The following is a 57,671-nucleotide window of genomic DNA, read 5'->3' on the forward strand; positions in this document are numbered from 1 at the left end:
CCCAGGCTAGTCTTTAGTGTTTTTTCGCTGTAGCCGTTACGGCTATTATCGGTTTCCTTATTACGATAATCGTACTTGCTATAGCCTAATTCATCATCTAATTCGCCTTCCAGTCCATTTTCTAAAACGGTACTTACCATTTCCTTAAACAGTTCCTGGACTCCGGCAACATCGTTAATTCCGGCTCTTTGTAGCAGTTCTAGTAATTTCTTTCTTTGTTCTCGTCGTTCCGGGGTGATTTTTCTTTTTACCATAATTAAAACCTCCAAGTTCGGTGCTTCTATTTTACACCATCTTGGAGGTTTACACAGTTTTCGGGATAGTCTCCAAGATAAAAAAATCCCACCGCATCACATGGCACCGCCACCACCGCCACCGCATCATATGGCACCGCCACCACCACCGCATCATATGGCACCGCCACCACCACCACCGCATCATATGGCACCGCCGCCTCCGCCCCCGCATCATATGGCACCGCCACCGCATCACATGGCACCGCCGCCCCCGCCACCGCATCATATGGCACCGCCGCCTCCGCCACCGCATCATATGGCACCGCCGCCCCCGCCCCCGCATCATATGGCACCGCCGCCTCCGCCGCCGCATCACATGGCACCGCCGCCCCCGCCGCCGCATCATATGGCACCACCGCCACCGCCTCCGCATCATCCCGCTCCGCCACATTTGAAAGAAGTGGAGCCGCCCATGCATCCGGTTGCTCCGCCAGAAAAAGGAGAAGTACCGGAAGATTGATGTAATATCTTTAACATGAATGGCCGCATTCATCTACAATTGGTGAATGCGGTTTTCCAAAAAATTAAGAGAGGAGGGGATGACATGTTTTTAAAAGAAGGATTGATTTTAGCCTTCATCCTTGTTGTCTTTTCTGTTGGTAAAAGCCCTTTTTTCTCAATTGACCGAATCGGTGCGGCTATTATAGCATCTATATTGTCAATAAATCTTGGGAACCTAACTTTTTCCCAGGCTTTAAGCTCAATTGACTTTAGGACATTAACTATTTTGTTTTTTATGATGATTGTAATCGCCAATTTAAAGGTAGCTGGCTTCTTCGAATTGCTTGGCCAATGCATATCAAATAAAGTATCAACGAAACGGCAATTACTTTTAGTCGTTATCGGGATTAGCGGAATTCTGTCAGCCATATGTATCAATGATATTGTCTGTTTGTTATTAACCCCCATAGTATTACTTGTTTGCCGGCAAGGAGAATGTGCCCCCTTACCGCATTTATTAGGCTTAGCCATTGCTTCCAACATTGGTAGTGCTGCGACTTTACTTGGCAATCCGCAAAATATATTGATAGCAAACCTGTCACAGATTTCATTTATCTCGTATTTTTCAACAGCAGTTCCCATTGCATTGATAGGTTTGCTTATATGCTATTGGTTAATTGCCTTGTTTTATAAAAAAGAGCTTGTGGGAACTATAAGTTTTAAAATTGAAAATGATTTTCATTATGATAGATATCATATTTGCAAGAGTTTGGTCATTTTATTGCTTGTTGTTTGTGCATATATTTTTGGCGGAGACTTAGTGGTTAGTACAAGCCTTGGCGCAATGACTTTGCTCATAACTAAAAAACTAAATCCTGCTAAAATTTATGAGAATATTGATTTTGGTTTATTGCTTATCTTCGCTGGGTTATTTATAGTAGTAGGCGGCTTACAACATAACGGCGCCGTTGATTGGGCAATGAAGAACGTACTTACTCTAAATGTCCACAGTTTTTATTCCCTGGGGTTAATTACAATTTTTCTTTCCAATCTAATTAGTAATGTTCCAGCCGTATTGTTATTGAAGTTTTTCGCACCGGCTGTCGGAGTAGATATTTGGTGGAAGTCGCTAGCTTTGTTTTCAACGTTTGCAGGAAATTTGACACTATCAGGATCGATGGCAAATCTTATAGTCGCAGAAACTGCCAAACGCGAACAAATAAATATAGGCTTCTGGGAGTTTATAAAAATTGGATTTCCTATCACAGTATTAACATCATGCATAACGTTAATTGCAGTGTCTGTTTAGGATAATTGAAGATATACCGTTTCCTGATAGGAACCCTATGCCGATATTGTTGATTTGGTAACACTAATTTAACTAATGGAAGAGTGGCTTGCGATATTAAAGAGTTAACGGATTTTTATTCGTTGACTCTTTTTCTTTGTCCACGCTATTCTATGAAAATATATTTGACAAGTTATATATAACTTTGCTAATATAAAAGTGAAGTTAATTCCAATTTTGGAGGGCATGGCATGGCTTTAAATCACACCCTATTGGGTTTATTATCTTTTAACCCTATGACAGGATACCAACTTAAACAACTATTTGAATCGTCCATCAATCATTTTTGGAATGCCCATATGAGCCAGATTTATCGTGAACTTAGTTCCATGGAGAAAAAAGGGTGGGTAACCTCCATCATAGAACCGCAGGAAGGTAAGCCTGATAAAAAAATCTATTCCGTTACACAGGCGGGAACGGAAGTATTCAGACGCTGGCTGCAGGAGTTTCCCGAAACGATGGAAGAAGCAGGACGAAGTGAATTTTTGGCGCGAATTTTTTTTGCCTCCCACATTGATCCAGCCGACTTGGCATATGAACTGCGACGCTTTATGCGTAAACAGCAAGATCAACTTAATTCATATAAAGAGACGGAAGCCCAGATTAAGGAACACCAAAAAAAAGGAGATTCCGGTGCTGTGTTTTGGTATATGACACTTAGACGAGGCGTCAAAACAACGGAAGCAGCCATTGAATGGGCACAAGAATGTCTGCAGTTGGTGGAGGAAATAAAGCGGAGTAAAGAATAAAGGGTTTAGATTATGTTAAATAGATGAAATGGCAAGAGGTGAGTCAAGTAAAAAAAATCGTAGCTATCAACGGTAGCCCCAAAGGTAAGGCCAGCAATACCGATGTCATGGTCAGTGCTTTTTTAAAGGGAGCACAAGCGGCAGGGGCTGAAACGGTAAATATCTTTCTGGCGGAAAAGGACATAAAGCATTGCAGAGGCTGCCTGGCCTGCTGGCTTATCACACCCGGTCAATGTGTGATAAAGGATGCTATGGGTGAAATATTGGCTCTTTGCGAAGGCGCAGATATTTTTGTGTTGGCTACTCCCCTTTATTTTGATAACATTTCCGGTATGCTGAAGGATTTTATGGATCGCATGATCGTCAAAGGGGATCCTCATTTTGAAAAAGTATCGAATGGAGAATGCCGGCACTTAAAAAATGTAGACACGCCTTCGGCGAAGCTTGTCATGATAGCTAATTGCGGTTTTTCGGAAAGATCCCATTTTCAGGTGATATCCCACTGGGTCAACAGGGCGGCACTTAACATGAAGACAGAAGTACTCGGAGAATTCTACGCCGCTCAGGGAAGTCTTCTAAGTATCAATACCGACGAACTACGTCCGATTATTGCCGATTATCTAAAAAGCTTAGAAAACGCGGGCCGGGCAATTGCTTCAGGCCAACGTGTATCTGAGGAAACCAAGCGGTTATTGGAACAGAACTTTATTCCTGATGAAGTTTATATTCAAAAAGCAAATAGATATTTTGACAATGTTTTGAATAGCAAACAAATAAAAAACAATGAGGGATTTTGAAGGGGGGATTTTTATTTCGACAGATAAAAACGTTGCAGGAGCACCGTGGTATATTGTGCTTTCCCGGCATTTTCCCGTGCGAACGCTGCTTGTTGACATGGCCATTCCCATACTGTGCTATTCTGTTTTAGCAAATTACGAAAAGCCTCTTGCCGGCATATTTTTCGCAGGAGTATGGAGCATAATGAGAGCGGTTTGGGAAAGTGTCCAACATAAAAAGGTATCCATATTTGCTTTGATGACCATTGTTTTTACGGTAGTAGAGTTTATCATGTTTTACGTTTCCCGTAGCTTGTACTGGCTTTCTTTAGCTATACGAAGTGAATTTTATGGAATTCTTGTCATGGCAACTTTGGCTTTCAAGAAAACTTTTATAGAAATAATGGTGGAAGAATCGAAAACGACCAATTTTACGGAGGAATTTAAAGAAACTAAGTATTACCGAAACTGTTGGAGATTGGTAACGGCTGCGTGGGGAGTCGCATATATTGCAAAAGGATTATTTTACCTGTATGTTGCACCGGAGCTTGATACGGGCCTTGCATTCACTATTCGGGCAATACTTGGCTGGCCTTTAGATATAATCCTGATTGCCTTTTCGATCCAGTTTCCGCATAAATATTGGCATCACGAATTTAAAAAGGGTAACATTACCATGCCGATTACAGCTAACGGGAAAGGCTCGTAGCGGTTGTTAGTACTCCTTTCGGTATGGAAGCACCCCATTAGGTAGACAGTATGTCATGCTGTTTACCTAATGGGGTGTTCTTCAGTCAGGGGTAACTAGCTGTTTGAATTATTGCTATACTGCTCTCCTTTTAATCCGGTATCATACAGTTTCATAAACAGTGTGCTTACTGCTTAACGGACGAAGAACCCAACCTAACATGTATGTTGAAGTGCTCAATTTTGTATAATAAATTAAGATAAATGAGTGTTAACCTGTCATTGAAAAGGACGAGCCGGTTGAACGGCATGTACCGTTGGGTTATCCCCCGGTATAGCTGGGAATGGAGAATGAAATGGATATATTAATCATCATATTGCTGCTGCTTTTCTGTCTGCTATTTTCCAATATCGTCAGTCATTATGTTCCGTCGGTCCCGACAGCACTTACGCAAATCGCCATGGGCATCGTGCTTGCCGTTGTCATTAAGGATATTTCATTTAAAATAGAAACGGGCTGGTTTTTGCTGCTGTTTGTCGCGCCGCTGTTATATAACGACGGAAGTCGTTTTCCGCGGGAGGAATTGTGGGAAATGCGCTTGCCGATTTTGGGCAATGCTATTATTCTGGTTATTATAACAACATTAGGCGGCGGCTGTTTTATTCACTGGATGATACCCGGCCTCCCGCTAACGGCGGCCTTTGCCCTGGCGGCTATTTTATCGCCTACGGACCCCGTGGCTGTGAACGGGATTGCCAAACGGATTCACATTCCCCAGAAGGTATTGTCACTCGTACGGGGAGAATCTTTAATCAATGATGCCTCGGGCCTGGTTGCCTTCAATTACGCAATCACGGCAGTCGTAACAGGTTACTTTTTACTGAACGAGGCAATTTTGGATTTTTCCTATAAATTCCTGGCCGGGGCAATAGCCGGTCTGCTATTGGGTTTTCTGGTAACCTGGCTGCGTTTTGCGCTGCGCCGACAAGGGATCGCCGATGTAACCTTTCATTCGCTGCTGCAGATAATGACGCCATTTGCCGTTTATCTTATAACGGAAGATGTTTTGCACGCTTCCGGCGTGATCGGGGTGGTAGCAGCCGGGATTGTTCATGCCCTGGTGAGAGAACGGACGGAAACCATGATCGCCGAAGAGCAGATCCTGACAGAAAACATCTGGTCCCTCGTTTTGTTTGTGCTAAATGGGGTGGTATTCCTGTTATTAGGATTAAATATTCCTTCCTCCATGGCGGAAGCCGTGGCAGATCCGAGTATAAACAATTACCTGCTCATCGGCTATGCTGCTCTGATCGGAACAATTATTTTGGGAATCCGCTTTGTCTGGTCCTATCTCTTTTTTTATGTTGAATATTATTATGGCAGTAAAACGAAAGAGGTTGTTAAGCCCGATTTTCAGACAAATCTGATGATCGGTCTGACCGGAGTCCGGGGCGCCGTTACGATGGCAGGTGTTCTTTCCATACCCTATTTTTTAGCGAATGGAGATCAATTCCCGCGGCGGTCGCTTATTCTCTTTCTCGCAGCCGGCGTCATTCTGTTCACTTTAATCTTGGCAACCCTATTTTTACCGGTGTTGAGCAAAAGAGAAGCCGGTACAGCGGAGACCGGGGAAGAAATGGAGTTAGATGAAGCGAAAAGGAAAATTCTGCAGGAAGCGATTAAACAGCTTCGACTGGAAATGAATGAGGAAAATCGGTTCGCCGCTTATGAACTGATTGATGAATATAAGATCAGGCTCCGGCATCTCCAAGCGGAACCGATGACGCGTGATATAAAGATATCCGAAATAAGGTTGATGGCATTGAAAAAAGAAAGGGAATATATACAGGCGGTCATGGCCAGGGGCGAGATGAGTGAAGCGGTGTTTATGTCAGTTGAAAAGTCACTTGACCGCCGGGAAGAAGCTCTTTCGGCCAATGTAAACTCCGGAGTCAGATATCTCATCGGCAGGATGATCAGAAACTGGAGGCGTTACAGAGGACATTCCGGTAAAAAAGCCGGAGCTTTGGCTGGCGCGAAAGTACGGATCAGCGATGACATCCGGCTAAAGGCGCTGCAGGCCACGTATGATTTTTTGGAGAGTTATGCCCAGGAACATGACCGGGCTCATCTGGTTTATCCGGTCATGCTGGATTATCGGCGAATGATCGAGCGACTGGAGAGGCCGGTTAGACCAAGCAGTGAAGAGAAAAAACAGCAAAAGGAAGACCTGCGCATGCTGGTAATCGACATAGAGCGCTCAGAAATCATCAAAATGTTTGAAGTTGGAGAAATTACCAAGCAACAGGCAAAAGAGCTAAGAAGATTTGTCAATCATATTGAAAGTGTTGTGCTGTATGAATATGTTGAGTAACCTGGAGGGATGATTTCGCCGGGAAAAGGAAAATAATAAAAAATCGCATCAGAAGGGTTTCCCGGCGAATAATTACGAAGGGGCTTCTTCTATGGCAACAATTCATTTTTTTTTCTATATGCCAGAAAAGAGAACATTTAAAGCGACATTCCCATATAAAATCTGTCTTCAATTTGAAATTTATAACTTTGAGGTAATATATGATAAAAGAATTTGAGCAAGCGAAAATGAATGAAGTAATGAAAATATGGTTAGATACTACGATTAATGCACACTATTTTATTCCGGAAAAATATTGGGTTGATAGCGAGCGTATCGTGAGAGAACGCTATTTGCCTATAGCGAAAACATTTATTTATGATGAAGATAGTATTATTAAAGGATTTATTAGTATCATGGAGGGCTTTTTTATTGGAGCATTATTTGTTGCTAAAGAATATCAGCAGCAAGGAATAGGTCTAAAGCTAATTAATTATTGTAAAAAGTTATATCCTACATTAGAATTAGCTGTTTATGTTGATAACATGGGTGCGGTAGAGTTTTATAAACGATGTGGCTTTACAATTCAAACAGAGCAAGCTAATGAAGGTACCGGATTCAAAGAATATATCATGGTTTGGAATGGAATTGAATGATTAAACCAGTACAGATGTAGGAGTATATAACGCTTCGGAAATAAAAAAAGATGACGATCAATGGCTAAACAGCGAGAACTGCACGTGATCGCTAAGCTCGGACAAAGAAGGAGCGACACCGGTGTTTAAACTGATTTTGTTATTTTTTGAATCAATCCCTCGCCGGTTTCGCTTAGAAAGGTTGAGCCTAAGATCAGGATTCCACCGATTATTTGTGAATAGGTCATGGCTTCACCTAGCAGCACTGCGGAGAGGAATACCGCGGTAACCGGGTCAATATAACTGAGAATGGCAATGGTTTGTCCTTTTATTTCTTTCATGGATGTAAAGTATATCAGGTAGGCTAAGCCTGTATGTATGATGCCGACAACCAGGATCAGGAGTACAACTTGTCCATTTAGTGAAGCTAATGGAATTCCCTGATTATAAAAAAGACTGGGAAGCAATACCAGACCCGCCATAAAAAGCTGGATCAGCGTTGTTTCAAAACCGGATAACCCTTTTATGAACTTGTTCATAAGTATTACACTGGCGTACAGGGCTGCTGCGGCCAGGCCGTAACCAATGCCTACTAAGTGTGTGTTAGAGAGGGTGGCTGAATTGTCGCCGTTTAATATCATAAAAAGCCCCGCTAAAGCGGCACTAATACAACCTATTTTGATCATGGTAAGGCGTTCTTTTAGAATCAAGGGAGACAGCATCATGACAAACATAGGGGCGAAGTAATAGCTCAGTGTCGCATTAGCTATTGTTGTGTATTTATAAGCCTGAAACAGGAATAGCCAATTAAAACCGATGGCAGCACCGGACAGTAAAAGTATCCGTATGTTTTTCTTTACGAGCATAGGTGAAAATGTTTGTCCCATCATAAAGCCTGCACATATTAAAAATACACAGCCAATGATAGCCCGTAAAAAGGCAATATCCAGTGACGGCAGATTTATATTTTTAACGAACACTCCGATAGTGCCAAAAACAAGCATAGCAGTTATAAATTTTAGCTGATCTTTCATGCGGTAGTCATCTCATTTCATTGTAATTTTGATGCCAGTACCTTGTCAGTCTTAAAATAGCAGGAGAATGACGAGGCTATTTTGCAGCCCAAGACGGAGGAGGGAGGTGGAAAATAGACCGTCAGTATCCACTGGATTAAGGCTGATAAGGTACTAGTGTAAGTATGATATGGGTGCATTGTCTTATCGAAGGCTAAGCAGGGTATACCACTTTGGTAAAATCACTGTGGGGCAGTAAATGAAAGAAAACTCCGCTTGTAAGAAAGGCGGAGTAATTTTCATTAATATGCTGTTAGTGGGTTGGCAGGACAATTATCGGAATCAAGCAATATTATATCATAATGACCGGAGTTCCGACATCCACTTTTTCAAAAAGCTCCTCAATATCCGGGTTGTACATCCGTACACAGCCGCCCGAAACATATCCTTCTACCGGTCCGTTCCAGGAGCCGTGGAGACATGTCTTATCTGATGATAAAACAAGCCTTCTTGAGCCAAAATCTATATCCCCCTGATTTTCAAAAACCAACTTTTCCATTACTTTATAGCTGCCTGGCGGTGTAGGCGTTTCCGGTTTTCCGCTGCCTACACGATATTCCTTAATTAATTGGTCATTTTCAAAATAACAGGCACGGTGGGTAGTCAGGTGTACTACCACGTATTTTTCCATTATTCATCACTCCCTATGATTATTCTATGTAGCATTATGTTTGTTTGCGCATAATAAATGAAGCCTCCTGTGAAGTGAAGAGGACACTGTCTTCAAGGAAAAATGCAAAAAGACTAGCAAAGACAGTTAATTTAGGAATATACTAAAAGAACGGACAGGATAAATTTTACTGCCCAGGAATACACTATAGAAATATTGCGTAATAGGAGGTGCGGGTTTGCGTAAGATTAATGTTGGAATTTTATTCGGCGGCAAATCCACCGAACATGAAGTTTCATTGCAATCGGCCAAGAATGTGATTGATGCAATTGACAAACAAAAATATGAGGTTACCCTGATTGGCATTGACAAGAGCGGGCGCTGGTATTTGAATGACCGGTCACATTTTTTATTAAATGAAAATGATCCCAAGCTAATAGCTCTTAACAAGTCGTCTACAAACATGATGTTTGTTCCCGGCGCGGAAGGGCCGCAGGCCATCAGTCCGCTGGGCGGCGGTCCGGCAAGCCATATTGACGTTGTGTTTCCGGTACTGCACGGAGCCTGCGGCGAAGACGGCACCATGCAGGGGCTTTTGAAGCTGGCAGGGATTCCCTTCGTTGGCGCCGGGGTGTTAGGCTCGGCGGTCGGCATGGATAAGGAGGTCGCCAAACGGTTGCTGCGGGATGCCGGAATTCCCATCGCCAAGTTTATCGTTGTACATAAATGGGACCGGGAAGGCCTAACGTTCAGTCAGGTGAGCGGCGAACTGGGCCTGCCGCTGTTCGTCAAACCGGCCAATGCCGGTTCGTCGGTTGGCGTAAGCAAGGTGCGAAACGAGGAACAGTTCCAGGCGGCGCTGGCTGCGGCCTTCCAGTATGACACCAAGGTACTGATTGAAGAATTTATTGAAGGCCGGGAAGTGGAATGCGCCGTACTTGGCAATGAAGCGCCGATTGCTTCCCGTATTGGCGAGATCAAAGCCCAGCAGGAATTCTACTCGTATGAGGCCAAATACATTGACGAAAATGGAGCGGTTCTGGAAATCCCGGCCAACCTGCCGGAGGACGTGATTAAGCAAATCCAAACCGTTGCCGTGAAAGCCTTTAAGGTACTCTGCTGTGAAGGGATGGCCCGCGTGGACTTCTTTCTGACCAAAGATAACCGGGCGGTTATTAATGAGATCAACACCATCCCCGGCTTTACCAAAATCAGCATGTATCCCAAGCTGTGGGAAATCAGCGGCATAGCCTATCCGGATTTAATCGACCGCCTGCTCCAGTTGGCGCTGGAGCGCCATGCCAATGAAAAGGAACTGAAGACCGACCGGGTGTAAATATTGAAAATGAAACGATAAGTCTATATAAATCAAACAGCTAGTTAGTCGTCAGTGCTAACTAGCTGTTTGATTTTTGCTATACTGCTCCCCATTTTAATTCTTATCCTACATTTCATAAACAGTGTGCGTATTATCCAATGGATGAAGGCTTCAAGCTAGCATGTATGAGGGAGTGGTGAATTTTGCTATAATAGATAAAAAAGTGTTAACCGGTCATTATTGAAAAGGGGACGGGCCAATGGAGCATGCATTGATGTAGAGCGTTCGGAAATCATCAAAGTGTTTGAGGATGGGGAGATTACCAAGCAACAGGCAAAGGAGTTAAGAAGGTTTGTCAATCATATCGAAAGTGTTGTACTGTACGAATATGTTGAATAACCCGGAGGAATGCGCGGGTTTGCGCCCCCGTATTGGTTTTCGGCAAATCTACCGAAATACTAACCCTTTCTAATTTAAGAGTTAATAGCACATAGCCATAATATGTCCGCTTTGCCGGACATATTATGGCTATGCTGCTTAATACTCTGTTGCTACAATTAAATTAATTTAGAGGTGATGGATATGTTACAGGCAAGAGACTCGCAGATTATATCCTTGCTATTAGAACATAATCAGGGTTTGTCAGGGAATGAACTGGCAAAGCTCATTGGTGTTTCCGAACGCACGATCAGACGGGATATTAAATACATTCAGGCCAATTTGGAACTTAACGGCTGCATATTACATTCCTCAGTTAAAAACGGCTATTCGTTAGAAGTGTTGGATGAAAAAAAGTTTGGTGTAATAAGAAAGCAATTAGATCAAAAGAATGAAAGCGAACAAATTATATTTTACATGTTAGAACAACTCATCCTTAACAGCTTGCAGGACACTTGTATTTCGCAAATGGAACTATCGGAGAAGCTGTATATCAGTCTTTCTACTTTAAAAAGCCATCTTAAAGATGTGGAAAAGTATTTATATAAATACCAGTTAAAGATTGTTAATTATAAAAACCGCGGCATGAAAATCTGTGGGAATGAACAGCAAATCCGCTATGCCATTTCCGAATACATTTCTACAAAGTACAAAGACGGCCTGCAGCCATATTATCAGACCATCTTTACTCATATCGATATAGCCGGAATGAGGCATATTGTGATGCAGGCGCTGGAGCATAATATGCTGGGCCTGACAGATTTGTCTATTGATAATTTATTAATCCATATTGCGATTTTAATAAAACGGGCCGGGGCCGGACAACTGATTCATTATAAGGAAGAGCAACTGAGGCAGATTTCTTCAACTAAAGAGTTTCAGGTTGCGCAATATATTGTCCGGGAAATTAACCGGAATTTTGAAGTGCATATTGATCTAAGTGAAACGTGTTATCTGGCACAACATATTATTACCAGCAAAAAATACTTGGAGCTTGAAACTGTCAAGTTGGATATGAATTTGGAGCAGTTGGTTCAAAACATAATGAATACGGTCAATAAAATCTGCGGTATTAATTTTTCCCAGGATGACACCTTGATTCATTGGCTTTCCCTGCATCTTGATATTGCTATTAAACGCTTGCAGAATCACATGAATATTCGTAATGAAGCGATGGATGTAATAAAAAAAGAATATCCCCTTGCTTTTCAAATTGCGGCTATCGCAGCAAAGGTGATTGAACAGGAAAGAAATATTAAAGTCAATGAAAATGAAATTGGGTATATTGCCATACATTTTGGAGCCGGTCTTAGCCGAAGAGGGGATGCTCATTGTGTTGCTGCAAAGAAGGCAGTTCTTGTCTGTGGAACGGGTATTGGAACGACAGTGTTAGTGAAAGCACGAATTCAAGAGTATTTTAAAGACCGGATACAAGTGATAGATACCATACCGGGTTATAAATTAACTGAAGACGTAATAAACTCTGTGGATCTGGTTTTAACGACAATTCCTTTCCCGCAAATAAAATCAGACAAAATAATAAACATTAAATCTTTGTTAAACATGGATGAAATCGCTTTAATTGAGAAAAAGGTATTGGACAGGGAAGTTTTTCATAATGATCTGCTTCTTGAGCTTTTTCGTGAAGAGTTTTTCTATCCCCAAATGGATTTTACCAACAAATGGGATGTCTTAGAGTTCATGACCGATCAAATGGTGCAAAAAGGAATGATGAATGAGATCGGAAAAGCTTCGGTCAAAGAACGGGAACAACTATGTTCTACGGAGTTAAGTAATTTACTGGCAATTCCTCATTCTTTGCATAATGATCTGAATAAAACCGTTATCCCGGTTTTAATATTAAAAGAGCCGATTATTTGGAATGAAAAGCGCGTGCAGATCGTATTGCTGATCAATGTGGCAAAAGAATTCTTTGAAGTTTGGGATCTATTCTTTCCTAAACTGGTTAAATTTTTGGTTAAGGAAAACGGGGTACAAGCCATATTAAAAGATCCGTCTTATTATCATTTCACAAAAAAATTAGCTGAAAAATTCATGGTTTAGTAAAGGTACTTTTGCAATCTTGTGAGGCTAGTACGCTGCGTCACCTAAACATCCTTGCAACCTTATCTAATGACAGAGTACTAGAAACCTTATAGATAAATCACAAAAGAAAAAGGAGATCATCTATTATGATTAATCGATATGTTTATCCGGAGCTTATCTGGGTAAATAAATCATTTGCAGACAAAGAAGATCTATTTAAAACAGTAGCGCAAAGTTTGTACAATAAAAATTTTGTTACGGAAACGTATTATGAAAGTCTCCTCGCACGGGAAATTAAATTTCCTACAGGTTTGGATATGGAAGACTATTACGTAGCCATACCTCACAGTGAATGCGGGAATATAAAAAAGGAATTTATTAGTGTCGTTGTTCTGGAAAAGCCTGTTACGATGAATAAAATGGATGATCCTCAGATCGAGTTGCCGGTGGAATATGTGTTTTTTTTAGGAATGAACAATGATCAGGACCATTTAAAAGTCTTAAAGGAAGTGATAACGATTATTCAAAATAAACATTTGATTTTAGAAATGAAAAAAACTTCATCGCCTGATCAAATTGCCGGCTTATTAACCAAGACTCAGTCTTTGTCCAGGAATATCAAATAATTAGTATTAAAAATATATGAAAAGGATGATGGAAAATGGCTAAAATTAAAATTTTGATTGCCTGTGGCAGCGGGATTGCCACATCCACGATTGCGGCTGATGCAGTAAAAGAGATCTGCCGGGAGTTAAAGATTCCCTATGAGATTGTTAAGTGCAGCATGACTGAAATTGCTTCTTTCGAACAAAGTGTGGATATTATTTTTACAACCAATAATTATACGGGAAAAACTGAATTGCCTCATATGAGCCTCACCGGTTTTATTACTGGGATTAATGAAGATGCTTTGAGAGAAAAGGTAGGAAAAACGATTTCAGATATTTATAAACGGTTGTAAAAACTTGCGCCCATACGGTTTTTCGGATTCTTACTTTACTTTTATCATATAAAAATAAAACAAAGGAGAGGGATTATTTTGGAGACACTATTGGCAGGTATTCAGCAAATTCTAGGGTTAGGTGCCAAAGCTATTTTACCAATTATCATCTGCGGATTAGGCCTGTTTTTCAGAATGAAATTAAGTGATGCCATTAAATCAGGTTTAACGGTTGGGTTAGGGTTTCTGGGGTTAGGATTAATTGTAACTTTGTTAACGACTACGTTAGAACCGGCTGTTGCGTATTATCAGAAACTGGGTTCCGGGTATACCATTGTCGATATCGGCTGGGCAGCAGTCGGTGCCGCATCCTGGATGGCTCCTTTTGCTGCGCTGGCAATTCCGGTAGGCCTGTTTATTAATTTGGCACTTATTAAATTCGGTGCAGTAAAAACCATGAATATTGATATATGGAACTACATGCATTTTCTGATTCCGGGCTTTTTAACTTACGTGTTGTTTAATAGTGCTATAGCAGGCTTTTTGGTTACTATTTTGATGTCGGTGATTGCGTTGTTTGTGGGCGATAAATTAGCTCCTATCTGGCAAAGATATTTCGGACTTGAAGGGACTACCTGCACAACTGTTAATTTAATCGCCTGGACATTCCCGGTAGCCCTGCTTATTAATAAGATTATTGACTTAATTCCGGGGTTGAATAAAGTGGACTTGAGCATAGAGAACGTAAATAAAAGACTGGGAATCATCGGTGATCCGATTATTATCGGACTGTTTGTTGGCGGCTTACTCGGTGTATTGACAAAACAGGGTTTCTCCGGTGTTGTCACCATGGGGATCGGTGTTGCCGGGGTCATGCTTTTAATGCCCAAGATGGTTAGTATCATGATGGAAGGCCTGTCACCTGTTGGCAAAGCAGCCAATAGTTTCATGAAGAAAAAGCTGGATAAGGAAAAAGAATTAACTATCGGTATGGACGTGGCGCTTGGTTTGGGTGATCCTACAACCATTACCACAACGGTTATTACGATACCGTTTGTCATTTTGTTTGCTCTGATTCTGCCGGGTGTTCAGTTTTTCCCGGTAGGCATGTTGACCTCCGTTTGCTACTTTGCAGTGGTTTGTACTCTTGCCAGCAATGGTAATTTGGTTAGATCGGTCATTTCGACCCTTACCTATTGCGTTATCTCCATGTATACCTGCGCTTATGTCGCACCCGGAGCTACGGCAATGTTGAAAGCGGCCGGGTTAACTATTACAGGATTGGGCACCGATGTATCGGTGGGTTCACCTATTTGGGGTGTGATTATCTATTGGTTTAGTTCGGTTCTTCATTGATGGCAGCCAGCTGAATGCATACTGTAAACAGGTATGCCGCCGGTAAAACGCAACCCGTAAAAATTGAAAATTTATTATATTCAATCAATAAGCAAGGCGGGTAAATACCTTGATTAAATTTAAATGGGAGACAAGTATATGGCAAAGATAATTCCTTCTATTTTTAATGCGGATATAGTAAATCTGATTGGTGATATAACCTTTTTGGAAAATAATCATATAGAAGTTTTACATGTGGATATGATGGACGGAAATTATGTGCCCAATATCGCGTTTGGTCCTGATCAAATTGCCAAAATCAAAAAGAATACGTCCCTGAGCCTGGACGTTCATTTGATGGTTAATAAACCGGAACGGATCATTGACAGGGTGATAGATGCCGGCGCAGATTTAATTTCCGTTCATTATGAAGCAACACCGCATATCCATGAAGTGGTGAAAAATATTAGAAAACGGGGAGTTAAAGCAGGCATTGCCCTTAATCCGGGAACTTCGCCAGATGTTTTAAAATACATGGTTGAAGAGATTGACTTCGTTTTGCTTATGTCGATTAATCCGGGACATTGGAATCAGGAGTTTATTGATACTATTTATCAGAAAATCAAAGAAACAAGCGATATCATTGCTGATCGTGATATTGCCATTGAGATTGACGGGCGGATGAATCCGCAAAGAATAAAAAAAGCATTTGATGCAGGTGCATCTATGTTCGTGGTGGGCAGCTATTTATTTGACGGAGATAAGCAGAAAAATATATTCACATTACAAGAGGCACTTAACAGATGATAAGGGGTGATACTATGGATGCTTTAAAACTGTACGGGGTTCGGGATATCCGGTTTGAACAAGCTGAAAATCCGGTCATTCAGAGTGCGAATGATGTTATTGTGAAAGTTAGGGCAGCAGGGATATGTGGATCGGATATATCCAGATATAAGCTGTTAGGCCCTTATATTCCGGGAATGATTTGGGGCCATGAATTTTCCGGAGAAGTGATTGAGGCAGGGACGGCGGTTACCAATGTCGCAAAGGGCGACAGAGTAGCCGGTTGCCCGGTTGTATTTGACGGAGAAGACTATTATTATAAAAAAGGGGAATATAACCGGAGTGACTTTAATACTGCTATTGGCGCAAAACGTCCGGGTGCCTTTGCGGAATATATCTGCCTGCCTTCGCAAAACCTTGTACCGATTCCTGATTCCCTTTCGTTTGATGCGGCGGCTTTGATGGAGCCTTCCACGGTAGTTCTTCATGGATTATATAGAACTTCCTTGTCGGTGGGGGATACCGTTGCGGTAGTTGGAGCCGGCGGCTCGTTAGGGTTACTTGCCATTCAATGGGCTAAGGTTTTTGGCGCCAAAAAGGTAATAGCTATTGATATTGACGATGCCAAGCTGGCGATAGCCAAAAGACTTGGGGCAGATGTAATTATCAATTCTCTACAGGAAGATACGGAAGCGGTTATTTTACAACATTCCGAGGGATTAAAAGCAGATCTCGTAATGGAGGCTGCAGGATCTCCCATCACGGCTTCCCAGGTATTTGCCTATGCTAAAAAAGGTGGCGGCGTTGTTTTCTTGGGTATTCCTTATGGTGATGTTACGGTCAAGCGATATTATTTTGAAAAAATATTAAGAAGTGAATTAACGGTTTGGGGATCATGGAGTAATGTTTCGGCACCCTTTCCCGGTAAAGAATGGTCTGATAGCGTTCATTTCTTTGCCGAAGGAAAGATTAACACTGAGGAGATCATTACACATCGGTTGCCTTTAAGCAAAGGTCCGGAAGTTTTTGAAAAGTTGATGGAAAGAAAGGAACTGTTTGGCAAAGTTATCCTTCATCCATAATTGAAATGGAAGGAACCGTACAAATTTATTTTACGAGGGGAAGAATATGAAGCTACAATTGGCTATTGATGAGCTTACTGTGGAAGAAGCGCTGACGGCACTGGAGACGTTAGCTCCTTATGTTGACATTGTTGAAGTGGGAACCCCGCTTCTTATAGACGCCGGAAGGGATGCCATCAGACAGATTCATAAGAAATTTCCTGACCTGAAAATTCTATGCGATGCAAAAATCATGGATGCAGGGGCTTATGAGGCGCGCTTGGCCTATGAGGCCGGTGCGGAATATGTAACGGTTTTAGGCGTTACAGATGATTTAACAATAAAAGAGTGTGTGAATGAAGCAAGAAAATATGGAAAAAAGGTCATGGTGGATATGATTTGCATCCCCGATTTGGCTGCACGGGTCCCGGTGATAGAAGCGCTGGGCGTAGACGTCATTGCTGTACACACCGGGGTGGATCAACAGGCCAGGGGAAGAACCCCGCTGGATGATTTGATTGAAATCCAAAAACATGTCAAGTCTTGTGAGGTTGCGGTGGCCGGTGGTATTAATAGCAAAACGGTTGGCCAATATATAGCCCGGCAGCCGGATATTTTAATTGTCGGAGGTGGAATCTTCAAAGCTAAGAATCCTATGGAAGAAGCCGGAAAAATTCGTACACTAATGAGAGATTAAATTTGTAGCTTAGCCAGGAGCTTTTGCCCATCGGGTAAAAGCTCCTTTTTATTTGTCTTGAGTTGGTAATCGATCTAAACTGCAAGAAGTCAGAGATCATGGTTACAGTAACGGCAGGAAAAAAGGTTTTCTTGCCAGGAAGGTCATCAAACTGATAATGTAGTGGCGCCGTGAGAAACGGCAGCATAACGACGGAGGAACGCGCCTGAACCGGTTCTGTAAGACGGATGGTAAACATTGATTTTTTGTTAAGAAGGATATGTAAAAATTGTCGCGAAATGTTGAAAAAAGGAGGAGTGGCGGTTATGGCAATTGCAAAGTGGAAAGATGAATACAGTATTGGTATTCCTGAGGTTGATAAACAACACATGAAATTATTTGAAATTGTGAATCGCATACAAGAGTTACTATGCGACGAATTTATTACCGACAAGTATGATGGCATCGTGGCAATAATAACGGAATTAAAAGAATATACGATTTACCATTTCAAGATGGAAGAAGACTACATGCTAAAGAACGGTTATAAAAAGTTTTTTTCCCATAAGGTGTTGCATCAGGATTTTATAGAAAAGATTAACGCAGTTGATTATTCTAAGATTGATAATGAACAAAACAAATATCTTAATGAGATATTGTATTTTGTCTGTGATTGGCTTATAACACATATTCTAAAAGAGGACAGATTGCTGGCTGAAATGTAATTTCTTTATAACTTTTTAAGAGCCGAAAGGCTCTTTTTCTATTTGCTGAATATTAATGTATTGAAAATAAATAAAATTATCATGGAAAATATTGCATACTAAAAAAAGTTGCAGTATAATTTGAACAAATAAATAAAATGTTCAAATATTTATAAACGGATATAGACAGTCATTGGGTGCTTCCTGTCTATAATAAAAGGGGGACGAAAAGTGACTGGTCAGAGACGTGATCAGATTTTGGATGCTTTCATGCGGATTGTTGCAGATCACGGCATAAATAGAACAACCATGCGCGATGTTGCACGCGAAGTAGGCTGTAGTGTGGGGACAATTTATAATGAGTTTGCCAGCAGAGAAGCCCTAATTGACGCCTTGCTTGAGCGGGCACAACAAGAGATGGATCAGCTATTGAAAGAATTATCGGTGTCTTGCCAGGCTCCTGCGGAAATGCGGCTCCGCCGATTCATGATCGGGTTTGTACAGGCAGTCAATCTCAAAATGCAGAAAGACCGGGCGTTTACCGAATTTGTCAAGGAAATAAAAAATTTCCGCCATATAGGCTTTAAGCCGACAGATTTGGGAAAGACGATAAAATTGAAGGTGATCGGCATTCTTGAAGAAATTCTGACACAGGGTGTCCGGGAGGGCACCTTTGAGATTGATAATATTCCATTGACTGCGAAGCTGGTGAGGGAAGCATTTACCGAATATTTGGTCCCGTTTCTCACGCTTGAAAAAACAATTGAAGACATCGTCGAAGGTGCCCAAGCCATGATGGAGTTGATCATTAAGTCAATTAAGGCAACATAAACATTGCCAATAGCGGGGGAGAGATTAAGATGTTGCGAAATCTTAAAACATCTGTAAAAATTCTTAGTTTAATTATTCTCATGACACTTTCTTTGCTTATTGTCGGCTACTTAGGTCATTATGCAACGACGAACATGGCCACGAGCCTTAATGATATGTATAACAATCGCTTGCTGCCGATTCAGTGGCTTAACTCGGTGCGAGCAGAAAGCAGAATTAATGAAAATCTCACCTTAGCGATTTTCCTCAGTCAGGATAAAGCCAAACAAGCGGTGCTGCTAAAGGAGATCGGCGAACATAAGGCCAAAGTGGAAAGCCTGCTTAGCGATTATTCCCAGGCAAAGCTGGATTCTTATGAGGCCCAGACGGTGCCCCAGGTAATGGAGGAAATGAAAGCCTATCGGGGTGAATGGCAAAGAGCGCTGGATCTGGCGATGGCAGGGAGGCAGGCGGAAGGTTATGCGTATTTTACGCAAAACGCCGCAGGTCATTTGGAGAGCTTAAATAAGTTGCTGGATGAACTGGTTGAACATAATTCGAAAATCGCAGCAGAGGAAAAAACAGCTAATAATGCTCTTGCGGTGTACAACGACCGTCTTGGCCTGGCTGCAACGCTAGTGACGGTTCTCATCGCCCTGGGAATGGGTTGGCTGATTTCCCGTTTGATCGCTGTCCCGTTAAATCAGATGGTTTCACAAGTAAAGCAGTTGGCGGCCGGAAATCTTGCCGATCGGCAGGCTACGGTAGTATATGAAGATGAAGTCGGCCAACTTAGCAAGGAAGTCAATGTTATGGCGGGGCACTTGCGTAATTTAGTAGTTAATATTACACAGACTGCCGAGCAGTTGGCGGCAGCTTCGGAAGAATTGACGGCTGGCACCGATCAAGCTGCTCAAGCGACGGAAGATGTCACAGTTACCATTGCGGAAGTTGCACAAGACGCACAGGAACAGTCAAATGCCATTGAGGATGCTACTAACATCGTCATGCAAATGTCGACGGCTATTGAACAAATAGCCGGCAATGCCAATACGGTAAGTGGAGCGGCCTCGAAAACCGCTGAAGCTGCCACAGCAGGTTCCCAATCGGCAGATTTGGTATCGGTCCAAATGGAAAGTATTGAAGAAACGGTGGGAGCTTCAGCACAGGCCGTAGAAAAGCTTGGCGAGCGTTCAAAAGAAATAGGGCAGATTGTCGATACTATTTCCGGTATTGCCAGCCAGACCAACCTGTTGGCACTCAACGCAGCTATTGAGGCGGCCCGTGCAGGAGAACAGGGACGAGGTTTTGCCGTGGTCGCCGAAGAAGTGCGTAAACTGGCGGAACAAGCCCAGGAGGCAGCGAGCCAGATTGCTACAATGATCGGTGAAGTCCAGGCCGAAACCAGCAGGGCGGTTACAGCCATGAACGAGGGCAGCCAGCAGGTAAAAACCGGCGCGGAGGTAGTGGTTAACGCCGGGAAGGGCTTTAAAGAAATCGTCTCGCTTATTGATGACGTATCGTCGCAAGTAATGGAAATTTCTTCGGCCATACAGCAGTTGTCAGCGGGTAGTCAGCAGATTGTGACTGCCATGCGTAACATTGATGATATAGGCAAAAAGTCGGCAAGCCGGACGCAAACAGTTTCGTCGGCCATAGAGGAACATTCCGCATCTATAGAGGAAATCTCATCTTCTAGTCAGGAGTTGTCTATTATGGCTGAGAAACTGCAGGGCGCGGTTCACAAATTTAAGGTGTAATAGGCTGAAACTTACAGGTTTAGAGGCTGTTGGCAAAATGCAAAAAAGGGAGCTGTTGCACTGAAACAGCTCCCTTTTTTGCTGTTTTCCTCACGATTTTGTACGCTAAGATTTAATTGACTATAACAATAATGTCATAGTTTATAATAAAAAGCGGAGGAGAGTTAACGATGCTGATCAAGGAATTATCTTTAAAAACAGGGGCAAGCATCCGGTCATTGCGATATTATGAAACCAAACATTTACTTCATGCGAACAGGCTTGACAATGGTTATCGTGATTACGACGAAACAGCAGTCCAAAAAGTAAAAATCATTCAGTTGTATTTGAGCCTGGGTTTAACGACAGAGGATATTGTCCGCATTATTGATTGTCCAACTTCGCTTTCAAACAGGCCGTTATGCCAGGCAGCCTATAAGCTTTATAAAACGAAGCTGGAAGAAGTAAATAAGCAGATGGCCGTTTTGCAACAGGTGCAAATTCGTCTGGAGGAGCGCATTAATGAACTTGAAAAGAATTAAGGAAGGAGGATCTTTTTATGATTATCGACAGTCACGCGCATGTTATACTGCCGCAGGAGCGGCAACTAGAAATGATGAAGCAGGCAGGCGTAGACCGTACTATTTTATTTGCTACGACTATTCATCCGGAAACGGCACAAAATCTCGATGAGTTTGCAGTTGAATTGAAAAACTTATATGACATTCTAAACGGAAGAAACAATCCGGTCCAGGCAAGAATAGACTCAAGCATTGAGCTGGCGCAAACTGTGAAAAGCGACCCTGAGAAATATGTTGGTTTTGGGCCAATTCCGTTGGGACTGTCTTATGAGGAAAATCTGGAGTGGATCAGTCAATATATTTTAGCAAATCATTTTAAAGGGATTGGTGAACTTGCACCGGGTACAGGACAAGTCGGAAAGTTAGAACCCCTGTTTCGGGCATCTCATGAAGCCGGTGACCTTCCCCTTTGGGTTCATGCCTTTTTCCCTCTGAGCTTTGCTGACATCAGGGAGCTTCTTGGTTTGGCTCAAGCATATCCGACAATTCCTTTGATCGTAGGGCATTTAGGGGGGATAAACTGGTTGGATACACTGAAAGCAGTACGGGATTTGCCCCAGGTTTATCTTGATTTGTCGGCAACTTTTACGACCATGGCGCCGTCGTTTGCTATTCAGGAATATCCTGAACGGACTCTCTTTAGTTCAGACGCTCCCTATGCCTCGCCGCTCGCCGCCCGTACCGTACTGGAACAGATTGTTCCCGACAAGCAGGTTTTACAAGAAGTTCTGGGCGGAAATATTGCCCGATTATTAAATATTTAGAAAAACGGGCCATCAGAAATAGGGGTGTTTTTCAAATAAGATATTTATTAAAGTAATTCACGTAAAGCTGTTTGTAATCGGCTGAATAAGCTTTAAGCCTATATTTACACGATGAATGAGGTTGTACACTGATTTTTGGGTGCAGCCTCATTTTAGTTTGTAGATACGCTTTTTGTAGAATGAGGACGGTATGATTATGCGAACTGTTGTCTAACGGCTGCTGGCGATAATCCCTGCTGACTAAATGAGACCGTACTTTCCCGGGAGTGGCCTGTTTTCGTGGGATTTACATATTGTAGGGCTATCCCTAGAGGATAGTAATATTCTATAATAGTGTTTTTTTCTAGCTTTCAAGGTAATTGATGCAGGCATGCCTGTTGTATATAATTTTAAATAGAGGTTGGTAATTTACTTATTTTGTAAGTTTCTTGAGGAGGTACAACCGTTGTTGGATGGACAGCGTGGGTGAAGGGATAGTAAGTGAACCTTGCGCTAATGACATTGTTCTATAAATTACATTATTTAAAAGAGTTTATATCTGGAAATATAAAAGGAATTTGTAGAATTTTGTGGAATTATGCCAGAGTTAATTCGAATCAATGTTAAACAATAATTATTTGTAATTAAAAAGGAGATTAATTAATGAACTGGTTAAATAATCTAAAAGTAGCACGTAAACTTGCCCTGTTAATTGTTGTATTTGTCACTGCCTTATTATGTGTTGGTGGTGTAGGGTATTATTTTTTAAATAAAACCAACCAGGCGATGGATAGAATGTACAACGAAAAAATTACTGAACTTGAGCTTATAAATGAAAACCGTGTGTATGCGAGAAGAATTGAAGGCAACTTGTTTTCGTTAATGGTGACGACCAATGAAACTGAGAATAAAGCATTGGCGGATTCCATTAGTGAGAATGTTAAACTATTTGATGCCAACTTGACTAAATTTGAACAAATGCCAATAGATGACAAAAGCAGGGCGGATGTCAAAGAAATGCGGGAAATATTAGGAAAGTACAGAGAAGTAAGAAGTAAAGTTATTTCTCTTGCCTCACAAAATAAAAATACCGAAGCATATGCTTTATATACTCAGGATGCGAAGCCTTTAGCGGATGGATTTATGCAAAAACTGATCGTAGTAGGCGAAGAGACAAAAAAATCTGTGGAAGAAATGAATATACAAAATCATAAAGATTTTGTATTCGCGAATACTATGTTTGTTATTGTTATTCTTTCATCTATTTTACTTGGAATTTTACTTGGAGTATTGATTACCAAAAGAATTACAAAACGCTTGAATGATGTTGCCATCTTTATGGATACCGTAGCCAAAGGCGACTTTACAAGAGAAGTCTCTCAGCAGAATTTAAATGATAAAAGTGAATTTGGTACTGTATCCAAAGCCGTCGCTACAATGAATAAGAATGTAAAGGATTTAATTAGACAGTTAGCTAATACTTCCGAACAACTGGCAGCTTCTTCTGAGGAACTGACCGCAAGTGCAGAACAATCGGCTCAAGCCTCTAATCAGGTAGCAGGATCAGTAACCGAGGTGGCTCAAGGTGCAGAGAAACAACTAGAGCTAGCTCATAATGCAAGCAGCGTAGTCCTTCAAATTTCTAACGCAATTAATCAGGTTGCGTCAAATACGGAAACAGTTTCCGATTCTGCCGAAAAGACGGCTATGACGGCTAACAATGGAGAAGAAGCGATTAAACAAGCGGTAAGCCAGATGCAGATTATTGAAGAGAAAACCAACGCTACGGCTATTGTAATTACAGAGTTAGAAGATAAATCAAAGCAGATTGGGCAAATTGTCGATGTTATTTCCAGCATTTCAGGGCAAACCAATTTATTGGCTTTAAATGCGGCAATTGAAGCGGCCAGGGCTGGTGAGGCAGGAAGAGGGTTTGCTGTAGTAGCCGAAGAAGTCAGGAAGTTAGCCGAACAGTCTCAGGATGCGGCAAAACAAATTACTCAGTTGATTAGTGAAGTACAGGCAAAGACCGACAGTGCAGTAACCTATATGAATGATGGTAAGAACGAAGTGGATAAAGGGGCTAAGATTGTAACGGTAGCCGGTCAAAGCTTTGGTGAAATTTTGACTATGGTAAAAGACATAACCGGTCAAATACACGAAATCTCTGATGCGATCGAGGAGATTACGAGCGGTACTCAAAATGTTGTTAATTCTGTGCAGGATATTGACGATGAAAGCCGGAAAGCCGCTGAGCAAACTCAGACTATCTCTGCAGCAACGGAAGAACAATCCGCCTCGGTTGAAGAAATTGCATCGTCCAGCAGGAGTTTGGCAAAAATGGCGGAAGAATTACGAGTTGCTATCGGAAAATTTAAAATCTAGCATAATAAAATGGTATAAGTAAAAATAAGGGGTGCTGCATTTCGCTGTTAAGGCGTTTTGCAGCATCCTTATTTTCAAAGCAACGAATTTGCATTCGGTCTGTTATTTATGATTGGAGCGGCGTTGCAACACTAAGGCTTGTGTTGCAACGCCGCTTTTTAACTTTGAAGATTCAAGGGTTATGTGTGGTGGCATGACATTTGCACTATATGTTTATGTGGCCACAACAATCGTTAAGGAGAGGGATATGAAGAAAAAAATTCTAATTGGCTCCCGGGCACGTTCGCGCGCCGCCAAAATGACCGAACTATTGGAAGCAGCGGGCTACGAATTAATCCTGAACCCCTTTGACAGGACGCTGACCGAGGCGGAGTTAGTGGAGCGGATACAGGGGGCTAGCGCGATGGTCGCCGGCAGTGATGTGGTAACCCAACGTGTTTTGGAGGCAGGAAGCCCCAGTTTGAAAATTGTTGCCAAGCAGGGGGTGGGTTATAACACCATCGATGTGGAAACGGCTAAACAGCTTGGTATTGCGGTGACGATTACCCCGGGGGCAAACAGTAAATCAGTGGCTGATTTGACAATGGGTCTTATCCTTGCCGCAGCAAGAAATATCGCAGGGATGGATCGAGCCATTAGAAATGGCGAATGGTATCGCCATACAGGTGTTGAACTGAATAATCGAGTGTTAGGCATTGTTGGCACAGGGCATATTGGGCAGGAGGTAGCGAAACGGGCGGTTTCTTTTGGCATGAGCCTCATGGCCTACGATACCTGTCCCCGGCAGGAGCTTGTCGATCAATATGCTGTACGTTATGTGGAGCTGGATGAACTTTTTTCAACGGCCGATTTCGTTTCTTTGCATGCGCCGGCCCTTGCCACAACAGTGGGGATGGTGAACTCGCAGCGGCTTAGTAGAATGAAAAGCACCGCTTTTCTGATTAATACGTCCCGTGGCGAGCTGGTGGTGGAAGACGCTTTATACGAGGCGTTGCGGCACAACCGAATTGCCGGTGCGGCTTTGGATGTTTTCTGCGAAGAGCCGCCCAGGAATTCTTTGCTGTCCGAGTTAAGCAATACTACATTTACCGCTCATGCCGGGGCCTATACGGAAGAAGCCATTGTAAATGCCGGTGTCATTGCCGCCGAGGAAATTATTCGGGTGTTAGCGGGGCAAGAGCCACGCTTTGCCGTTACAAACTAAGGATTGAGAAGGGAGCTATTTCCATCGTGCAGACCAAATATGAGATAGTAAAAACAATTGTAGATAGCGGTATGGTGTTAATTATTAGGACGGATCAGGAGGACGAAGCAAAAAAGGTTGCCGAAGCGGCGGTAGCGGGCGGTGTCAAAGCGCTTGAAATCACGATGAGCTGCGCTAATGCCCTGGGAGTGATTGCCTATCTGGCTGATAAATACAAAGGTCAGGATATTGTAGTCGGCGCGGGAACCATTCTTGATGCGGAAACCGCCAATGCCGCCATGCTTGCCGGCGCCAGACTGCTGGTTAGTCCCAATCTGAATCCGGCCATGATCGAACAGGCCAACCGTTATCAGGCGGTGACCATATCAGGCGCGATGACGCCGACAGAAGTGCTTAATACTGTGCAAAGCGGCGCGGACTTTGTAAAAATATTCCCCGCCGAGTTCTTAGGCCCCCAATATATTAAGACGATTAAAGCGCCGTTGCCGCAGGCTGCCATTGTACCAACCGGCGGAGTTAATCCTGCTAATGTGCAGGAATGGTTTGCTGCAGGCAGCAGCGCTTTAGGTGTGGGCAGCTATATATCGAAGGCGCATAAAAAGGACGGTGATTACGGAAAGGTTACCGCTGCCGCCAGAGAATTTGCGGCAGCGATCAAACAAGCAAGATCATAACGGTGCAAAGGAGTTTTAAACGTGGTCGGTGTCATTATCGCTACCCATTCGGAGTTAAGCGAAGGGGTGGTAAAAACTTCAGAAGTTTTATTGGGAAAACAGAATAATGTAAAGGTCCTTACCTTGCATGTCGGTGATTCTATTCAAGCGTTCAGAGGGCAATTGGAAGCAGAACTCATTTCCCTGCGAACTTGTGAAGGCGTAGTTGTATTAGTGGATATGCTGGGAGGAAGCCCCTATAATGTTGCGTTTTCCTTATTGCAAACATACGATTTTCAATTAATTACCGGGGTGAATTTACCCATGTTATTGCATGTCTTAACTAAGCGGGAAAGTTCCCTGAATGAGGCTGTGCTGGCCTGTGAATGCCTGGAGGCCGCTAAAGAAAGCATCACCCTGTTAAATCGTGATATGATAAAAAAAATGCAGCAAGCTGCAGAGTCGTAGGAGGGAAAAGGCATGGCGCAGATCGTGTTTTCACGGGTAGATGACCGTCTTATCCACGGTCAGGTTGTAACCAGTTGGTTGAATTATAGCGGCGCTAATCACATTATCATTGTTGATGATTTAACCGCGCAGGATGATTTTGTAAAAATGATTTTAAAGGGTGCTGTGCCGCCGGGATACAAAATGACCGTGTTGTCCATTGCGGATATGATAGCGACTTTTGCCGCATTGCCTGAAGATAAAGTGTTTTTATTGGTTAAAACCCCGGCTGTTATTTTAGCCTTGGCGGAGGCCGGTATTGCTATTAAGGAATTAAATGTCGGCGGCATGGGCGGCAATGCGGAGCGGAGTAAATTTTATAAAAATATATCGATGTCGGAAGCGGAGAAAGACTGCATAAAGAAGTTGCTGGAAAAGGGGCTGTCCATCTCCATTCAGGTGATTCCGCAAGATAAAAAAATAAATATTGAAGATCTTTTATAGGAGGCGTTATTGTGGAAATATCGATTATTCAGGCTATATTAATTGGTATTGTATACTATATGGGCACCAACGGGAATCCCTGGCCAACCGTTCTGGGGAGTTATATTATCCGCCAGCCCATCGTGGGCGGGACCCTGGTTGGCTTGATTCTGGGCGATCCTGTGCAAGGTTGTATTATTGGAGCTGCCATTAATTTACCGTATATTGCCTTTATTACCGCCGGCGGGGCTTTGCCCTCCGACGCCGGTTTGGCGGGCACGCTGGGGACCGCGGTTGCGCTGGCCAGTGGCCTTGAGTCGTCTGTGGCGATTGCGATTGCCGTACCGATTGGCTTATTGGGTACGATTATTTGGGTAACCCATATGACTGTGGATGTTACCTTTGTCCATATGGCGGATAAAGCGGCCGAGGAAGGAAATTTGGATAAGATTTGTTTTCTGCATATTATCCCGCCGCAGATTTTTATGTTCATTATTTGCGTAATACCTGTAACCCTGGGGGCCTATTATGGCGGGGATATTATTAAATCCATTATCAATTTATTGCAGGGAACGCCTTTGCACGTAATGAGTATTATCGGCGGCATGCTGCCGGCTTTAGGGATTGCCATGAACATGAGCGCCATGGGACGGAAAGGCACGCTGTTATTCTTTATTCTGGGTTTTGCCATGAGTGTATATTTCAATTTGGGCATTATTGCGGTTGCTATTTTTGCCACCATTATTTCATACTTTCATGCCATGAATATGAAGGAGGTACAGTAAGATGAAGGATGCGGAAACGGTCATGGAGAAGAAGAAACAATTATCAAAGATGGATCTGGTACGCGCTTATTGGATGTGGAACTTTTTTTCTCATTCTAATTACAACTATGAACGGTTACAGGCAACCGGCTTTGTTCAGCATATGGCACCTATTATAAAAAAGTTATATGGCGATGATCCGGAAGAATACAAAGCCTGCATTAAAAGGCATATGCAGTTTTTTAATACGGAACCGTATTTTGGCGGTGTTATCAATGGCATGGTTATAGCCATGGAAGAAGACAAGGCCAATGGCGCGCCGATTAGCGGCGATATGATTAATAGCATTAAAACCGGCTTAATGGGGCCCTTTGCCGGCGTGGGCGATACCATCTGGCAGGGGACGCTTAACCCGATCTTTATTGCCTTTGGCGTTACCCTGGCCAGCACCGGGAACATGATGGGGCCGGTGCTTTACGCGGTCTTAATGTTACTCTGCCTGTGGGGACTGGGCTATTTTATGTTCATGCGGGGTTATACTATGGGCAAGGTAGGGATTAAGCAGCTCATGGAAAGCAATTTGTTAAACCGGATCTTAGTGGCGGCTTCGGCTATGGGGGCTATCACGCTGGGGGCTTTGTCGGCTAATTTTGTCAAGCTATCTACGCCGGTCGTCTTGAATATCGGTCAGTCCCAGATCAATATTCAGGAGAAAATTTTTGATACCTTGATGCCACATATATTACCGCTATTATTGGTTTTAGGCACTTATTGGATGTTAAAAAAGAAAAGAATATCGGCGACCAAATCCATGTTGATTTTAGTGCTTATTGCCATTGCCGGCGGTGTGCTGGGCATCTTTTAAATAATTATTTGTGAATTAAATGGTGCATTTAGCTCTACTACGTTAAGACGGACATTGTAGAGCTAAATTCCTTTATTTTTTCTGACGAGGACGGGAGGATGACTATGAAAGAAAAAGTGGATATTTTGATTTCCGGTGGAACCATCGTTGATCCTAAGAATAATCTTATGGAGCAGCAGGATCTGGCAATTCGGGACGGAAAAATCCTCCCGTTGCAGCCAGCTTGTGACCTGCAGGCTGAACAAGTGATCAATGCCAAGGGCTATCTGATTACGCCTGGTCTCATTGATCATCATGTGCATATTTTTGACGGCGGCTCGGAATATGGCTTTTTTCCGGATTCCGCATTATTGCCGATGGGGGTTACGGCAGCCGTTGATGCAGGCAGTGCCGGAGCCGCCAACTATGAAAGCTTTAGGCAAAATGTCATACTTCGCAGCAAGATGAAGCTGTTTGCCTACCTTAATATATCCTCCATGGGCCAACTGGGCGGGAACTTTCCTGAACAAATCAATCCTCAGTACTATGATCTTCCCCGCATCAGAAGCATGATAAGTAAATTTCCGGAAATATGCGGGTTGAAGCTTCGCTGCGATAAAGCGATCATTGGTGATTGGGGCCAGGTCCCACTCCAGGCAACCCTTGCTATTGCCAGGGAACTGGATACCCGGCTGGTTGTTCATGGCAAGAATCCAGCGCTGCCGCTGGAGACTATTACTGCTCAGCTAGAGGCCGGGGATATTCTCTGCCACTGCTATCAGGGACTGAACAGCACAATACTGGAGCAAGACGGCGGTATCAAGAGCAGCATCCAGGCCGCGAGAACGCATGGCGTGCTGTTTGACAGTGCCGATGCGAAGGGAAACTATGATTATCAGGTACTGATTCCTGCTCTAAAGGAAGGGTTTGGGCCTGATATAATCAGTACGGACTTAACATTATCAACACTCTTTCATCCGCAAATATACGGACTGCCGTTATTGCTGTCGAAATACTTAAATCTGGGACTGCCGTTGCTGGAAGTTATCCGGGCCTGTACGGAAAACCCTGCCCGTATACTGGGGCTGGAAAACCGGCTCGGCACACTGGAAGCGGGGGCAATTGCCGATATTGCCATGTTTGAATTAAAACAGGATGTTGCTGTCGTTTTTGAAAATAAGAATGGAGACTGTTATAATGGAACTCAGGTTCTTGTTCCGCTGATGACCATCCTGGAGGGGAAAATTGTCTATCGGCATATGGAAACTATGTTTCGTTATAGCTGAATTTATGTGAAAATTTAGAAATTACGGCTAAAAATAGATACCGGATAGATGTTTGATGAGAGGTAATCGGTATGGCACGAATAGATAAGATTGTACAATTTTTAAAAGAATATAAAAAAACTAACAAACCCGGAATTAGTGCCCAAAAACTTGCCTTGGAATTGGCTATACAAAGATGCGACGCTTCTCTGGAGCTGAATCGTTTGTTTAAAGAAGGCGTAGTGACCAAGACCGGTACGCGTCCGGTATTATATCAAATCAAAGAAAATATAGAAGAACTAAATATTAAAACGCAGCAGGCCTGCAAAAACAAAAATGAAAAAATTCCTTTTGCCGAAATTATTGGCTATGACGGCAGTATAAAAGCCCAGATTGAACTTGCTAAAGCGGCGATTATTTATCCGCCTTACGGACTACATACATTGATTTTAGGCGAGAGCGGGGTCGGGAAAAATCTTTTGGCTGAGGAAATGTGGGCTTATGCCAATCAATGCTGGAAGAAAAAAGAAAAGGATGAGATTCCTTTTGTGCAGTTTTGCTGTGCCGATTATGCCGCCAATGAACAACTTTTATTAGCGCAGCTATTCGGTTATGTGAAAGGTGCCTTTACCGGTGCCGATGAGGACCGGGACGGAATTGTCGAGCGGGCGCAAGGCGGGATTTTATTTCTTGATGAGATTCACCGGCTGCCGCCGACAGGCCAGGAGCTTTTATTTATGTTAATTGACAAGGGCGTTTACCGGCGCTTGGGGGAAACCCAGGAGCGGCGCAAAGGGCAACTGATGATTATCGGTGCAACGTCGGAAGACGTATCTAGCTCTTTATTAATGACTTTTCGCCGGCGGATTCCGGTACAGATCAGCTTGCCGCGCATCAGTGAGCGGCCGATCCGCGAGCGGGTGAATATTATTGTGCATTTTGTCCGGCAGGAAGCCAGGCGCTTGGGTATATCAATATTTATTGAGGGCAGGGTTCTGGAAATTTTTGCGAATTACCATTGTCCTGCCAATATCGGTGAATTGCGTAACGATGTCTTATTGTGTTGCGCAAAAAGTTACCTGGAGTATTCCACAGCTTCGGAACAGTATTTGCAATTAAGAGAAAAAAATATTCCCCAGCGCATTTTTTCATTAGTGACAAGACAATCGGTGTTGGATACGGCGGTTACTAAGCTGTTTAAAGAGGGCATTCTCATTAAAGCAGACAGTCTGTTGCTGCAGTCTGAGCAGGATAATGTCCATGATTTTCATATTGATTTTTATAAATACATTGACCGCAAGATGGAATATTACCGGCAACTCGGAATATCGGACGAAGAGATTACCATCAAGGCCCGGCAGGATCTGGAAAAGTATTTTAGTTCTATCGATCAAATTTTACGGAAAACCAATTCTGTGGATATGCCCGCCAGTATTATTGAAGCCCCTGTCTGGGAGATTGCCAATGCGCTGGTGAATGATGCGGCGGAATGTCTTGACCGTAGCTATAGTAAAAACACGCTTATGGCACTGGCCTGGCATTTGCAGCAATTTAAGGAACGGTCCGCCTCGGGACGGTCCATTTATAATCCTGATTTAACAAATATAAAACAAAAGCACAGTTCGGCGTTTAAGATTGCCGAAAAACACAAAGAGAGTATAGAAAAGAAGCTCGGTACGATAATACCCGAGGATGAACTTGGCTTTTTAACCATGTTCTTAATTCACGGGGGAGAAGACTACGGGCAGGCCCATGCCGGTATTGTTGTTGTTGCCCACGGCCGGGGTGTTGCCCAGCATATGGCGGAACTGGCTAATAATCTGTTGGGTATGGACCGGATAAAATATTACGAGATTCCCCTGAACCGCAGTAACATGCAAACGGTGGGAGATCTCCGCACGATTATCAGGAAGATTGATGAGGGACTGGGCGTCGTTTTAATTGTGGACATGGGATTTCTCGTGACGATGGAAGACACCTTATGTCAGGAAACAGGCGTACAGGTACGGGTGATCCCCAACCTGACGACCGCCTTGCTCCTCGAAGCGGGAAGACGCTTATTTACCACCACTGTAAATAATTTGGACGATGCAGTAAAAGCTATTTATGATGCTTACGATGACTATACCATGACGATCAGGCAGCGTCATCAATATGGTAAGCTTGCCAATGTGGAAAAAGTCGAACCCAAGGTGGTACTGCTGGTTTGCGCCACCGGGCAGGGCGTGGCCAAGAAGCTGCAGGAAATTTTAGTAGCCGAAATTCCGGAAGTGAGCAACCTGCAATTCAAGATGGCCAGTGCCGCAGAAGATATTAAAGCAATGCTTCAGACAACCGAACTAAAAGTAAATTTAATTATCGGCAGCTTTAATCCGGAGGTCCCGGACGTTCCTTTTGTACCTGCCGGGGAACTTTTTAGTCATGACGGTATAAGGAAAATAAAGAGTATTTTGCAAAGCCGTCAGCCGGCAAGGTATGAGCTGGCGAATGAAAGTCAAGTGTCTAAGAGCGTTTACAAACTGTTGGAAGAGCAGCTTGGCAAATTTATTAAGAGATTGCCCTTGTATAAGGTAGCGGATGTATGCAAGGAACTGGTGGAAAAAATATCGAGTGCGTTCTTTCAGGGCGCTATGGAACAAGATGTAATTATCCGGACTTATTTACATGCGGCGTGTATGTTTGACCGGGCTTATGCCCAGGAGGCGTTATTAGAGCCGCAATGGAGTAAGGAGATACAAACCGAACGGGAGCAGGATTTTAAATGTTTGGAAAAAATCATACAAGAAAGTGCTGCTCAATTGTCACTGGAGGCTCCGGTTGGTGAGGTATGTTACTTTTTGAGCAGTTTGCCTGGCGGGAAAAATAATAACTTTAAGGTAGGCAAAAAATGAATTTTACGGGAATCACGCTGGGTTGCGCCGCAGTTTACAAGGGAAAGTCTTAGTTGGCGGATTGTCGGTTCCGTTAATTCCAGTTTCCTGTCATCGTTACTTGAACACTCTCTAAGGTCATTCATCATAAGGAGGAACTATGTCCAAAGATAAAGTAATTGCCAAAATGAAAGAAATTTTCCGGGAAGTGCCCTATGGGATCGACCATACGCTCCAAGTGCTGCAGGATGCGGAACTCATCATGGAGGGGGAAGGTATTGGGGCGTCTGAACGAGAGCTGATTTCTGTTGTTGCCATTTTGCATGATATAGGGGCCGTGGAAGCGCAACGCAAGTATGGGTCGATGGAAGCCATTTATCAGGAAAAAGAGGGACCGACGATTGCCAGGCGTATATTGGAAGAGCTTCACTATGACTCCCGGTTTATTGAGCGGGTCTGCCACATTATTTCGTTTCATCATACACCGGCTAAAATTGACGGGTTGGATTTTCAGATACAATGGGAGGCCGACCTATTAGCCAATCTTGCCTATATGGATATTAGAAACGACAAAGAGCAGCTCCGGCAGTACATTGAGGAGCAGTTCAAGACCGCCACAGGCAAAGCCTTGGCACTAGAACGGTTTATGTAAAAAATAGAATAAAAGCTGCCGGATGCTTGGCAATGAATAGATTCCACGAAACTTCGCGGGGTTATTCAGGCAGCCTGTATAGACTGGTTTCCGCCCGGTGACAGGCCTGCAGCGGGGGATGGCTGAATGATGCCCGATAGAGACAGTGACGAGAGAAGTAGCGCAGGGGCTGGTACGTATGACTTGGAAAAATCACACGTACCAGCCCCTGCGTAGTTTAAAGATGATATAATACAAATATAATGTAGTTTCGAACTTCTCTTGATGAAATCGTTCCCCAGGTTAATTTAAGCCGGGCAGGTGATGTTATGGGAATGGCAGCTTATTACCGTTCGCAGCAATTGGAAATAATACATCTTAAAGACTGGCAGATAACCTACCACGAGCATAATCATGTATCGATATATACGATCGGCTTTGTCCTGGCGGGAGCTGTTACTCTTATCTGTGAAGAGCAGGCTGTTGCCGTTCAACCCGGGCACTTTTTTATCATCAAACCTTATCAGATGCATGCGCTGCTATTACCTTCTGTTTATAATATGATAGCGGTCTGCCTGCCGAAAGAGCTTATGGAACAGCACAATGCCAACAGTCTGCGGGAAATACTTTCCCAGAATATTGCCCGCTTAGACCTGTCCATTAAAGCTACATGCCTGGAGACGGCAGTTGGCGCGCTTTACCAAGGTGAGCCGCCCCTGAGTTTAGACGGTGATCTGCTGGCCAGTGTCAAGCATTTGCGGCTAAACCCTGAAAACAACAGCACCATACAAAACATGGCCGACAGTATGTATTTCAGCAAATATTATTACATTAAACGGTTTAAGCAGAAGCTGGGGATGACTCCGCATCAATTTCAGCTACAAAATAAGGTTCGCAAGGCGCAGCGGATGCTGGAAAACGGTAAGCCGTTGACCGTGATTGCTGCTGACCTGGGCTTTTACGACCAAAGTCATTTTATTAAATGTTTTAAACAGATCATCGGCCTGACTCCTGCCGTATATAGGCAAGCGGTTAGCCGGTTACCTTAACTTGCTTAACATAATGCGGGGATGAACTTGGCGAACAGGCACAGCCCGTCCGGCCCGGCCGTAACTTCATGCTCGCTGCCGGCCGGAAAGATAGAAATAGTTCCCGGCTCATAGGGCAGTTCCTGTCCCGCATTGACGCATACACCGCCACCGGCGACGACTTCATGGGTTTCCAACTGTGTCTGGTGGATGTGCAGGCCGATTTTTTTGTCCGGCGCTATGCGAACCAGATGGTAGCTGAAGGCTCCGCCGGCATCTTTAGCGGTAATCAGATGCTTGAGCGCCACTCCTTCAAAGGTCGGATGGAGCGACCAGGCCACAGCCGCAAAATTAACCTGACCGGATGGCAGTACAAAACGGCCGGTTTCAAACTTGTCGAACAGATTCATCATAACCACTCCTTTTAGCATTTGTTTTTAGTGTACGGGATGGGGTGGCCGATTGATAGGAAAAAATTGCGCAGTTATTTAAGCGCGCGGGTTTATTTATTCAAGATAAAAAGCGGTGGCAGGCGGCAGGGGGCCTTATATTGATGTGGATAAATATGATACGCCAGGCAAAGAAGTTTAAAAGGCGGCGATTGTGATATAATAGAAGGCAAGAAAGGGGTTGTGTGTATGTTTATATATGATGTTGAGTCTGTATGGTGCCGGGAGGTGCTAGTACAGTAAACGTATAGCCCTCCCGGTATTTCAGACATGAAATTTGGGGAGGCAATCGGAAATGGAAAAGTCAAACCTTTATAGTCTGGGACTTAATAGCGGTGTTGCACAGGAGGCTGCTCTATATAAAGAGCTGCACCTGGCCCGCATATCGGTACAGCATAAAGAGTTATATATGGTTATTACGGAACAGGGCGAGCTGCGGGCCGGACTTGCCGGCAAGCTGCAGTTTTTGGGCAGCGGAAATGGCGACTATCCTGCCGTGGGGGACTGGGTGATGGTGGACCGCCTGGACAATCGCGGCGGTCACGCTATTATTCAGCAGCGCCTGCCGCGCAGCAGCGTCCTGGTGCGCCGGGCCGCCGGTACGGCCTATGACAGCCAGGTCATGGCAGCCAACATAGACGTGGTGTTTATTTGTATGGCGCTAAATCATGATTTTAATCTGCGACGGCTGGAACGGTATTTGTCCCTTGTCTGGGATAGTAGGGCGAAGCCGGTCGTCGTCTTGACGAAGGCTGACTTGTGTCCGGAACTGTCAGGCAAGTTGTCGGAGGTATATACTGTGGCCCTTGGCGTCGACGTACTTGTGACCACGGCAATGGAGGAAGACGGCTATGGCGGAATCAGGCAATATATTGCGGAAGGCACTACTGTTGCGTTCATCGGCTCGTCCGGGGTCGGTAAGTCCACTCTGATCAACCGCCTGCTCGGCAGTGAGACTTTGGCGACAGGGCATATTCGGGCCGATGACCGGGGCCGGCATACAACAACTCATCGTCAACTGCTGTTGCTTCCCGGCGGCGGGATGGTGATTGATACGCCGGGCATGCGGGAACTGCAACTGGCAAATGCCGATCTAGGGGCATCCTTCGCCGATATCGAGCAATTGGCCGGTCGCTGCCGTTTTCGCGATTGCAGCCACGACAGCGAGCCGGGCTGTGCCGTGCAGGCCGCTGTCCGGGAAGGTACCCTCGCTGCCGGACGGCTCCAAAATTATGTGAAGCTGCAGCATGAATTATCTTATCAGGGACTGAATTCCCGTCAGCTTGAACAGGAAAAGACCAACCGAATGTTCAAGGAAGTGGGCGGTCGCAAACAGGCAAGAGATTTGGGCAAGCAGAAACAAAAGCGCAGATAATAAGAAAAAGATCAAGCCCCCGGAAGGGGACTTGATCTTTTCTATTGTGCCGCAGTGTTGTACGGCGCAATTGTACATGGGCAAATTATCCTGATCTTCTTAGATGAGCTGGTAGAACAGACCATGCTGCGAGCAATGAAAATACAGCTTGCCGTGGCCGAATTTGTGGAAACGGAACTGGAAGTTCCATTCGGGATATTGTTTTACCAGAAAGACCTTATCGCCTGTCACATAGGCGGCAAAAGAAATATAATGCTCCTTGGTCATTTCGTGGGAAGCGGAAACATACCATTCATCCTCGACTGGCTCCAGCTGGAGCTGATGGTGTTCGTCCGCTTTGACCGCCACCAGCGGTTCCAGCTTTTTGCCGCAGCAGGAAATACCGGCATCAACTGTGGCAGTGATGAGATTTTTGCACTGTGGACAGCTATAAAATTGAGTTTTTTTCATATTTCCTCCGACTAAATCATTTTGTACGATATGCCCTAACAGGATTTCTTCAATATTGACTCCGAAGATCTGGGAAAGTTCGGGCAGCAGGGACACGTCAGGGCAGCCAAGCCCCCGCTCCCATTTGCTGATTGTTTTGTCACTGATATTCATAAGCTCGGCAACCTGCTTCTGGGTCATTTCTTTTTCTTTTCGCAAGCGGTAGAGCAATTGGCCTGTTTTTGCGCAATCCATTAGCAGCACCTCCATTTGTAGTTTAGACGATTAAGGGTATTTAGACAATAAACGAACCGTAGAGTAGTGTCTTCTTCGATTTTAGTATGTGCAAAATTACAGATGCCGACCAATAGCGGCTGACGGAGAGTTTACTATTTAAGAATAATTTTCAGTTTGGGAAGGAGAGTCCGGCAAAGCGGATAATTATATTAACAGTCCAATATGTGATGCTGCAATAACGAAGTAACAAGTACGGGAGGGGCCCCGGTCCTATGAACTGGAATTACGCCAAACAATTTTTTGACCATTTATCGCTAAAAAATCTAAAAAAAGTGATTATCCTTTTTGATGTGTTTCTTTTATGTTTTATCTGGGGCAGCCTTTTGCACAAAATAGAAAGTGAGCGGGAGCTTGAAATTAATAGCGCTGTCAGGGAAACGGCCAATTTGGCGCGCGCTTTTGAGGAACATACATTACGGACCATTAAAAATGCCGATCAGGCAGCCATGTTTTTAAAATATCAGTATGCAACAGAAGGCAGGAGCATTAATATTTCCAGGTATAAGCAGGAGGGGCGCTTTGCCCAGCAACCCTTTTTGCTGATGGGCATTATTGACGAAAATGGCGAACTTGCCGCCAGTGATCAGGTGCCGTTTGTTCCCTCCAATTTGAAGGATCGGGAACATTTTTATGTGCATAAAGCTTCACGGGAAGATCAATTGTTCATCAGCAAGCCTGTACTGGGCCGGTCTTCCGGCAAATGGGCGCTGCAGATGACCCGGCGAATTGATCGACCGGACGGCAGTTTTGGCGGCGTTGTAGTGATTTCAGTCGATCCTTTTTATTTTACCGATTTTTATAAACGGATGGATCTGGGCCGTAACTTTTCCATCACGCTGGTCGGTCTTGACGGTATTGTCCGTGCCAGGCAAGCCGGTCAGAACGCTGACGTAGGACAGGATATCAGTGACAGTGTGGTCATGAAGCACTTAACGACTAACACGTCGGGCTATTATATTGCTCACAGCAAGGTGGACGGTATAAAACGTATCTACAGTTACCGTGCGTTCAGCGAATATCCTCTGGCGGTCTTGGTCGGCATTGACGAGCAGGAAGCTCTGGCCGGCATGAGCCAACGGGCGGGGGTCTATTACTGGGGCTGTGGCGTTGCTACAGTAATCATTATTCTATTCGGCATTTTGCTGATTAAATACATCACGCAGCAGAGGCGTGACCGGGAGGCTTTGCGCCAGGCCTACGAGGACCTGGAAGCCAAGGTGCTGCTGCGGACCCAGGAACTTTTTGCAACGAACGGGGAACTGGCGGCGGCCAATGAAGGCCTCCAGAAGGCTAACCGGCAATTGGCGAAGAAGACGGAGGAAATACAGGAGATTGCCTATTCGGATGCTCTGACCGGTTTGCCGAACCGCCTGTATTTTAATGAGTGGATTGATCAGGAAATGCGAAAGGCCAGCCAGGGAGAAGCGGCAGGCTGCGTTTTATTCATCGATTTGGACGATTTTAAGACGGTGAATGATGTGCTGGGCCATTCCTATGGCGATGCTTCTATCGTGATAGCCGGACAGCGGATTGTTGCCACCGCCGGCCGTGATGCGCTGGTGGCGCGTATCGGCGGCGATGAATTTGTCGTCATTCTGCCCGGTTTGCGTGACCGGGCGGCTATTGCCGGCACTGCAGAGGCAATTGTCCGGGAGCTGGGAATTGACTATGATGTCGGTGGCGAGTGCTTTTCCATGTCGGCGAGTATTGGCATAGCCTGCTATCCACAAGATGGTTATACCGCCGAAGACATATTAAAAAATGCCGATAATGCCATGTATGCGGCAAAAAAGAACGACCGGAGCGGCTGGAGTTTCTACGAAACGTATATGCAAAAGGAAGCGCTGGCCAAGATGGTGCTGCGCAACAATCTGCGGTATGCGATTGAACGGGGCGAGCTTTCCTTGAAATATCAACCCCAGGTGGCTGCCGGGACTCGAGCTATTGTCGGTTTTGAAGCGTTGCTGCGCTGGGACAGCGCGGAGCACGGCCCGGTATCGCCGGCGGCGTTCATTCCCATTGCCGAACAAAGCGGACTTATCTATGATATCGGAGCCTGGGTGTTAAGGGAAGCCTGCAGCTTTGCCCGGCGTTTGGCTTTGAACGGTCATGAAGATATCATGATCGCCATCAATGTATCGGCCAAGCAGCTTGCCGCCGATGACTTCATTGACCTGGTGCGTAATACTCTGGCGGATACCGGCATAAAACCCAGTCAGGTTGAGCTGGAAATTACCGAAAGCCTGCTGATGAATTCCCTGGAGGATGCCAGAGGCAAGCTGAATGAGCTGCGGTCAATGGGAATTCGGCTTGCTTTGGACGATTTCGGAACCGGATTTTCCTCTCTGACCTATTTATGGAACTTACCGGTCAACACGTTAAAAATTGACAAATCCTTTATTGATCTTATCTTATATGATGCCGCTAAAGCAAAAATCGTAAGTACCATTATCCATATGGCCCACGATTTTGATATGCTGGTGGTTGCCGAGGGGGTAGAGCAGGAGCAGCAGCTTTGCTATCTGAATGAAAACTGCTGTGATCTAATCCAAGGTTACTACATAAGCAAACCGGTCAGTGAAACAGAGGCTATTAATATGCTAGGTAACCACTGATTCATCCACACTGTGCAGTCTAGTACCTCATCAACCCTAAACCTGTGAATACTGACGGCCTATTTTCCGCAAGCCTTCGTTGTCGTCAGTCGGCATACTAACGGTGTGCCTCCTTCCTCCGCCTTGTCTCGCGAAAAATAGCCTCGCCATTATTCTTACAGTTTTAGGATTGACAAGGTACTAGTGGTCCACCAACTCTGAAAATACAATTCCTTTACGGTCCTTTTTCCGCAAGGCATCGTTGTCGTCGACTTACCTATGTTCGATAGGTGCGTCTTCTTCGCCTTGCCTTACGAAAAAATCTCTCGCCAGGCCGGCAGGTTCATTTAATCAGTGGTTACCCAGAGAAGAAAGAAGAATGAAGGCGAGGAACTGGTGTCTGTCTCCTTTGGATATAATCCTGGATAAAGCTTCTCCCGATACGGGTTATTAACCGTTTTGGGAGAAGCTTTATTTTTTAATTAGACGAAAAGACTGATTTTGTCGAAGAAAGGAATTTTATGTAGGCGAAGAAATATGAGTAAAATAAAAAAATACAGGATTTAACAATGGGTAGACTGATTAAGCGATTTATTGATTAAAGGTAGGGGAAAGGATGTTGGATATGAAACTGGCAGGGAAAATGCTCGTGTATTTTATGTTTGTTGTGGCAATTGGTGCAATCGGTTTCGGTTTTGTACTGTACAATGTCAACGTGGCCGGAAGTTTGCTGGATAAGGTTAAACAGGAGGACATGCCGCGTTTGATTCAAACGGCAGAGGTTTCCAGGGAGATTGAAAATAAATTTGCTTCTCTGCGTGGATTCCTGATTTCCGGCGATAAAGTTTCGCTGGATAACTATCTTCGGGTGACCGCCGAAGCGAAAAAGAGTGAACAGGAATTGTTGGCAGTAGCACGTACGGAAGAAGGTAAAAAGATACTCAGTGAATTAATGGCCTTAGATGAAAAATATTCACAGATAGCTGAAACCGTTGTCATTCCCTATAAGCAAGCAGGTAAAGAAGCAGCGGCCCTTCAGGTGATGAATGGCGAACTTACCGATGTGGGCCGGCAGTTGCGCAATAAGGCGAAAGAGTATGTGGATTTCCGGCGGGCACAAATCCAGGACTCTATGGAGCGGTCGGTGACAGCTGCCGATAACAGTGAAATGGCTTCGATTATTGCCGGGCTATTAAGCATTCTGGTTGGCGGCGCTATTGGTTTGTTTGCGGCCCGCAGCATTTCCCGTCCGGTTAACCAACTGGCGGTTGTGGCGCAGCAAGTGGCCGGTGGTGATCTAACACAGCAGGCGAAAGTGGAAAGCCGGGATGAAATCGGTCAGTTGGCAACCTCGTTTAACACGATGGTAGCCCAGCTTAAGGCGCTGATTCGGCAAATTAATCTGAATACGGAACAACTGGCGGCCTCGTCGGAAGAATTAACCGCCAGTGCACAGCAGTCTGCCCAGGCCGCTGAGCAGGTAGCTGTTTCGATTACCCAGGTAGCCAATGGTGCTAGTGAACAGATGGCGGCTTCCGATGAGACTTCTGCAGTTGTCCAGCAAATGGCGGCAGGCGTGGAAGAGATGGCGGCCAGTGCCAATCAGGTTGCCGCTCAGTCGGCTCAGGCGGCAGATAAGGCGCAATCAGGCGGGGTGGCTGTGGACCAGGCGGTTAGTCAAATGACCCGGATTGAAAATGCGGTTAACACCTCGGCCACGGTAATTACTAAGTTAGGAGAACAGTCCCAGGAAATTGGTCAAATCGTTGATACCATTGCCGGCATTGCCGGGCAGACCAATCTCTTGGCGTTGAATGCCGCGATTGAAGCGGCCCGGGCCGGTGAGCAGGGGCGAGGCTTTGCAGTGGTGGCCGAGGAGGTAAGAAAGCTTGCCGAACAGTCGCAAGAGGCGGCTAAAAAGATCGCCGGTTTGATTGGAGCCATTCAAGAAGATACGGAGCAGGCAGTTGTTGCTATGGCCGAAGGAACACAGGAGGTGAAGACCGGGGCAGCCGTGGTCGACGCCGCCGGTGATACCTTCCGGGATATTGCGGAACTGGTATTACAAGTCTCCGGTAAAGTTAGGGATATTTCAGCAGCCATTCAGCAAACAGCGTCTGGCAGCCAGCATATAGTTGGATCTGTCAAGCGAATTGATGAACTTAGTAAACAATCAGCGGAGGAGGCCCAGAGCGTATCGGCGGCGACCGAGGAACAACTGGCATCGATGGAGGAAATTGCTTCCTCAAGTGAAGCTCTGGCTAAGCTGGCCCAGGAGCTTAAAACTGCAGTAGCCAGTTTTCGAATATAGGGTATATAACAAAAGGTTCTGCCAACCAGGCAGAACCTTTTGTTCATGAATTTTTCGGCTGTTATGAACACCATGAAAGCAGCCAATCCTACTTGGAACATGTTAGGATAGTTTGGCAATTTCTTTAATTTTGTCAAGGTCCAGGTCTTTAAGGGCCCGTACGTTGTCCGAAACGACTTGTGGGTCCCAGTCCCACCATTTGGCCTGCAGCAATACTTCAATCACCGCATCGTCATAGCGTTTCCGGATTGGTTTGGCCGGTATGCCGCCGACCACGGTATAAGGAGGAACATCCTTAGTTACCACGGCCCGGGCACCAATGATGGCTCCGTCACCGATCTGGACACCGGACATGATGAAGGCCTCATAGCCGATCCACACATCGTTGCCGATGACAATATCGCCTTTATTATCCCAGGCTTCGGTGACAAAGCCGGCGTGGCTCCAGTCGTCAAACAGTTCAAACGGATAGGTCGATAACGAATGGAGGGTATGATGAGCGGCGGTAAAGATGAACTTTGTGCCATGAGCAATGGAACAATACTTGCCGATAATCAGTTTGTCGTGATTGACAATAGGATAGTGATAAAGAACATTCTGCTTTTCAAATAGCAGAGGGTCCACCGAATCGTGATAAAACGTAAAATCGCCGATAAGGATATCGGGATTATGGATGGCATTTTTAATATAGCACATATTTGTGTTGCCTTCCCGTGGAAACAGTTTGTTGGGGTCAGGACGCTGACGCATAAGTATCGCTCCTTTGGCTGTTGTGTCTTTTATCTATATTGTTCAAGATAAACAGGATGAACCCTTTTATAATATGGGCATAAAAGTTTGCTCCATGCATGCCTATTCGCCTGGCTATAGCAATAGTTGTTCATTTTTATCCGTTGAAACGTGCTAAAGTTAGTGATGGTTGCGAATTGCTGTTGCTGATAGGGTTAGTACTTTGTCAGTCTTAAAACAGTAGGGAAAATGGACGGCCAGTATTTACTGGAGTAAGGTTGACAAGGTATCAGGTATGGGAAGAGCAAAAATTTTGATAATAATAATTATGGAGGAACGATATGAATAAAAGGGTAGTCATTACAGGAGCAGGTGCTATAACTTCTTTGGGACAGGGCGCAGCGGCCCTGTGGCAAGCGGTTAAAGAAGGCATATCAGGGATAAGCCGGATTGAAAGAATTGATGTGACCGATTTACCGACCAAGGTGGCTGCAGAAATAAAAGCGTTTGATCCAGGACAGTTCATGGACAAAAAAGCAGCTAAAAGAATGGACCGTTTTTCTCAGTATGCCATGGCGGCAACCCATATGGCCCTGGAACACTCGCGGTTAAGCGCCGGCAAGCTCAACTCTGAAAGAACGGGTCTGATCATGGGTTCCGGGATCGGCGGTTTGGAAACGCTGGAGAATCAGCATCGTATGTTATTGGAACGGGGCGCAGACCGGGTCAGTCCGTTTTTGGTGCCGATGATGCTGCCCAATATGGCCGCCGGAATGCTTGCCATCCAGTTTGGCATTAAGGGGTTTGTCGAGTGCGTTGCTACGGCCTGTGCAACCTCGACCAACGCAATCGGCGACGCTTATAAAGCAATCCAGAGAAATGCTGCCGATGTTATGATTGCGGGAGGAACGGAAGCACCCATTACCCGGCTGGCGCTGGCAGGCTTTTGTGCCAATAAGGCGATGACCACAAACCCTGATCCCAACAGTGCCTGCAGACCCTTTGATTCGGAGCGGGATGGATTTGTGATAGGAGAAGGTGCCGGAGTGGTCATTCTCGAAGAACTTAACCATGCCCTGAACCGGGGCGCAGATATTATTGCCGAAATCGTGGGTTATGGCTGCACAAACGATGCCTATCATATGACCGCAACTCCTCCTGACGGGGAAGGCGCCGCCCGGTGTATGCAACTGGCCTTAACCGATGCAGGGCTTAGGCCAAGCGATATTCAATATATTAACGCTCATGGAACCTCCACCGGCCTGAACGACAAGACCGAGACTGCCGCGATAAAGGCTGTATTTGGGGAGTATGCCTATCAATTAGCCGTGAGCTCCACAAAATCGATGACCGGCCACTTATTAGGCGCCACCGGCGCTATTGAAACGATGCTTACCGCCTATGCGCTAAAAGAGGGTTTTTTACCGCCGACGATCAACTATGCCAATCCGGATGAGGAGTGCGACTTGAATTATCTACCTAATCTTGGCAGGCAGGCTGATATTACTCATGCCCTGACCAATTCTTTTGGCTTCGGCGGGCACAATGCGGTATTGGTTCTAAAACATTACCAATAGTCGACGGCAGCGCAGGCTATTTGACGGTAGTTTATCAATAAGAGTCAGATGACGGCGGTCCGGAGGTGAAACATGATTGATTTAAAAGACACGATAGCAGAATGCATAGCCTATATTGAGAACAACCTGCATAATAAGTTTTCCCTGGATGACATTGCCGCTCACTGCAGGATATCGAAATATCATTTGCACCGGATGTTTAAATCACTGACGGGAGAGTCGCTGATGGAATATGTCCAAGCGCGGAAACTCTCCGCCAGTATTGATGAACTTACCAATACCCATATGAGAATTATTGATATCGCTTTGGATTATGGCTTTGATTATGAACAGTCTTATATCAGAGCCTTCCGCAAGAGATTTGGCCATACGCCTTTGAAAGTACGGTCGGAACAAATGTCCATCCCCATTAAGGAACGGCTCAACATGAATGACATCCTGTCGCTGGATAATTCCATTATTTATAAGCCGTCATTTATTTTTAGGCAAAAGTTTTTCCTTGTCGGCATGGAACATAAAATTATGAGTAAATCGGGGGACAAGGTTGCTAACGCGTATGGAAGGGATTTTTTCTATCATCACCGGCAGCAAGTAACAAATCCAATAAATCCTCATGTATACTTCGGCTACACCGACTGGAAGGACAGCGAGAATGGCTATATATTTTACATGCCTTCCGTACAGGTGCAGAATCTGGATCAGATTCCGGAAGGAATGATGGGTGTCGCCATTCCGGCGCATAAGTATGTCGTCTTTCGTTTTGTTGGTTTTTTCCGTCCCGATGAAATCAATGGCCGGCAAGTTGGCCGGCTGCTGGTCCACATGTATTCCAAATGGATTATAAAATCCGGCTTTACCTTTGCCGATAAGTTCCGGTTTGAATATATTGATTCCAGTTTAGCCAAAGATGATTATTGTGAATTGGACATTTATCAACCCATCGTGGATGCCAATAAAATGTAGATCTGGCAAATAAAACCGCCACTTGCTGTGCAGCAAGTGGCGGTTTTGCCTTTAAAGTAACTGTGGAGCTTGAGCGACGGGATGGATTCAATTACTTTCTTACAAGCGTCGGAACGTTTTTCTGCCAGTCTTCATTTAATTCTCCATGAACTTGTTCCAGCAAATCAGGAATCTTCAGCTCCTGTGGGCAGTGTTGTGTACAAAGACCGCAAGCGATGCACCGGTCTGCGCCATGACCGGAAGGCAGCAGGGTTCCCTGATAAAAAAACTGGTCGATCGGGTGAGGCTTTACAAGCTGATAGTTGTTATAGAGTTTAAACAGTTCGGGAATACTCACGCCCTGGGGACAGGGCATGCAGTACTGGCAGCCTGTGCAGCCGATGCTGTTTTTTGCTTCGAAGGCTTCTCTGATTTTAGTTATTAGTTTTTGATCTTCTTCCGACATAGCATTAGGTTTGGCAGCAGCAAAGATATTCAAATTGTCTTTCAACTGGTCGAGATTGCTGGTGCCGCTTAGAATGAGCGATACCTCCGGCATGTTGTACAGCCAACGGAAGCACCATGCGGCAAGCGACCGTTTCTGAGGGTAAGCGTCGATCAGAGCGTGAACCTCCCGGGGGGCGTTACTCAGCAGATTTCCTCCGCGCAGCGGTTCCATAATGACGGTGGCCAGACCCTTTTGGGCGGCATACCGTACCCCCTCAATGCCGACCTGCTGATATTCGTCCAGAATGTTGAGCTGAATCTGGGCCATCTCCCAGTCGAAGGAATCAACGATTTCTTTAAAAGCTGCCGTTGTGCTGTGAATCGAGAAGGCTTTATGCAGGATTTTCCCTTTTGCTATCATGTTATCAAGGAAGGTCAGTCCATCATAGCGCTGTACTTTTTCCCAGTTGGCGAGGAACAGATTATGCAGCAGGTAGACGTCGATATGATCGGTCCCCAGACGTAGCAATTGTTCGTCCAGATATTTTTCAAAGTCCTCATGTTTTGTGATGTTCCAGATAGGGCTTTTGGTGGCAAGATAGACTTTATCCCGGTAGCCGTTTTTTAGCGCTTTCCCGGTAATGACCTCACTGTCTTTATAGACATAAGCGCTGTCCAAATAGTTGATACCTTGGTCGATGGCATAATGGACCATATGGATGGCTTCCGCTTCGTCTTGCGGAAACCGCATACAGCCCAAGCCCAGTTTGGATACTTGCAGTCCTGTTTTTCCATACAGTGCGTATTCCATAGGTTCCTCCCCGTTCTTGTATTTTTTATGTCTCAGAACCAGCGGTAAGATGCCTGTTAATTAGGAACTTCTTACGCTATGGCAGGTTCACGGCAGCAGCGGTTCTTTGGCAAAAATGTATTGCCACTTAGTCTGGAGGGTGCCTTCGTGATAAATTTATAGTCCTTTAACGGTCAATGGTCGCCATAACCCAATCGGGATACCGTTTCCCGGATACTTTTTCCGGAGCCAAGGCATCGTCCAGTAGTTTGAGTTCTGAGGCATCAAGGCGAACACTGGCGGCAGCCACATTCTCTTTTAGGTAGTTTAGCCGCTTTGTCCCGGGGATGGGTACAATATGGCCGTCTTTATGCAGCAGCCAGGCAAGAGCAATCTGACCGGGTGTTACGTGTTTAATTGCGGCGATTTCCTGTACTTTCTGTGCGGCTTTCCGATTGGCATCATAATTGTCACCTTGATAGCGGGGGTCACTGCGTCTGGTATCATCTGCCGGATATTCTTCGGCGCGCCGGACCTGGCCGGTCAGAAAGCCCCGGCCAAGGGGACAAAAAGGGACCAGACCGATGCTTAGTTCACGCAGAACCGGGATGATGTCGGCTTCCAGATTCCGTTCCCAGAGTGAGTATTCGCTCTGCAAGGCAGAGAGCGGCTGGACAGCATGGGCGCGCCGGATGTTTGCGACTCCGGCCTCGGAGAGACCCCAGAAGCGTACTTTTCCCTCCCTGATCAGATCGCCGACCGTGCCGGCCACTTCCTCGATCGGAATGGCAGGATCGACACGATGCTGATAAAGCAGGTCGATATAGTCGGTGTTGAGCCGGCGCAGTGAACCTTCTACGGCTGTCCGGATATGAGCCGGCCGGCTGTCTCTTTCCGCGCCTGCCTGTTTGCCGTTTTCAAAACGGAAACCAAACTTTGTGGCAATGATTACCTGATCGCGCCGGTTCTGGAAAGCCCGGCCGAGCAGTTCCTCATTGGTAAAGGGGCCGTAACCTTCGGCCGTATCAAAGAAGTTGCAGCCCAGCTCAACGGCATGATGCAAAGTGGCAATGGATTCTTTTTCATCCGCCGCACCATAGGACTGGCTCATGCCCATACAGCCAAGCCCGATAGCTGAGACCTCCAGTCCCTGACAGCCAAGTTTGCGTTTGGGTAAAGTCATAGGTATTGTCCTCCCGGTTAATTATTTAGAAGCGTATATATAAAATAAGCTGTGTTACCTGCTATAAGAATAGTATTGCTTGAAAGAATAAAAGGAAATAGACCGTTACTGCTTAATACTTGCCTAAAACTGCAAAATGAGCTGGTTTGTGTTGCCGCACATGCTGCACCATGCTACGATGGTAGTATGTATTAAGAAGCGTTAGAGCGGCCGCCGCCAGGATGTACGGCAACTAAAGAATTATCTAGCGAAGGGCAGGGAACACACGTGGAGAAGCAGCAACAGCACCCCGCAGCGGTCTTCGGTGAGATGGTTTCCATTCACCGCAAACTGCTGGAGCAGATTATCGCGATGACCGAGAGGATTACCGGGGCCGAAGGAACCACCGGCACGCCGATTCCCTATCTTTCCATTTACCGGCGCAGCTATCAGGCCCCACTGATCCCCAGTGTTCTAACTCCCTCATTTTGCCTCATTCTGCAGGGTGAAAAGGAACTCCACCTTGGACAGGATATCCTTGCTTACCACGCAGGCGATTATCTTGCCTCCATCATAGATATACCGGCATCGGGGCGAGTGATTGGCGCAACCGAAGCGACACCCTATATCGGTTTGCGTATCGATTTTACTACCAAAGAAATCGCTTCGGTGGTGATGGAGGCTGAGATTAACGTTAAATCCAAGGATAAAATGCTCGGCACAGCAGCCTTCATTGGAAGAGCCGATACAGAACTGCTGGACATATTTGTACGATTGCTGAAGCTGCTTGGTAAACCAAGGGAAGCTCCTTTTTTATCTGCGCTTATCAAACGGGAAATGATGTTTCATTTACCGTCAGGCGACTATGGACACCTATTTCTTCAACAGGCGCTTTATGATCAGCAAGCCGACGGAATCGGCCGGGCCATAGCCTGGATTAAGGAAAATTTCTCGCAGCCTTTTACTGTGGAAGAACTTGCAAAATTAAGCAATATGAGTGTGTCCGGACTACATCATAAATTTAAAGCTATCACCACGATGGGACCCCTGCAGTATCAAAAGCAACTGCGTCTTCAGGAGGCGCGTCGTCTCATGCTGAGCGGTTCCCTGGATGCAACCGGCGCGGCGCTGGAAGTCGGCTATGAAAGTCCGTCGCAGTTTACCCGGGAATACCGGCGTCTGTTTGGCTTGCCGCCGCTAAAGGATATGAAAGCTGTGCGAGAAACCCCTGATGCCGGAGAAGCCGGCAATAAGTAAACGGCTACTAGTATGCTTGTGATAAAGCTTTTGCAAGGGGAGTGGAATTTGCAAAATAAGTCAGGCAAAAAAACGATTAAGACAGGAGATATAACATGAACGAAGATAGATTTACCGGAAGAGCCAACCTTTACGCAAAGTACCGGCCGTCATATCCGGCTGATTTTATTGAATATTTATATTCGCAGGTTGGTTTGACTAAAGATAGTATTATTGCGGATATTGGTTCCGGTACAGGAATATTCACCAGACTTATGCTAAGGCAACACAGTTTTGTCTATGGAGTCGAGCCCAATGAGGATATGCGAAAAACAGCCGAGAGTGAGCTGGCCCGCTACCGGAATTTTGTATCGATACATGCACCGGCTGAAAGAACGGGATTAAAAGCTGCCAGCATTGACTTTGTTACCGTTGCCCAGGCTTTTCATTGGTTTGACAGGGAAAAATTCAGAATGGAATGCAAAAGAATAGTAAGAGAAAAAGGCAAAGTAATTTTGGTATGGAACAGCCGGGGTAATGAAAGTGAATTGACCAGGGAAACCATTGAAATAAACCGAAAATATTGTCCGGGCTTCGAGGGGGTTTCCGGTGGAATGAGGGAGGCAAACCCGGAACAATACGGTGATTTTTTTAAAGGTGGCACTTGCGAATATAAAGTGTTTAGCAATGACTCAATTCTTGATGAAGCCAGCTTTATCGGCCGCAACCTGTCGGCATCCTATGCACCCAAACAGGGAACAGAAAGCTATGAGCCATATATTTTTGACCTTACCCGGTTATTTCAAAAATACAGTAAATCCGGTTATTTGCGTGTGCCTAGTCTTACGCGAAGTTATGTTGGCGAGGTATAGGAAGGCCGGTGGTTTCTCCTGTCGCTTCCGGATGAGGTAGGCCGGTACGCGGCCGGCAATGGTATAAGTAAATAGATAAAAATAAAAAATGAATATGACATATAGTTGTCTCATTACCTTTTGTACAATAAAGAAAAAAATAAGAGGTGATGAGAAACTATGACTGCAAATTTTATTAAAGTTGATCAAGAGACATGTTCCCGATGTGGCATTTGTGCCACCGTTTGTCCTGGTGTTATCGGTATGGGAAGCAACGGTCCGCAGGCTGTCCGGGATCTTTGTGTAAGCTGCGGACAATGTGTGGCGGTTTGTCCTACGGGAGCCTTGGATAACACCAATACGCCGTTAGCAAATCAGGTTTCCGCTGCGGGAAACGCGGTTCTTGATCCGGATCGGGCTGCCGGATTTTTGCGGTCACGCCGGTCGATTCGCAATTATCAGCCTAAGCGTGTAGCAAGGGAAAAGTTACTGAAATTGCTTGATATTGCCCGGATGGCTCCGACTGCCTGCAATTCACAGGGAATTTCCTATCATGTGGTGGACAATCCCGCTATATTACAGAAGATTTCCGCAGTCGTTATGGATTGGACGGAAGACCAGCTGAACCATTCTCCCGCCATGGCTTCAGCAAAGTATGCCCCCCATCTGGCGATGATGGTAGAAATGTACCGGCAATCCGGCGAAGATGTTGTTTTGCGATCAGCGCCATGTTTGATTGTAGCTGTCGCGGATAAGCATTCTTTTGCCACAGGAAGGGATAATACGTATATATCCTTTGCCTATTTGCAGCTCTTTGCCATGTCATTGGAACTGGGCACGTGTTGGGCCGGCTTGTTTGAATACTGCGCCGCCTCCGGTTATGAGCCGCTTCTTCAATTGCTGGATCTGCCGGAAAACCTGCAGGTGACCAGCGGCATGATGGTTGGTTATCCGCAATTCACCTATAAACGATGGGTGGAGAGAAACCTCCTGCAAGTTACCTGGCAATAGAACAAACCGGCTGGCGTTTGCCCTGCCCCGTGATGCCTCACACTGGTGCTGCGTTGCCACTGAAGTCTGGACGAATTTTAGTTTATATGCTAAACTATTTGTAACGGGAGGGTGGCAACATGCAGTCAGCAACGGAAAACAGTGATCCCCGGCAGGGCAGCGCCCGAATCGGCCGGCTTATTATGAAGCTCAGACGCCTTGAACGGCAGCCGCACCACTTCGGTGCCGCAGGCTGTCTGACTCCCAGTGAAATTCATACGATTGATGCGATTGGGACGGGGGGCGGAATGTTAATGAGTGAACTGGCAACTCGCCTGGGGATTACCAAGGGGGCGGTTACCCAGCTTGTCACTCGTCTGGAAGATAAGGCCTGTGTGCAGCGCCGGTCCCATGCCACGGACAGTAGAGCGACACTGGTTTCGCTGAGTACCAAAGGAGAGCAGGCATATCTGGCGCACAGGCAGTTAAATCAGAAGTTTTATGAAAGGCTTGGCGCCCAGTTAACCGCGCAGGAAATAGCTGTTTTTGAAAAATGTGTGGATATATTTTGTGAAGTATTAGACGAGTAATTTTTTTGAACATTTAGTTTAGTAGCTATACTATATGCTGCTTTTATCCGCGCTAACTGTCTGATAGAATCGCTGACGGCGAAAGAACGTGCTCAAGTTGTCTTTGGAAGCTGACCAAACCGTACATAACTAGGAGGTTATTGATTATGAAGAATCCAGTGCAGGCACCAGGCGCGTTATACCGGATGATGCAGCAATATAAAGAGGCCCAGTTGCTACTTGCCGGGATTCAATTGGATGTTTTTTCCCATTTGCAGGAGGCGGTGACCGCAGCTGCGGTGGCCGGCGAGACAAGATATGACGCGCGTAATCTGGCATTGTTTTTAAACAGTCTGGCGGCTATCGGTCTGCTTGAAAAAAAAAGGTGATTGCTTTCAGAATACGCCGGTAGCCGAAGTCTTTTTGAACAGGCATAGCGAGCTTTATTTGGGAGAATATCTGGCCTTCCGGAACGAAATGACCAGCCTGGACAAGGTGGTGGCACGGGTGCGCCAGGGGCCGGATGTAAGCATCAGGCAGCATAATCAGGGCAGCAGGGTATACAATTTCCGGGAACTGGCCCGCCTGTCGGCTGTTGAAATATATACCGGGCGGGTTCAGGATTTTTTGCAGGCAGTGCAGAGCGTGTTTTTACCGGACAGTGCCGTACGCCTGCTTGACCTGGGGGGTGGCTCCGGCATGCTGGCGATCGAGACCCTTATACATTTTCCCCGGGCTTCGGGAGTGATTTTTGAACATCCGCAGGTTGCCGACATTCCGGAGCAGTTTGTCAAGGAGCGTCAGTTAATGGACCGGCTGCAGGTCTGGCGGGGCGATTTTACGACAGATGATATTGGAGCCGGTTACGACTTGATCATTGCTTCCGGTATTTTTGATTTTGCCAGTACCGACTTGCCGGGAATGGCCGGTAAAATCGCCCGGGCGCTGCGGCCACACGGCTATCTGTATCTGGTCAGTCATCAGGTCAGCACCGATTTTCTTTCCCCTAAGGAAGTGATTGTGGGGTGGCTGCCAAGTCATCTGGATGGGCTGGACCTGCTGCAGAGCCGGCAAAGCATTGAGGCCGCCCTGGCTCAGACCGGTTTGATCAAAGCCGGCCGGGATGCTGCGGGGGCAGCAGGCGGTCTGCGTGGTCAGTTGTACCATTTTGCATAAACAAGTAAAGGGCGGTTCCTTCTGTTTTTTTACTTTTGATTTTTAACTGAATATCTGTAAGGGATATTGACAGGATATTGCGAAATCAAGTAGAATTTAATTAATAATTGTATAATAATGGCAAACTCATCGAAAGATGAGGACGCAAAGCTATGGGTCTGTCAGCGAAAATCCGCTTGTGATCGCCAGGCTGCCTTCTTCCAGCAGGAAGATCAGGTTGCCTGTTTTTTTTGTGTAAATTTCCGCGCAATCACATGATATATATAGTTACCTTATCTACAGGGAGAGTCAGTAGCGGACATACCCGGAAAATGGCTGAGACCGAAGGAACTATACGCATAGAAATGCATCACAGACGAAACTGGATAGCGGTAGTAGCCCGGCTCCATTGATTAAGGGGCAGGCATCGGAGCAGGTTAAAGAGGATGGGGTTGAATTATGGAAAAGGATGCTTCTGAAATAGAATTAACCGAAGAGGAACTGATGAGACTTCTGAAGAACTTACCTCAGATTCTTGAGGAATTGATTGCTGAGCATGGACAGCAGGCAGAGGATGTAGGGCAGGCCGGCAAGTAAAGGCCTATACAAGGAATAAACATGGATGTCAGGGAATTTTTTCTGTACATAAAAAAGCGGTAGCTGACGGAAACGTTTTTTCTGTACTAAAGAGATCATACAGCAAGCCGCCCGCTGTCCTGTTAAGAGAAACAGCGGGCGGCTTGCAACAGCAATAATGAGGGCAGGTACCTTATCAGCCTTTATCCAGTGAATACTGTTTTAAGACTGCCAAAGTACTGGTTAGGAGCCTTCGCCATGGCGATGACCGGTGTGATTTTGATTTTTTACCGTTTTAGATCCCGAAAGTGGTTCCTGCAGGCTGTCGTCAGGCGGTTTGTGACCTTTGGCACGATGCGGCTGATCAACTGGATAGGCTTCGGGCTTGGACATGCGATCTCCTCCGGTTTGCAGGTTTTGTTGGCAACAGATGTCTTGTTTCAACAGCAAGATTCTAACTATAGTTTGCGCGCCTTGGCCGGTGCTATCCCTGGAAAAATTACGCTTGCTTGTGCTTTTCTGTCAGGCCGGAAACATTGCGGCAGAGGGTTTAATTACATTTTTTAAAAAGAGAGCCGTTATGTGAAAAATAAGTATAGGTTTTCCGGGCCAGACCTGATACAATCAAAGTATAATACATTAGGGGGGGCCACCGTGCAGCAACGTTATAGACAAGAAAAACAGACGCAGATGATGCAAATGCAAATGAGCGACAAACCGGTTATTAAAGAGGACAACCGGATATTTCGCGTACAAAATCCTATGCGCAGCGAATTATCGTTAAGCCTATTCTTTTTGTTTAAAGGACATATCGCCAACAGTGTGAAAAAAACCAGGGAGGCCCATCCTCAGGTCAATATTATTTTCGGCAAAGTGGGCGGCTCCTGGTGGAAACCGGAATTCCGCATTATTGTGGGTGGCAAGAACAAGAAAACGGTCCAACTGGCTATGGAAATGCTGCAGAAGAAGTTGAACGGGGAAAAGGAAAAAAAGGAAAAAAAGGCCGAGAAAAAATAGGAAACCGGTCGTTGACGGCGAGGCAGGCCTTATGGGGAGGCATCCTCAGTGAAGAAAGAGGAAATACCGGGTAAGCTGCTGTCCGCCGAAATATTTGAGAACCTGCGAATTTCGCAGGTTCTTTATTATTTTAGCAAGCTTTTTAAAAGACTTATTTTCAGTCAGGATATAATTTGATTTTTCTTGTCTTTGGCAAAATAAAATAAATACCGCCCTGTTGTTCAGGGCAAGAACGGCAGGGCGGTTTTAACCTATCCAGGCAGTTTTTTCCTGCTTATTAAAGAAGCTCTATTTTGCCAGGTAAAAATGATTGCTGCCGTGTTGATATAAATCACAGCCGGTGAAAGCAAGCCTTGGTAAAATAAGGCTAGAATATATGGTTGGAGGGGATCAACATGATTGATAAGAACACAATTAACCGGCAGCATGATGAAATCAAGCAACTGCTGGCGGCGATCGGCGGTTATCGCAGCCTTGACAATATTACGGAGAACGCCTTTAAAATATCGCTATTACTGGGGCAATTGGCCGGGAAAATCAACATACATTTGCTGCATGAGGACAAATATGTGTATCCCGATTTACAAAAGCATCAGGATGCCAAGGTTAAGGAAGCCAGCCTGCGGTTTATGCACGAAATGGGTGGTTTGGTTGATGCCTTTACCGCTTTTAAGGGTAAATATATGTCGGCGCCGGCCATTAAGGCGGACCCGACAGGCTTTATGCAGGAACGGGATCTAGTGTTTAGGGCCATTGCCGAACGGATAAAAAAAGAAGATCACTCCTTGTATTCTCTGGTGGGATAAAGGCGAATCCCGGCTTGCGATAGTCAGTACTCCGCCAACTCTGAAACTACACTTTCAAAGTTGGCGGAGTACTAATTGCAGGCCGGGATTTTTTTATTGTGGAAAGAGAATTGCCGGGGAAAGCTGACTGGCGGCAGGAAGTTATCGCCAGTTGTCAAATTGAAAAAGGTACGGATGGATGGAGGAAAAAGACCGAATAAGACGAATAAATATTATGTAAACATATTGGTGTGTTAAGGGAGGTACATATGCCTGAAATAGTAACTGAATGGACGAACCGGATTATCAATGGTGGCTTAAAAATCCACCTGCTGGTTTTCTTATTATGTCTGGCACTAGGCATTGTCGTTATCCGGGTGCTTTTTGACAAGCTGCTGAAAACCATTGCCGGAAAGACGAATATTACCTATTCCTTGCTAAAGCAAACTTTTCGCGGCATTCCTACTCTGCTGGGCATACTGATCGGCTTGTATGCGGCGACTGAAATTCTGGCAATTCCGCCGCACCCGCTGCTATTTTTGCAACGATTGTTCCATTCGCTGGTCATTTTATCGCTGACTTTGCTGATTGCCCGTTTAGCGTCAGGCTATTTGAAGCAGAAGTTCGGGAAGACGTCCGGCGCTTTTGCATCCACATCCATTTTGGCGACAACGATTGATTTGGCCGTGTATACCATAGGCATCCTCTTTTTACTGGAGTCCTTTGGCGTTGCCATTTCGCCTTTGCTCACCGCTTTAGGCGTTGGCGGCTTGGCCGTTGCGCTGGCGCTGCAGGATACGCTGGCCAATTTATTTTCCGGCATTAATATTCTGGTGGCCAAACAGATCAAGATTGGCGATTTTGTAAAATTATCGACGAACGAAGAAGGTCATGTGGTGGATATGAACTGGCGGAATACTACGATCATGACGCCTACGGAAAACATGGTGGTTATACCTAACCAGAAATTTGCCTCGACAACCATTACTAACTACGCCCAGCCCTTTGCCGAGTGTTCTATCGCCATTCCGATCGGCGTCAGCTACGAGAGTGATTTGGAGCAGGTGGAACGGGTAACTGTCGAAGTGGCTAAAGAAGTGATCTGGGAGATGGCCGGCGCGGCCAACGATTTTGAGCCGGTAGTCCGCTATAACAGCTTTGCCGAGTCCAGTATCAATTTTAATGTGATTCTGCGGGTCAAGACAGTCACTGATCAAAGCCTTATCCGCCACGAATTTATCAAACGGATCCATGTCCGCTATCAGAGGGAGGGTATCACCATTCCGTTCCCCACCCGCACGGTTAGCTGGGAGCAAGGAATGGTGCGGTTAAAATCAGTGTGATGATGTAATATGGTAAGGTTATTTTGTACCGTTTTGCGGCGGACTGCAAAGCAGTGACGCAATAAACCCGCTTAACAAGCGCATTGCTATGCTTGTAAGCGGGTTTTTCCATGCCTAAAGGCTGAAGGCGGTTTAACGGTTATGAAGCAAAACCTTTGTTACGGCGTTTCTTCAAAATTCTTTCATCTGCAGAGTTTATAATCTGCCATTGATCTCCAGGAAACGGATAGAAAGATAAATTCTGCAGATTTCCTCCGCATTGTCGAGCGAGATACCGGCAATATCTTTTATTTTATTAATCCGGTAGAAGAGAGTGTTTTTGTGTATATTCAGTATCTTGGCAGCTTTACCCGGATCGTTGGTAAAGTAAAGGTAATTTTTCAGTGATACAAGCAAATCACTGCCGTTTTTCTTATCATAATCGAAAAGGGTTAAGACAGCCGGATGGCACAAGTCAACCAGCTCATAGTGCGTACGGATTAGCTCAGATACAATGAACAAGCCGCATTCTTCAAACAATAAAGCAGAGGTATTTTGCTGATGCGCCAATTCGGTTGCCTTGACGGCTTGCTCATAATATTTTCTGCAATCCAACAGCTGATTGAATTTAAGACTTATCCCTGCACATAAGTTGTTTGCTGCTAGAAACTCTTCAAATTCTGCTTTCTTTTTCCCGGATAATTGTGACAGCAGACTGCCATCGAGAAAGGCCACGATGTTGGAATGGTGGATCATACAGTGATTCAGCGGTACAAATATTTTTAAAGCCTGCATGACAATAGGGATTTTGCTGTCCAGGGCTTTTAACTCCCTGTTGGTAATAAACATAATTGAAAATTCCTGTTCTTGTACCCATTTCAGATAGTGCAGCTTTCGTAGGGCGGCTTTTTCATCGATGGCTCTGCCTTCAAGAGCATCGGAAAGGATATAGCTTGGGATGAGGTCTTTCTCACTGCCGAATTGATTGTCCTTTTGCAATTCCAGCGATAATAGTTTGCTAAACTGGTCAATCAATAAAAAATCAGTTTTCGTAAAAGGTCTGCCGCTTTCATGGATGGCAATTTGGGCAGCTTCAATACTATTAATACGGATAATGGCTGATAGAGTCCCGTTAAGCGGTTTCTGTTTTTCAATATAGTCCGAAGCCCCTTTCTTACGAATTCTTCGGATAATATTATTTTCCCGTATAAAACGAATAAGATCTTCATGCAGGTAACGGCTGCCGGTTTCATCTTCACTAATAGAGACAACCTGGTTTATATCGTAAGAAGAGGCGAGAATCTTAAAGCTGGTATCATGCACAAGCAGAGGGCGGTTGAAAATGTCT

Annotated in this window: 57 protein-coding genes and 1 riboswitch (1 of these 58 running past the window's edge); of the genes, 46 read left to right on the plus strand and 11 right to left on the minus strand. The window is 45.2% G+C overall.

All coding sequences use genetic code 11. From position 1 onward, the window contains the following. Together F3H20_RS20405 and F3H20_RS19820 are read right to left on the minus strand one after the other, a co-directional pair. Positions 1-254: transposase (locus F3H20_RS20405; protein ID WP_188128196.1), on the minus strand; the 254-nt coding region annotated here is incomplete at its 3' end. Between the two features lie 26 nt (positions 255-280). Then, positions 281-652 carry a hypothetical protein gene (locus F3H20_RS19820; protein WP_188128197.1) on the minus strand — a complete coding sequence of 124 codons (372 nt, stop codon included), beginning with the start codon at positions 650-652 and terminating at the stop codon, positions 281-283. A 188-nt stretch (positions 653-840) separates the two neighbouring features. Here F3H20_RS19820 and F3H20_RS04565 point away from each other — a divergent pair, with 188 nt between their 5' ends. The 6 genes from F3H20_RS04565 (at position 841) to F3H20_RS04590 (ending at position 7,307) form a co-directional block, all read left to right on the plus strand. Beyond that, positions 841-2,046, plus strand: a complete 1,206-nt coding sequence (locus F3H20_RS04565; protein WP_149733775.1) for an SLC13 family permease — start codon at positions 841-843, stop codon at positions 2,044-2,046. 230 nt (positions 2,047-2,276) lie between these two features. Continuing rightward, complete coding sequence (locus tag F3H20_RS04570; protein WP_149733776.1) at positions 2,277-2,834, plus strand: PadR family transcriptional regulator; 558 nt, start codon at positions 2,277-2,279, stop codon at positions 2,832-2,834. Positions 2,835-2,857: 23 nt separating this feature from the next. Then, the gene (locus F3H20_RS04575) at positions 2,858-3,631 is read left to right on the plus strand and encodes a flavodoxin family protein (protein WP_149733777.1); all 774 of its coding nucleotides are present in this window, start codon (positions 2,858-2,860) and stop codon (positions 3,629-3,631) included. Further along, a complete protein-coding gene (locus tag F3H20_RS04580) occupies positions 3,618-4,319 on the plus strand; it encodes a VC0807 family protein (protein WP_149733778.1) in 702 nt (233 codons plus the stop codon). Before F3H20_RS04575 ends, F3H20_RS04580 begins: the two co-directional genes overlap by 14 nt. Positions 4,320-4,653: 334 nt before the next feature. Further along, positions 4,654-6,672, plus strand: a complete 2,019-nt coding sequence (locus F3H20_RS04585) for a Na+/H+ antiporter (RefSeq protein WP_149733779.1) — start codon at positions 4,654-4,656, stop codon at positions 6,670-6,672. Between the two features lie 200 nt (positions 6,673-6,872). Further along, positions 6,873-7,307 carry an N-acetyltransferase gene (locus F3H20_RS04590; protein ID WP_149733780.1) on the plus strand — a complete coding sequence of 145 codons (435 nt, stop codon included), beginning with the start codon at positions 6,873-6,875 and terminating at the stop codon, positions 7,305-7,307. A gap of 125 nt (positions 7,308-7,432) precedes the next feature. Here F3H20_RS04590 and F3H20_RS04595 read toward each other — a convergent pair whose 3' ends face one another. Beyond that, on the minus strand, positions 7,433-8,320 hold the full coding sequence (locus tag F3H20_RS04595) for a DMT family transporter (protein WP_149733781.1): 888 nt from the start codon (positions 8,318-8,320) through the stop codon (positions 7,433-7,435). A 331-nt stretch (positions 8,321-8,651) separates the two neighbouring features. Then, the gene (locus F3H20_RS04600; RefSeq protein WP_149733782.1) at positions 8,652-8,990 is read right to left on the minus strand and encodes a L,D-transpeptidase; all 339 of its coding nucleotides are present in this window, start codon (positions 8,988-8,990) and stop codon (positions 8,652-8,654) included. Between the two features lie 217 nt (positions 8,991-9,207). Here F3H20_RS04600 and ddlA point away from each other — a divergent pair, with 217 nt between their 5' ends. The 25 genes from ddlA to F3H20_RS04720 all read left to right on the plus strand — a co-directional run bounded on the left by ddlA (position 9,208) and on the right by F3H20_RS04720 (position 34,741). Continuing rightward, a complete protein-coding gene (gene ddlA / locus F3H20_RS04605; protein WP_149733783.1) occupies positions 9,208-10,305 on the plus strand; it encodes a D-alanine--D-alanine ligase in 1,098 nt (365 codons plus the stop codon). A 222-nt stretch (positions 10,306-10,527) separates the two neighbouring features. Next, positions 10,528-10,686, plus strand: coding sequence for a hypothetical protein (locus F3H20_RS19825; protein ID WP_188128198.1), 159 nt, complete (start codon positions 10,528-10,530; stop codon positions 10,684-10,686). A 183-nt stretch (positions 10,687-10,869) separates the two neighbouring features. Continuing rightward, positions 10,870-12,789 carry a BglG family transcription antiterminator gene (locus F3H20_RS04610; protein ID WP_188128199.1) on the plus strand — a complete coding sequence of 640 codons (1,920 nt, stop codon included), beginning with the start codon at positions 10,870-10,872 and terminating at the stop codon, positions 12,787-12,789. A gap of 128 nt (positions 12,790-12,917) precedes the next feature. Continuing rightward, positions 12,918-13,397 (plus strand): PTS sugar transporter subunit IIA, encoded by a 480-nt coding sequence (locus F3H20_RS04615; protein WP_149733785.1) that lies wholly within the window; start codon positions 12,918-12,920, stop codon positions 13,395-13,397. A 35-nt stretch (positions 13,398-13,432) separates the two neighbouring features. Next, entirely contained in the window at positions 13,433-13,732 is a 300-nt protein-coding gene (locus tag F3H20_RS04620; protein WP_149733786.1) for a PTS sugar transporter subunit IIB, read from the plus strand. A gap of 78 nt (positions 13,733-13,810) precedes the next feature. Further along, positions 13,811-15,067 (plus strand): PTS transporter subunit IIC, encoded by a 1,257-nt coding sequence (locus F3H20_RS04625; protein WP_149733787.1) that lies wholly within the window; start codon positions 13,811-13,813, stop codon positions 15,065-15,067. A gap of 138 nt (positions 15,068-15,205) precedes the next feature. After that, positions 15,206-15,853 (plus strand): ribulose-phosphate 3-epimerase, encoded by a 648-nt coding sequence (rpe, locus tag F3H20_RS04630; RefSeq protein WP_149733788.1) that lies wholly within the window; start codon positions 15,206-15,208, stop codon positions 15,851-15,853. A gap of 14 nt (positions 15,854-15,867) precedes the next feature. Continuing rightward, on the plus strand, positions 15,868-16,914 hold the full coding sequence (locus tag F3H20_RS04635) for a galactitol-1-phosphate 5-dehydrogenase (protein WP_149733789.1): 1,047 nt from the start codon (positions 15,868-15,870) through the stop codon (positions 16,912-16,914). A gap of 46 nt (positions 16,915-16,960) precedes the next feature. Next, entirely contained in the window at positions 16,961-17,590 is a 630-nt protein-coding gene (gene hxlA, locus F3H20_RS04640; protein WP_149733790.1) for a 3-hexulose-6-phosphate synthase, read from the plus strand. 305 nt (positions 17,591-17,895) lie between these two features. Next, positions 17,896-18,294 (plus strand): bacteriohemerythrin, encoded by a 399-nt coding sequence (locus F3H20_RS04645; RefSeq protein ID WP_223191615.1) that lies wholly within the window; start codon positions 17,896-17,898, stop codon positions 18,292-18,294. 210 nt (positions 18,295-18,504) lie between these two features. Next, complete coding sequence (locus tag F3H20_RS04650; RefSeq protein ID WP_149733791.1) at positions 18,505-19,104, plus strand: TetR/AcrR family transcriptional regulator; 600 nt, start codon at positions 18,505-18,507, stop codon at positions 19,102-19,104. A 29-nt stretch (positions 19,105-19,133) separates the two neighbouring features. Next, entirely contained in the window at positions 19,134-20,843 is a 1,710-nt protein-coding gene (locus F3H20_RS04655) for a methyl-accepting chemotaxis protein (RefSeq protein WP_223191616.1), read from the plus strand. A gap of 170 nt (positions 20,844-21,013) precedes the next feature. Further along, entirely contained in the window at positions 21,014-21,364 is a 351-nt protein-coding gene (locus F3H20_RS04660; RefSeq protein WP_149733793.1) for a MerR family transcriptional regulator, read from the plus strand. Between the two features lie 17 nt (positions 21,365-21,381). Then, entirely contained in the window at positions 21,382-22,167 is a 786-nt protein-coding gene (locus F3H20_RS04665) for an amidohydrolase family protein (RefSeq protein ID WP_149733794.1), read from the plus strand. 642 nt (positions 22,168-22,809) lie between these two features. Continuing rightward, on the plus strand, positions 22,810-24,531 hold the full coding sequence (locus F3H20_RS04670) for a methyl-accepting chemotaxis protein (protein ID WP_149733795.1): 1,722 nt from the start codon (positions 22,810-22,812) through the stop codon (positions 24,529-24,531). A 247-nt stretch (positions 24,532-24,778) separates the two neighbouring features. Then, the gene (locus F3H20_RS04675) at positions 24,779-25,735 is read left to right on the plus strand and encodes a phosphoglycerate dehydrogenase (RefSeq protein WP_149733796.1); all 957 of its coding nucleotides are present in this window, start codon (positions 24,779-24,781) and stop codon (positions 25,733-25,735) included. A 26-nt stretch (positions 25,736-25,761) separates the two neighbouring features. Further along, positions 25,762-26,409, plus strand: coding sequence for a bifunctional 4-hydroxy-2-oxoglutarate aldolase/2-dehydro-3-deoxy-phosphogluconate aldolase (eda, locus tag F3H20_RS04680; protein ID WP_149733797.1), 648 nt, complete (start codon positions 25,762-25,764; stop codon positions 26,407-26,409). Between the two features lie 21 nt (positions 26,410-26,430). After that, positions 26,431-26,856, plus strand: a complete 426-nt coding sequence (locus tag F3H20_RS04685) for a PTS sugar transporter subunit IIA (RefSeq protein ID WP_149733798.1) — start codon at positions 26,431-26,433, stop codon at positions 26,854-26,856. 12 nt (positions 26,857-26,868) lie between these two features. Then, positions 26,869-27,339 (plus strand): PTS sugar transporter subunit IIB, encoded by a 471-nt coding sequence (locus tag F3H20_RS04690; RefSeq protein ID WP_149733799.1) that lies wholly within the window; start codon positions 26,869-26,871, stop codon positions 27,337-27,339. An 11-nt stretch (positions 27,340-27,350) separates the two neighbouring features. After that, entirely contained in the window at positions 27,351-28,103 is a 753-nt protein-coding gene (locus F3H20_RS04695) for a PTS mannose/fructose/sorbose/N-acetylgalactosamine transporter subunit IIC (RefSeq protein ID WP_149733800.1), read from the plus strand. A gap of 1 nt (position 28,104) precedes the next feature. Beyond that, on the plus strand, positions 28,105-28,947 hold the full coding sequence (locus F3H20_RS04700) for a PTS system mannose/fructose/sorbose family transporter subunit IID (protein WP_223191617.1): 843 nt from the start codon (positions 28,105-28,107) through the stop codon (positions 28,945-28,947). Between the two features lie 104 nt (positions 28,948-29,051). Beyond that, on the plus strand, positions 29,052-30,212 hold the full coding sequence (locus tag F3H20_RS04705) for an amidohydrolase family protein (protein WP_188128200.1): 1,161 nt from the start codon (positions 29,052-29,054) through the stop codon (positions 30,210-30,212). A 71-nt stretch (positions 30,213-30,283) separates the two neighbouring features. Continuing rightward, on the plus strand, positions 30,284-33,082 hold the full coding sequence (locus F3H20_RS04710) for a sigma-54-dependent transcriptional regulator (protein WP_149733802.1): 2,799 nt from the start codon (positions 30,284-30,286) through the stop codon (positions 33,080-33,082). 139 nt (positions 33,083-33,221) lie between these two features. Then, the gene (locus tag F3H20_RS04715; protein WP_149733803.1) at positions 33,222-33,713 is read left to right on the plus strand and encodes an HD domain-containing protein; all 492 of its coding nucleotides are present in this window, start codon (positions 33,222-33,224) and stop codon (positions 33,711-33,713) included. Positions 33,714-34,021: 308 nt separating this feature from the next. Further along, the gene (locus F3H20_RS04720; protein ID WP_149733804.1) at positions 34,022-34,741 is read left to right on the plus strand and encodes a helix-turn-helix domain-containing protein; all 720 of its coding nucleotides are present in this window, start codon (positions 34,022-34,024) and stop codon (positions 34,739-34,741) included. 5 nt (positions 34,742-34,746) lie between these two features. On the opposite strand, the gene F3H20_RS04725 is transcribed toward F3H20_RS04720, so the two are convergent. After that, positions 34,747-35,133 (minus strand): cupin domain-containing protein, encoded by a 387-nt coding sequence (locus F3H20_RS04725; RefSeq protein ID WP_223191618.1) that lies wholly within the window; start codon positions 35,131-35,133, stop codon positions 34,747-34,749. 331 nt (positions 35,134-35,464) lie between these two features. On the opposite strand from F3H20_RS04725, the gene rsgA reads away from it, so the two are divergent. Continuing rightward, positions 35,465-36,544 (plus strand): ribosome small subunit-dependent GTPase A, encoded by a 1,080-nt coding sequence (gene rsgA, locus F3H20_RS04730; RefSeq protein WP_149733805.1) that lies wholly within the window; start codon positions 35,465-35,467, stop codon positions 36,542-36,544. Between the two features lie 99 nt (positions 36,545-36,643). Here rsgA and F3H20_RS04735 read toward each other — a convergent pair whose 3' ends face one another. Beyond that, on the minus strand, positions 36,644-37,228 hold the full coding sequence (locus F3H20_RS04735; RefSeq protein WP_149733806.1) for a helix-turn-helix domain-containing protein: 585 nt from the start codon (positions 37,226-37,228) through the stop codon (positions 36,644-36,646). Positions 37,229-37,482: 254 nt separating this feature from the next. Between F3H20_RS04735 and F3H20_RS04740 the strand changes: the two genes are divergently transcribed. Beyond that, positions 37,483-39,885 (plus strand): bifunctional diguanylate cyclase/phosphodiesterase, encoded by a 2,403-nt coding sequence (locus F3H20_RS04740; protein ID WP_149733807.1) that lies wholly within the window; start codon positions 37,483-37,485, stop codon positions 39,883-39,885. 604 nt (positions 39,886-40,489) lie between these two features. Then, complete coding sequence (locus F3H20_RS04745; RefSeq protein WP_149733808.1) at positions 40,490-42,175, plus strand: methyl-accepting chemotaxis protein; 1,686 nt, start codon at positions 40,490-40,492, stop codon at positions 42,173-42,175. Positions 42,176-42,277: 102 nt separating this feature from the next. On the opposite strand, the gene F3H20_RS04750 is transcribed toward F3H20_RS04745, so the two are convergent. Continuing rightward, on the minus strand, positions 42,278-42,925 hold the full coding sequence (locus F3H20_RS04750; RefSeq protein ID WP_149733809.1) for a CatB-related O-acetyltransferase: 648 nt from the start codon (positions 42,923-42,925) through the stop codon (positions 42,278-42,280). Between the two features lie 320 nt (positions 42,926-43,245). Here F3H20_RS04750 and fabF point away from each other — a divergent pair, with 320 nt between their 5' ends. Together fabF and F3H20_RS04760 are read left to right on the plus strand one after the other, a co-directional pair. Next, positions 43,246-44,481: a beta-ketoacyl-ACP synthase II gene (fabF, locus tag F3H20_RS04755; protein WP_149733810.1), complete on the plus strand. Its 1,236-nt coding sequence runs from the start codon at positions 43,246-43,248 to the stop codon at positions 44,479-44,481. Positions 44,482-44,553: 72 nt separating this feature from the next. Further along, a complete protein-coding gene (locus tag F3H20_RS04760) occupies positions 44,554-45,444 on the plus strand; it encodes a helix-turn-helix domain-containing protein (protein ID WP_149733811.1) in 891 nt (296 codons plus the stop codon). 91 nt (positions 45,445-45,535) lie between these two features. Here the strand turns inward: F3H20_RS04760 and F3H20_RS04765 are convergent, their stop codons facing one another. Together F3H20_RS04765 and F3H20_RS04770 are read right to left on the minus strand one after the other, a co-directional pair. Continuing rightward, entirely contained in the window at positions 45,536-46,681 is a 1,146-nt protein-coding gene (locus F3H20_RS04765) for an aldo/keto reductase (RefSeq protein WP_149733812.1), read from the minus strand. 166 nt (positions 46,682-46,847) lie between these two features. Further along, positions 46,848-47,843 carry an aldo/keto reductase gene (locus tag F3H20_RS04770; protein ID WP_149733813.1) on the minus strand — a complete coding sequence of 332 codons (996 nt, stop codon included), beginning with the start codon at positions 47,841-47,843 and terminating at the stop codon, positions 46,848-46,850. 267 nt (positions 47,844-48,110) lie between these two features. On the opposite strand from F3H20_RS04770, the gene F3H20_RS04775 reads away from it, so the two are divergent. From F3H20_RS04775 to F3H20_RS19830, 7 genes are all read left to right on the plus strand, one after another. Further along, positions 48,111-49,079: an AraC family transcriptional regulator gene (locus tag F3H20_RS04775; protein ID WP_223191619.1), complete on the plus strand. Its 969-nt coding sequence runs from the start codon at positions 48,111-48,113 to the stop codon at positions 49,077-49,079. Between the two features lie 95 nt (positions 49,080-49,174). After that, positions 49,175-49,930 carry a class I SAM-dependent methyltransferase gene (locus tag F3H20_RS04780; protein ID WP_149733814.1) on the plus strand — a complete coding sequence of 252 codons (756 nt, stop codon included), beginning with the start codon at positions 49,175-49,177 and terminating at the stop codon, positions 49,928-49,930. A 159-nt stretch (positions 49,931-50,089) separates the two neighbouring features. Then, the gene (locus tag F3H20_RS04785) at positions 50,090-50,920 is read left to right on the plus strand and encodes a nitroreductase family protein (RefSeq protein WP_149733815.1); all 831 of its coding nucleotides are present in this window, start codon (positions 50,090-50,092) and stop codon (positions 50,918-50,920) included. Positions 50,921-51,039: 119 nt separating this feature from the next. Continuing rightward, the gene (locus F3H20_RS04790) at positions 51,040-51,489 is read left to right on the plus strand and encodes a MarR family winged helix-turn-helix transcriptional regulator (RefSeq protein WP_223191620.1); all 450 of its coding nucleotides are present in this window, start codon (positions 51,040-51,042) and stop codon (positions 51,487-51,489) included. A gap of 146 nt (positions 51,490-51,635) precedes the next feature. Next, on the plus strand, positions 51,636-51,857 hold the full coding sequence (locus F3H20_RS20105; RefSeq protein WP_223191621.1) for a methyltransferase family protein: 222 nt from the start codon (positions 51,636-51,638) through the stop codon (positions 51,855-51,857). After that, the gene (locus tag F3H20_RS04795; RefSeq protein ID WP_223191622.1) at positions 51,841-52,644 is read left to right on the plus strand and encodes a class I SAM-dependent methyltransferase; all 804 of its coding nucleotides are present in this window, start codon (positions 51,841-51,843) and stop codon (positions 52,642-52,644) included. The genes F3H20_RS20105 and F3H20_RS04795 overlap by 17 nt, the downstream gene beginning before the upstream one ends. A 109-nt stretch (positions 52,645-52,753) precedes the next feature. Next, a riboswitch (cyclic di-GMP riboswitch) is annotated at positions 52,754-52,842 on the plus strand. Between the two features lie 240 nt (positions 52,843-53,082). Further along, entirely contained in the window at positions 53,083-53,220 is a 138-nt protein-coding gene (locus tag F3H20_RS19830; protein ID WP_188128201.1) for a hypothetical protein, read from the plus strand. 222 nt (positions 53,221-53,442) lie between these two features. Here the strand turns inward: F3H20_RS19830 and F3H20_RS20410 are convergent, their stop codons facing one another. Continuing rightward, positions 53,443-53,592: a small acid-soluble spore protein P gene (locus F3H20_RS20410; protein ID WP_149733816.1), complete on the minus strand. Its 150-nt coding sequence runs from the start codon at positions 53,590-53,592 to the stop codon at positions 53,443-53,445. A gap of 261 nt (positions 53,593-53,853) precedes the next feature. Between F3H20_RS20410 and F3H20_RS04805 the strand changes: the two genes are divergently transcribed. From F3H20_RS04805 to F3H20_RS04815, 3 genes are all read left to right on the plus strand, one after another. Continuing rightward, a complete protein-coding gene (locus F3H20_RS04805; protein WP_223191623.1) occupies positions 53,854-54,216 on the plus strand; it encodes a hypothetical protein in 363 nt (120 codons plus the stop codon). Between the two features lie 395 nt (positions 54,217-54,611). After that, the gene (locus F3H20_RS04810; protein WP_149733817.1) at positions 54,612-55,022 is read left to right on the plus strand and encodes a hemerythrin domain-containing protein; all 411 of its coding nucleotides are present in this window, start codon (positions 54,612-54,614) and stop codon (positions 55,020-55,022) included. Between the two features lie 248 nt (positions 55,023-55,270). Then, entirely contained in the window at positions 55,271-56,344 is a 1,074-nt protein-coding gene (locus F3H20_RS04815) for a mechanosensitive ion channel family protein (protein ID WP_149733818.1), read from the plus strand. 195 nt (positions 56,345-56,539) lie between these two features. On the opposite strand, the gene F3H20_RS04820 is transcribed toward F3H20_RS04815, so the two are convergent. Further along, a protein-coding gene (locus tag F3H20_RS04820) for a PucR family transcriptional regulator (RefSeq protein WP_149733819.1) crosses the window boundary here: on the minus strand, positions 56,540-57,671 show its 3' portion. Its footprint extends 128 nt past the window's final position; the window shows 1,132 of its 1,260 coding nt (coding positions 129-1,260); its start codon lies off the right edge, out of view; the stop codon is at positions 56,540-56,542.

It is taken from the genome of Propionispora hippei DSM 15287 (genome assembly GCF_900141835.1).
In the GTDB taxonomy this organism is placed as follows: domain Bacteria; phylum Bacillota; class Negativicutes; order Propionisporales; family Propionisporaceae; genus Propionispora; species Propionispora hippei.

What these genes read in the sequence shown, in the direction of transcription:
- F3H20_RS04785 (WP_149733815.1), top strand. Translation starts at nt 50,090, where the DNA reads ATGACTGCAAATTTTATTAAAGTTGATCAAGAGACATGTTCCCGATGT.
- F3H20_RS04790 (WP_223191620.1), top strand. Translation starts at nt 51,040, where the DNA reads ATGCAGTCAGCAACGGAAAACAGTGATCCCCGGCAGGGCAGCGCCCGA.
- F3H20_RS20410 (WP_149733816.1), bottom strand. Translation starts at nt 53,592, where the DNA reads ATGTCCAAGCCCGAAGCCTATCCAGTTGATCAGCCGCATCGTGCCAAA.
- F3H20_RS04610 (WP_188128199.1), top strand. Translation starts at nt 10,870, where the DNA reads ATGTTACAGGCAAGAGACTCGCAGATTATATCCTTGCTATTAGAACAT.
- F3H20_RS04590 (WP_149733780.1), top strand. Translation starts at nt 6,873, where the DNA reads ATGATAAAAGAATTTGAGCAAGCGAAAATGAATGAAGTAATGAAAATA.
- F3H20_RS04725 (WP_223191618.1), bottom strand. Translation starts at nt 35,133, where the DNA reads ATGATGAATCTGTTCGACAAGTTTGAAACCGGCCGTTTTGTACTGCCA.
- F3H20_RS04660 (WP_149733793.1), top strand. Translation starts at nt 21,014, where the DNA reads ATGCTGATCAAGGAATTATCTTTAAAAACAGGGGCAAGCATCCGGTCA.
- F3H20_RS04580 (WP_149733778.1), top strand. Translation starts at nt 3,618, where the DNA reads ATGAGGGATTTTGAAGGGGGGATTTTTATTTCGACAGATAAAAACGTT.
- F3H20_RS04815 (WP_149733818.1), top strand. Translation starts at nt 55,271, where the DNA reads ATGCCTGAAATAGTAACTGAATGGACGAACCGGATTATCAATGGTGGC.
- F3H20_RS04570 (WP_149733776.1), top strand. Translation starts at nt 2,277, where the DNA reads ATGGCTTTAAATCACACCCTATTGGGTTTATTATCTTTTAACCCTATG.
- F3H20_RS04705 (WP_188128200.1), top strand. Translation starts at nt 29,052, where the DNA reads ATGAAAGAAAAAGTGGATATTTTGATTTCCGGTGGAACCATCGTTGAT.
- F3H20_RS04635 (WP_149733789.1), top strand. Translation starts at nt 15,868, where the DNA reads ATGGATGCTTTAAAACTGTACGGGGTTCGGGATATCCGGTTTGAACAA.
- F3H20_RS04565 (WP_149733775.1), top strand. Translation starts at nt 841, where the DNA reads ATGTTTTTAAAAGAAGGATTGATTTTAGCCTTCATCCTTGTTGTCTTT.
- rpe (WP_149733788.1), top strand. Translation starts at nt 15,206, where the DNA reads ATGGCAAAGATAATTCCTTCTATTTTTAATGCGGATATAGTAAATCTG.
- F3H20_RS04645 (WP_223191615.1), top strand. Translation starts at nt 17,896, where the DNA reads ATGGCAATTGCAAAGTGGAAAGATGAATACAGTATTGGTATTCCTGAG.
- F3H20_RS04720 (WP_149733804.1), top strand. Translation starts at nt 34,022, where the DNA reads ATGGGAATGGCAGCTTATTACCGTTCGCAGCAATTGGAAATAATACAT.
- F3H20_RS04770 (WP_149733813.1), bottom strand. Translation starts at nt 47,843, where the DNA reads ATGACTTTACCCAAACGCAAACTTGGCTGTCAGGGACTGGAGGTCTCA.
- F3H20_RS04615 (WP_149733785.1), top strand. Translation starts at nt 12,918, where the DNA reads ATGATTAATCGATATGTTTATCCGGAGCTTATCTGGGTAAATAAATCA.
- F3H20_RS04600 (WP_149733782.1), bottom strand. Translation starts at nt 8,990, where the DNA reads ATGGAAAAATACGTGGTAGTACACCTGACTACCCACCGTGCCTGTTAT.
- F3H20_RS04750 (WP_149733809.1), bottom strand. Translation starts at nt 42,925, where the DNA reads ATGCGTCAGCGTCCTGACCCCAACAAACTGTTTCCACGGGAAGGCAAC.
- F3H20_RS04710 (WP_149733802.1), top strand. Translation starts at nt 30,284, where the DNA reads ATGGCACGAATAGATAAGATTGTACAATTTTTAAAAGAATATAAAAAA.
- F3H20_RS04665 (WP_149733794.1), top strand. Translation starts at nt 21,382, where the DNA reads ATGATTATCGACAGTCACGCGCATGTTATACTGCCGCAGGAGCGGCAA.
- F3H20_RS04595 (WP_149733781.1), bottom strand. Translation starts at nt 8,320, where the DNA reads ATGAAAGATCAGCTAAAATTTATAACTGCTATGCTTGTTTTTGGCACT.
- F3H20_RS04715 (WP_149733803.1), top strand. Translation starts at nt 33,222, where the DNA reads ATGTCCAAAGATAAAGTAATTGCCAAAATGAAAGAAATTTTCCGGGAA.
- F3H20_RS04810 (WP_149733817.1), top strand. Translation starts at nt 54,612, where the DNA reads ATGATTGATAAGAACACAATTAACCGGCAGCATGATGAAATCAAGCAA.
- F3H20_RS04700 (WP_223191617.1), top strand. Translation starts at nt 28,105, where the DNA reads ATGAAGGATGCGGAAACGGTCATGGAGAAGAAGAAACAATTATCAAAG.
- F3H20_RS04780 (WP_149733814.1), top strand. Translation starts at nt 49,175, where the DNA reads ATGAACGAAGATAGATTTACCGGAAGAGCCAACCTTTACGCAAAGTAC.
- F3H20_RS04690 (WP_149733799.1), top strand. Translation starts at nt 26,869, where the DNA reads ATGGCGCAGATCGTGTTTTCACGGGTAGATGACCGTCTTATCCACGGT.
- F3H20_RS04745 (WP_149733808.1), top strand. Translation starts at nt 40,490, where the DNA reads ATGAAACTGGCAGGGAAAATGCTCGTGTATTTTATGTTTGTTGTGGCA.
- F3H20_RS04740 (WP_149733807.1), top strand. Translation starts at nt 37,483, where the DNA reads ATGAACTGGAATTACGCCAAACAATTTTTTGACCATTTATCGCTAAAA.
- F3H20_RS04765 (WP_149733812.1), bottom strand. Translation starts at nt 46,681, where the DNA reads ATGGAATACGCACTGTATGGAAAAACAGGACTGCAAGTATCCAAACTG.
- F3H20_RS20105 (WP_223191621.1), top strand. Translation starts at nt 51,636, where the DNA reads ATGAAGAATCCAGTGCAGGCACCAGGCGCGTTATACCGGATGATGCAG.
- fabF (WP_149733810.1), top strand. Translation starts at nt 43,246, where the DNA reads ATGAATAAAAGGGTAGTCATTACAGGAGCAGGTGCTATAACTTCTTTG.
- F3H20_RS04655 (WP_223191616.1), top strand. Translation starts at nt 19,134, where the DNA reads ATGTTGCGAAATCTTAAAACATCTGTAAAAATTCTTAGTTTAATTATT.
- F3H20_RS04675 (WP_149733796.1), top strand. Translation starts at nt 24,779, where the DNA reads ATGAAGAAAAAAATTCTAATTGGCTCCCGGGCACGTTCGCGCGCCGCC.
- hxlA (WP_149733790.1), top strand. Translation starts at nt 16,961, where the DNA reads ATGAAGCTACAATTGGCTATTGATGAGCTTACTGTGGAAGAAGCGCTG.
- F3H20_RS04575 (WP_149733777.1), top strand. Translation starts at nt 2,858, where the DNA reads ATGAAATGGCAAGAGGTGAGTCAAGTAAAAAAAATCGTAGCTATCAAC.
- F3H20_RS04760 (WP_149733811.1), top strand. Translation starts at nt 44,554, where the DNA reads ATGATTGATTTAAAAGACACGATAGCAGAATGCATAGCCTATATTGAG.
- F3H20_RS04670 (WP_149733795.1), top strand. Translation starts at nt 22,810, where the DNA reads ATGAACTGGTTAAATAATCTAAAAGTAGCACGTAAACTTGCCCTGTTA.
- rsgA (WP_149733805.1), top strand. Translation starts at nt 35,465, where the DNA reads ATGGAAAAGTCAAACCTTTATAGTCTGGGACTTAATAGCGGTGTTGCA.
- F3H20_RS04585 (WP_149733779.1), top strand. Translation starts at nt 4,654, where the DNA reads ATGGATATATTAATCATCATATTGCTGCTGCTTTTCTGTCTGCTATTT.
- F3H20_RS19830 (WP_188128201.1), top strand. Translation starts at nt 53,083, where the DNA reads ATGGAAAAGGATGCTTCTGAAATAGAATTAACCGAAGAGGAACTGATG.
- F3H20_RS04620 (WP_149733786.1), top strand. Translation starts at nt 13,433, where the DNA reads ATGGCTAAAATTAAAATTTTGATTGCCTGTGGCAGCGGGATTGCCACA.
- F3H20_RS04735 (WP_149733806.1), bottom strand. Translation starts at nt 37,228, where the DNA reads ATGGATTGCGCAAAAACAGGCCAATTGCTCTACCGCTTGCGAAAAGAA.